Consider the following 57671-nt stretch of genomic DNA (forward strand, 5'->3'; position numbering starts at 1 on the left):
ATGGATTCTTTCAAGGACGTTTTAGAAGCGGCCCAGATGTACTGCAAGGCGCAGATGGCCGAGCCAACGTACAATCTTTATATCGACGGGTTGGAGCCCATCAGCTTTGAGGACTCCAGCCATATCACCCTGTCGGTGCGCAACGATTTTATCTGCAAGATCGTCACCGACCGGTACCTTGGCCTGCTCAAAGAGGCCTTCAAGTCCGTGCTGGGCTTTGATGTGGACATCACCCTTGTGGTGCCCAGCACCCCGCCCCACGAGGTAGTGCTGGCCCAGCAGTACGAGGCAAACCCCGCCTCCCCGCAGGGCAACTACGAGTTCACCTTTGAAAACTTCATCAAGGGGCCGTCCAACCAGTTTGCGTTTGCTGCTGCGCAGGCTGTGGCGGCAAACCCCTCCGGGGCCTATAACCCCCTGTTCATCTACGGCGGCTCCGGCCTTGGCAAGACCCATCTGCTGACCGCCATTCAGACCGAGATCAAGCGCACCCACCCCGATTTCGTCATCATGTATGTCACCTGTGAGCAGTTCACCAACGAGCTGATCGCCGCCATCCGCGCCGGCAGCACCGAGGACTTCCGCATGAAGTACCGTGTAGCAGACCTGCTGCTGGTGGACGATATCCAGTTCATCGCGGGCAAGGAGTCCACACAGGAAGAATTCTTCCACACCTTCAACTCCCTGCACGACGCCCACAAGCAGATCGTCATCGCCTCCGATCGCCCCGCCAAGGAGATCAAGAGCCTGGAAGAGCGTCTGCGCACCCGCTTTGAGTGGGGTCTGACCGCCGATGTGCAGCCGCCGGATTTTGAGACCCGGGTTGCCATCGTGAAGCGCAAAGCAGAGCTGTTGCATCTGGACCTGCCCGAGGACGTGGCAGAGTTCATTGCCAACCACCTGAAAAACAACATCCGTCAGCTGGAGGGCGCAGTGAAAAAGCTGAACGCCTATTATATGCTGGAGGGCATCCAGCCGGTGATCAGCGTGGCGCAGAACGCCATCAAGGATATCCTCAACGAGACCCAGCCGGTACCGGTGACCATCGAAAAGATCATTGGCGAGGTGTCCCGCACCTTCAACGTGTCCCCTGCCGACATTCGGGGCACCAAGCGCAACGCCAACGTGGCTTCCGCCCGGCGCGTTGCCATCTATATCCTGCGGGAGGTCACCGGCATGAGCATGGAGGAGATCGGGCGGGAATTTTCCGGCCGCGACCACTCCACCATCGTCTACTCCCTCAAGACCATGGAACGGGACATGAAGAACGACCAGCATCTGCGGGAGACCGTGAGCGATATCATCAAAAACGTGAAGGCCTAAACCGGGGAAAACCGAGCAAAAGTCATACTCATTTCAGGGTGTGACCCCAAAATATGGGGAGAAAACGGAACAAAAGGGGGAAAATAAGCCTATATCTTGTGGCAAAAAGGCGAAGCTTTCCACACTTTCCACTTAGTTTTCAACATTTAACATCAGTTCTTCACATCGGCTGTGGAAAGAAACACCGTTCCCCACCTTTCAACATTTCCTTCACGAGCCTTCCACAATCCGGTGGAAAGCCAAAGCCCCGCATCCCGGCAAGACATTTCCGGGTTTTCAACATCTTCCCCACCCCCTACTACGGTTACTACAACAAGTTCAATATATTACTGCCTTCCGGCAGCAGCCCAAAGAGCAGGGATCAAGCCGGAAGTGTGAAAAAAAGGAGAGATACTGTTTTGAACATCGTCTGCGATAAAACACTGCTCAGTGCAGCCATCGACGGCGTTTCCAAAGCTGTCACCATGCGCTCGTCCATCCCGGTGCTGGAGGGCATTCTGCTGAAGGCCGAAGGCTTTCAGCTCACCCTGACCGGCTACGATCTGGAAATGGGCATCGTGACCACCATCGAAGCCAACATCAAAGAACCCGGTGAGATCGTGCTGAATGCAAAACTGCTCAGCAGCATGATCAGCCGGATGCCGGCAGGTCAGATCAGCATCGTGGCGGCGGATAACGGCAAGACCACCATCCAGAGCGGCGTAGCACAATTCGAGATCCAGTCTATGCCGGCTACCGATTTCCCGGATCTGCCCAACACCGGCGCGGAGCAGACCCTGACCATCAAGACCGGCGTGCTGCGGGACATGATCGACCGCACCCTGTATGCCGTCAGTCAGGACGAGAAAAAACCCGCCCACACCGGCGAACTGTTCGAGATCGAGCTGGACAAGCTGACCATAGTGGCGCTGGACGGCTATCGTCTTGCCATCGTGGAGCGCCCCATCACTGCCGTGAAGGATATCCGCATCATCGTGCCCAGCAAGACCATGACCGAGGTGTCCCATCTGCTGGCCAACGATGACGAGGAGGATGTGCACATCAGTGCCAACCGCCGCTATGTGGTGTTCACCACCGCCGGTTACACCATCATGAGCCGCCTGATCGAGGGCGAGTTCCTGAATTACCGCAACGTCATCCCCGCCGGAAGCCGCACCCGTGTGACCATCGATACCAAGGACTTTATCTCCACCATCGAGCGTGCCTCTCTGATTATTACAGAGCGTTTAAAAAATCCCCTTCGCATCTCCTTTACAGAGGGTAAAGTTGTGGTGCGCTGCCAGACCAACCTCGGCCGCGTGGTGGACGAGTTCAGCGCCGCCTGCGAGGGCGACGAGGTAGAGATCGGCTTCAATAACCGCTATCTGCTGGATGCGCTGCGCAACGCCCGCACCGAGCAGGTGCGCATGGAGATCAGCGGCCCGTTGAGCCCGGTGAAGGTGCTGCCGGTAGAGGGCAACGACTTTTTGTATCTGGTACTGCCGGTACGGTTTAAAAACGACTAAGGAGCGCGTTTTATGCAGAAGATTCTCATTCATACCGAGTTTATCAAGCTGGATGCCCTGCTCAAATTTGCCGGTCTGTGCGAGACCGGCGGCGAAGCCAAGGAGCTGGTGCAGGGCGGTGCTGTGAAGGTGAACGGCGAGGTGTGCACCATGCGGGGCAAAAAGTGCCGCGCCGGAGACGTTATCGAGCTGGACGGTCAGAGCGTAGAGATCGGGCAGGGTCAGTAAATGCGTCTGCTTTCGCTGGAAGTACAGAACTATCGCAATATTTGTGCGGCACGGCTGGAGCCCGGGCGGGAGCTTACCGTCATCTGCGGCAACAACGGCCAAGGCAAGACGAACCTTTTAGAGGCTATCTGGCTGCTGACCGGCGGCAAAAGCTTCCGGGGCGGCAAGGACGCCGAACTTGTGCGCCGGGGAGAAGCATTCGCGGTGCTGGAAGCCGACACCCAGCGGGATAGGCCGGAGGGCTGCGAGCCCGCTGAGCCTGCCCACATCCGCATGACCGTGGGCACCCCGGAGGCCGCAAAGCCCGGGCGCTATGCGGCGGTGAACGGCGCAGCGCCCAAGCGGGCGGCGGCACTGGCAGGCAGCTTTCCGGCGGTGGTGTTCGACCCCGGCCACCTGAGCCTTGTCAAGGGGGCACCGGAAGGGCGGCGCAAATTTCTGGACGCTGCGCTGTGTCAGCTGTACCCCGGGTATCTGGCCAGCTACCGCCGCTATGTGCGGGTTTTGCAGCAAAAAAATGCGCTGCTGCGCCACTCTGCAACCGGGCAGGAGCGCCCCTATGCGGAAAAGCGCACCCTGCTGGAGGTACTCAACACCGAACTTGCCGCGCAGGGCGAAGCTTTGCAGCAGCGGCGGCGGGAGTATCTGAAACTGCTGGCTCCCCGCGCCTGTGCCAACTACGCGGAGCTTTCCCACGGGGCAGAACGGATGAGCATCCGCTATGCCGCCCAGTTTGCGCCGGGCGGGCTTGCCGACCTGCTGCGTCAGCGGCAGGAGGAGGAACTGCGCGCCGGGCAGAGCCTGTGCGGCATCCACCGCGAGGACTTGGAGCTGCTGCTGGACGACCAGCCTGCCCGGGTGTATGCCAGTCAGGGACAGCAGCGCAGCGTGGTGCTGAGCCTGAAAATGGCCGAAGCCGCGGCGGCGGCGCAGATCACCGGGGAGCACCCGGTACTGCTGCTGGATGATGTGCTGAGCGAGCTGGACGAGGGGCGCAAGCAGTATCTGCTCACCTGCATGAAGGAGAAGCAGACCTTTGTGACCAGCTGCGATGACACGGACTTTTTAAAGACCGACGGCGAGGTGTACCGCATGGACGGCGGAGTGCTGAACCGGGTCTGACAGCATGGAAAAATGTTGTAAATTGTATTGCATAAAAAGCACATTTCCATGGACTTTATGCAAACAAAAGACACGGGAGAAAATACAGTATGTATATTCATCTGGGGCGGGACTATGTTCTGAACGACCGTGACATCATTGGCATCTTTGATCTGGAGACCACCACCATCTCCCCCCGGGGGCGGGAGTTTTTGAACTACGCCCAGAAGAATGGGGCGGTGGTCAGCCTTTCGGACGAGCTGCCCCAGTGCTATGTGCTGGCAGACGGAGGGCTGGTGGATGCGGTGTATCTTTCGGAGTTGTCCAGCGCCGCCATGCGCCGCAGAGCGCAAAAGATGGTGGAGTGAAATTTGCGGAAAAACGGGCGGAAGATCCACAGAAAAAAGAGGGATGGGAAAGCCCCGGAACTGCCCGGAAAGCCGCACCGTGCCAGCCGGAACGCCCGCTGCGGGCAGCGCGTGAAAACATAACAAAACAGCGAGAAAAAAGTACACCATGGTGTACCGGTTCCCGCTTTGCTATAATTTGAAAAAACAAACGCAAAAATGAACAAAAGGGAGAAAGGATATGGCAGAAGAAATCATTACCAGTACAAATGCCGATACCGTAACCGACCACGAGTATAACGCCAGCGAGATCCAGGTGCTGAAGGGTCTGGAGGCGGTGCGCAAGCGCCCGGGTATGTATATCGGCTCCACCGGTGAGCGCGGTCTGCATCATCTGGTGTACGAGATCGTGGACAACGCCATTGACGAGGCTCTGGCGGGTTACTGCGACCACATCGAGGTCAAGATCCTGAAGGATAACATCATTCAGGTCACCGATAACGGACGCGGCATCCCCGTGGACATTCAGGCCGACACCGGTCTGCCCGCCGTCACCGTGGTGTACACCATCCTGCACGCCGGCGGCAAGTTCGGCGGCGAAAATTCCGGCTACAAGGTGGCCGGCGGCCTGCACGGCGTGGGCGCTTCGGTGGTCAACGCCTGCTCCGAGTGGCTTACCGTCAACGTGCGCCGCGATGGCAAGGAGTACGAGCAGACCTTCCGGCGCGGCGACCCGGACGGCGACCTCAAGTGCATCGGCACGGTAGCCGAGGGCGTCACCGGCACCCGGGTCACCTTCAAACCCGACCCGGAAATGTTCAAGGACACCACCGTCTACGACTTCGACACGCTGGAAAAGCGCCTGCGGGAGGAAAGCTTCCTGAACGCCGGTGTCAAGATCACCCTGACCGATGAGCGCCAGCTGTACACCCCCGTGCTGGAGGATGGGCAGGAGGGCGACCCCTGCTACCGCTCCGAGGTCATGTGCTACGAGGGCGGCATCAAGAGCTTTGTCACCTATCTGGGCGAAAAGCGCAAGCTGGAAGTGCTGCACCCCAACGTTATTTACCTCAAGGGACAGACCGACCGCGGCGTGGCAGAGATCGCCTTGCAGTACAATTCCAGCTACAACGAGCTGCTTTTGAGCTTTGCCAACAACGTCAACACCCCGGACGGCGGCACCCATGAAGAGGGCTTCAAAGCCAGCCTGACCCGCGTGTTCAACGACTACGGCCGCAGCCACGGCCTGCTGAAGGACAAGGACGAGAACCTGTCCGGCGCAGACGTGCGCGAGGGTCTGATCTGCGTCATCTCGGTCAAGCTGCAGGAGGCCGAATTTGAAGGCCAGACCAAGGCAAAGCTGGGCAATACCGAAATTCGTACCCTCGTTTCCAACATGGTCTACTCCAAGCTGATGGAGTTCTTTGAGGAGAACCCCGGCGTGGCAAAGGCCATTTTTGAAAAAGCCACACAGGCCGCCCGCGCCCGCGCCGCCGCCAAAAAGGCCCGCGAACTGGTGCGCCGCAAGAGCGCGCTGGAAACCAGCCGGATGCCCGGCAAGCTGGCCGACTGCCGCGAAAAAGACCCCAGCCGCACCGAAATCTTCATCGTCGAGGGCGATTCTGCAGGCGGCTCTGCCAAGATGGGACGCGACTCTGCCATTCAGGCCATCCTGCCGCTGTGGGGCAAGATGCTGAACGTGGAAAAGGCCCGCGCCGATAAAATTTACGGCAACGACAAACTGATGCCGGTGGTGCTGGCACTAGGCTGCGGCATCGGTGACGAGTTCGATATCTCCAAGCTGCGGTACGACAAGGTGTTCATCATGGCCGATGCGGACGTGGACGGCTCCCACATCTGCACCCTGATGCTGACCTTCTTCTTCCGCTATATGCGCCCCCTCATCGAGCAGGGGCATGTGTATGTGGCACAGCCGCCCCTGTTCAAGGTGCAGAAGGGCAACACCATCAAGTACGCCTACAACGACGCGGAAATGGCCATCCTCTCGCAGGAGATGCCCGGCGCAAAGGTGAACCGCTATAAGGGCCTTGGTGAGATGAACCCCGAACAGCTGTGGGAGACCACCATGAACCCGGACAACCGGGTCATCGTGCAGATCACCATCGAGGATGCCGAAAAGGCTGACGAAGCCTTTACCATCCTGATGGGCGATCAGGTGGAGCCCCGCCGCCGCTTTATCGAGACCAACGCCCAGTACGCAAAGCTGGACGTGTAAGACACGGAGGAACAAATGGAAGAAGATTATGTGATGATACCGGGCAGCGGAACCAAAAAGATCATCCGCGACGTCAAAAAGGAGATCGAAACGGCCTTCCTGGATTATTCCATGTCGGTCATCGTGTCCCGCGCCCTGCCCGATGTGCGGGACGGCTTGAAGCCCGTCCACCGCCGCATCCTGTACACCATGCATGAGCGCGGCAACGACCCCAGCCATGCATACCGCAAATCTGCCGATACCGTTGGTGCGGTGCTGGGCTCTTACCACCCCCACGGCGACGCATCGGTCTACGACGCCATGGTACGTCTGGCACAGGACTTCTCGCTGCGCTATCCGCTGGTGGATGGTCAGGGTAACTTTGGTTCTGTGGACGGCGACCCCCCGGCTGCTTACCGTTACACCGAGGCCCGCATGAGCCGCATGGCGGTGGAGATGCTGACCGATATCGAGAAGGACACCATCGACTGGGACCCCAACTTTGACGAGACCAAAAAGGAGCCCAGCGTGCTGCCCTGCCGCTTCCCGAACCTGCTGGTCAACGGAAGTCAGGGCATCGCAGTCGGTATGGCCACCAACATCCCGCCCCACAACCTGAGCGAGGTCATTGACGGCTGCATCGCCTATATCGATGACCCGGAGATCGACCTGCCCGGCCTGATGGAGCACATCAAGGGACCGGACTTCCCCACTGCCGGCATCATCATGGGCCGCAGCGGCATCCGCGCCGCCTACGCCACCGGACGCGGCAAGATCACCCTGCGCGGCCGCGCCACCATTGAGGAGACCAAGAACGGCCGCACCCAGATCATCATTACCGAGATCCCCTATATGGTCAACAAGGCGCGTCTGATCGAGCACATGGCAGACCTTGTCAAGGAAAAGCGCATCGAGGGCATCACCGGCCTGAACGATGAGACCAACCGCAAGGGTATGCGCATCGTGGTGGATATCCGCAAGGACGCCAATGCACAGGTCATCCTGAACCAGCTGTACCAGTACACTCAGCTGCAGGACACCGTGGGCGTTATCATGCTGGCCATCGACCATAAGGTGCCCAAGGTGCTCACCCTGAAGCAGATGCTGCAGAAGTATGTGGAGTTTCAGGACGAGGTGGTGCGCCGCCGCACCCAGTACGACCTGAAAAAGGCCAAGGAACGCGCCCACATTCTGGAAGGTCTGAAGAAGGCTACCGACATCGTGGACGAGCTGATCGCCACCATCCGCGCCTGCAAGGGCGGCATGGCAGAAGCCAAAGCTGCCATCATGGAGCAGTTCGGCTTTGACGACCCGCAGGCAGACGCCATCGTCAAGCTGCAGCTGGGCCGTCTGGCCGGTCTGGAGATCTTGAAGATCGAGGAAGAGCTGGCAAGCCTGCAGGCCAAGATCGAGGACTGGGAAGCTATTCTGGCCGATGACGCCCGGGTGCTTGCCATCGTCAAGGATGAGCTGCTGGACATGAAGAAGCGCTTCGGCGACGAGCGCCGCACCGAGATCCAGTCCGTGACCGGTGAGGTGGATATTGAGGATCTGATCGCCGAGGAGCAGTGCGTCTACACCCTGACCGAGGCCGGTTATATCAAGCGTCAGCTCAAGGCCACCTATCAGGCACAGCGCCGCGGCGGACGCGGCATCTCCGGCATGACCCGCAAGGAAGAGGACATCGTGCAGGAGATGTTCGTAGGCTCCACCCACGACTATGTGCTCTTTGTCACTGACCGTGGCCGTCTGTTCCGCATCAAGGGCTACACCATCGCCGAGGGCAGCCGCACCAGCAAGGGCATGAATATCGTCAACCTGCTGCAGCTGGCGGAGGGCGAAAAGGTCACCAACATGATCTGCCAGAGCAAGGATGCTGAGCAGTCGGGCGGCTATGTGACCATGGTCACAAAGCAGGGCCTGATCAAGCGCACCCCGCTGGAACAGTACGCCAACATCCGCAAGAGCGGCCTGATCGGCATTGCCCTGAATGAGGGCGATGCGCTGGCTTGGACCCGCCTGACCTCCGGCCACGATATGCTCATCGTTGCCACCCGCAACGGTCAGGCCATCCGCTTCAACGAGGAGGATGCCCGCCCGATGGGTCGTAACGGCCACGGCGTGCGCGCCATCCGTCTGGCAGAGGGCGATGAAGTTGTCGGCGTGTGCATCTGCCGCGAGGGCGGCACGGTGCTGACCGTGACCGAGAACGGCAAGGGACGCCGCTCCGATATCGACACCTACCGCATCACCGCCCGCGGCGGCAAGGGCATCCGCAACTACGATGTGAGCCGCGACAAGGTAGCCGCCGTGAAGATCGTGGACGATGTGGATGACGTGCTGCTGAGCAGTCAGGAGGGCATCATTATCCGCCTGCACGCCAACGAGATCCCGCTGCAGAGCCGCTACGGCTCCGGCGTGCGGGTGATGCGTCTGGGCGAGAACGACAAGGTGATGGTGCTGGCACGCACCGACCACGACGACGAAGCACAGACCGAGAAGATCGACGCTTCTGAAGCCGATGCCGAGCCCACCGCCGAGCAGCTGGCCGAGATGGAAGCCGCCGATGCTGCCGCCGCCACCGAAGCCCCGGAGGCAGACCCCGAAGAGAAGGAATAAGGGACGGTTTTCCTCTACGACCCCTCTTGTGAAAATGGGTTTCAGGAAAGTCCGCAGACTTTCCTGAAACCCGAAATTATCAATAATTCTTCCGCTATTGATGTGCAGAGCGCAGCGGAGCACATTTAAAATCGTTTCACCGTCAGGTTTGTCTGGACTTCCCCTTAAAACTGTGCTAGAATAAACGAAATCACAATACCCGTGGGGGAGTAGCAGGCGCTTTGCAGAGCGCAGCAAGTCAACACAATGACCGCTTTCCGGTCTGGCTTGCTTTCATTTGCGAGACTCATGTGTTTTGGTGCGCGTTTGCTGCGCCCGTGCACATGGAGTGGATCTCAAAAAATCACCCGGTTCCGGACGTACAACGCGCCCGGGGCCGGGTTTTGTTTTGGTTTATGGTCAACAAACAGGAGGCAGACTGAATGGAATGGAGTTTTGTATTTTTTCTCAACAGCGTTTTGCTGGGCGTGGGACTTGCGATGGATGCGTTTTCGGTGTCCATGGCAAACGGCCTGCACGACCCTAAAATGAACAAGGGCGCCATGGGCAAAATTGCGGGCACTTTCGGCATTTTTCAGGCCGCAATGCCTATGATCGGCTGGGTGTGCGTGCATACCATCGTGGAGCTGTTTGCGTCCTTTGAGACCCTGATCCCGTGGATCGCGCTGGCACTGCTGGGCTACATCGGCGGCAAGATGCTGGCGGACGGCATCCGGGGCGAGGAAGCCGAGGAGGCGGCGCAGCTCAGCGCCGGGGCGCTGTTCATGCAAGGCATTGCCACCAGCATCGACGCCCTTTCGGTGGGTTTCACCATCTCGGAATACGGCTGGTTGATGGCACTTACCGCCGCCATCATCATTGCGGTGGTCACCTTCATCCTCTGCATGGCAGGCTTGCGCATCGGCAAAAAGTTCGGCACACAGCTTTCCGGCAAGGCCAATATTCTGGGCGGTGTCATCCTCATTGGCATCGGGCTGGAAATTTTCATCACCGGAGTGTTCTGAATATCAAAAGCCCGGAGCGTCTGCGGACACTCCGGGCTTTTGCCTGTGATGGATACCCCTTTATAATTACTTCCGTGAAAAAGCGAAATGGGAAAATCCGCAGATTTTCCCATTTCGCAAATAAAAAATAATTTTTCCGCTGAAGATGCCCAAAGCAGCGCGGAGGGCATTTTAAATCGTCTTTGTTCCCCGTGGAACAATTTGACTTATTTCACGTTTTCCGGCTCGAAAAAGTCGGCGTATTCCTTGGTCAGCTTGCTGCCAAGGCGGCGGATGCCGCCGTACAGGTGGCGCTCCACCAGCGGCTCAAAGGCGGCAAGGTCGCACCGCTCGATGGCGTTCAGCAGGTTGCGGTGGTCGGCAATCACCTCGTCCAGCCCGCCGGTGGTCATGGTGTCCAGCATACGGAACCGGCTGTAATCGGCGTGGGCATTCTGTAAGGTGCTCCACAGGTACATCTTGTCCATGGCGGCAAACCATGTTTCGTGCAGGCGGCAGTCCATCTCGTACAGCTTGTTGAAGTCCGGGTTCTCGGCGCGGGCCAGCGCTTCGTAGGCGTCCACCCGCGCACGGATCTGCGCCCGCTGCGCCGGGGTGGCGTTGGGGGCAAAGTCCCGCAGAATGCGTCCCTCCACGGCGGTGCGCTCGTAGATCAGCTCGTCCACGATGCGCCGGTTCAGCCGGGTGACGGTGGTGCCCTTGTAGGGCACGATGCGCACCAGCCCGTTTTCCTGCAATTTTTGCAGCACCACCCGGATCAGGGAGCGCGGCGCACCGAACCGGGCGCACAGCGGGTTCTCGCTCAGCGAAGAGCCGGGACGGATGGTCAGGTCGATGATCTCCCGTTCCAGCACGGCGTAAATTTCGGCATCAGTCTTGTATTGCTGTTCCATATCACTCACCTAATTCCAAAAACTCCTTCCACGGTGCGGCGGCGGGCAGGGGCAGAGAAAAGGCCATGGGCTTACCGGTGTCCGGGTGCACAAAGCGCAGGCCGCAGCTTTGCAGGGCAATGCTGCCCTTCTGACGGCTGCCGTATTTGCCATCGCCGTACAGCGGGTGCCTGCGGGAAGCAAACTGCACCCGGATCTGATGGGTGCGCCCGGTGTGCAGGATGATCTCGGCAAGGCTGCTCTCCCCTGCCGTGGCAAGGATGCGGTATTCCAGCACCGCTTCCCGCACCCCCTTGCGGGGACGGCTGACCGGGAACACCCTGCCCTTGCGGCTGTCCTTGAACAGGTAATCCCGCAGCACCCCGGCGGCAGGAAGCTGCGCGTCCGGCACACCGGCGAGGACCGCGCGGTACTGCTTGACGAACTGCGGTGCGGTGGATTTGCCCTCGGCGCGGCCATCCTGCACGGCGTAGGCGTCCTGACTTTGGGTCACCTGACGGCTCAGTGCGGCGGCAGCTGCCGGGGTGCGGGCATAGACCATCAACCCGGACACACCGGTGTCCAACCGGTGCACCACCCCCACAAAGGCATCAGGTGCGTTCCAGTGCGCCCGCAGCGCGGCGGGCACGCCCTCCTCGCTGGAAAGCCCGGCGGGCTTGTCCAGCACCACAAGGGCGGCGTCCTCGTATAAGATCACAGCTTGCCCTCGGCCAGCAGAGCCTTCAGCTTCAGGATGCCCGCAATGGTCTTGCCGTCCTTGATCTCGCCGCTCATGACCATCTGATACGCCTTTTCCAGCGGCACCCGGTCGGGGGTCAGGAACTCGTCCGCATCAAGGTGCATCTTGGTCTCGTGCAGACCGGTGGCTACCCAAGTATAGATGACCTCGGTATCGTAGCCCACGGTGGGGTAGAATTCGCCCAGCGAGATGTAGTTGTCAGCGGTCAGGCCGCACTCCTCTTCCAGTTCCCGCTTGGCGGCTGCAAAGGGGTCCTCGCCCTTTTCCAGCTTACCGGCGGGCAGCTCCCACAGCTGCTGCTGCATGGCATAGCGGAACTGCCGCACCATGCAGATGGTGCCGTCTGCAAAATAAGGCAGGATGCAGGCACCGCCGTGGTGATGCACCACCTCGCGGGTAGCGGTCTTGCCGTTTTCCAGCAGCGCGGTGTCCTTGGTCAGGGTAATGACCCGCCCCTCGAACAGGGTCTCGCTGGAGAGAGTTTTTTCAAAGTGTACGGTATCGTTCATTTGTTTTACGCCCCTTTTCCGGCGCTGCGCCGGTTTTATGCTCTCAGTTTACGGCAAAGTGCGGTTTGTTGTCAATAAAGATATGATAAATACAAGAGGAGAGGGAACCCCTCTTGCGAAAAAAATCACAATTTCTGGAAGAGCCCGCCCCCAAAAACCGAAAATCTGCATCACTGCTTGCTTTAACGCACTAAAGAAAGTACAAAACCGCTAAAAAATTTCTTAATTTTTGGTGCGTTTGTCGGGCGGTTTGCGTTTACTTTATTGCCGGAATCTGCTATTATAGTATACAAGCAATAGTGCCTTTTATGGGGTTCTCCGGTCCCAGCGGGCATATTGCCCCGCGCAAAAGGTACCAAATTCTGAATAATGGAGGAAGAAAAATGCCTAGAGCAAAGCAAACTATGGATGGCAATACCGCTGCCGCCCATGTAGCGTATGCCTACACGGACGTGGCTGCCATCTACCCCATTACCCCGTCTTCTCCGATGGCTGACTCTGTGGACCAGTGGTCTGCAGCCGGCCAGAAGAACATCTTCGGCAACCAGGTCAAGGTCGTTGAGATGGAGTCCGAGGCCGGCGCCGCTGGTGCTGTCCACGGCTCTCTGGGTGCAGGTGCTGTTACCACCACCTTCACCGCTTCTCAGGGCCTGCTGCTGATGATCCCCAACATGTACAAGATCGCTGCTGAGCAGCTGCCCTGCGTGTTCGATGTTTCTGCACGTACCGTTGCTACCCAGTCCCTGAACATCTTTGGTGATCACAGCGACGTTATGGCTTGCCGCCAGACCGGCTTTGCAATGCTGGTCGAGAGCAGCGTGCAGGAAGTTATGGATCTGTCCCCTGTCGCACATCTGTGCGCCATCGAGGGCAAGGTTCCCTTCCTGAACTTCTTCGATGGCTTCCGTACCTCTCACGAGTACCAGAAGATCGAGAAGTGGGACTATGCTGATCTGAAGGAAATGTGCAACATGGAGGCTGTTGAGGAGTTCCGCAAGAAGGCTCTGAACCCCGAAAGCCCCAAGATGCGCGGTTCCCACGAGAACGGCGACGTGTTCTTCCAGCACCGCGAGGCCTGCAACAGCGTTTACAACGCTCTGCCGGCTGTTGTTGAGAAGTACATGGCTAAGATCAACGCAAAGCTGGGCACCAACTACGATCTGTTCAACTACTACGGCGCAGCCGATGCTGACCGCGTGATCGTGGCTATGGGTTCCATCTGCGACGTTGCTGACGAGGTCATCGACTACCTGAACGCCAAGGGCGAGAAGGTCGGTATCATCAAGGTCCGCCTGTACCGTCCCTGGGTGTCCTCCGCTCTGCTGAAGGTCCTGCCCAAGACCGCCAAGAAGGTGGCTGTGCTGGACCGCACCAAGGAGCCCGGCTCTCTGGGCGAGCCCCTGTATCTGGATGTTGCCGCTACCCTGCGTGAGGCTGGCCTGAACGATATCGTTCTGACCGGCGGCCGCTACGGTCTGGGCAGCAAGGACACTCCCCCGTCCTCCATCTTCGCTCTGTACAAGGAGCTGGAGAAGGATCAGCCGAAGGAGCGTTTCACTCTGGGTATCACCGATGACGTCACCTTCCTGTCCCTGCCCGAGGTCAAGCCCGCTCCCATCACCGCAGCTGCTGGCACCAAGGAGTGCAAGTTCTGGGGTCTGGGCGGCGACGGCACCGTCGGCGCAAACAAGAACTCCGTCAAGATCATTGGCGACCATACCGACAAGTATGTTCAGGCATACTTCCAGTATGACTCCAAGAAGACCGGCGGCGTGACCATCAGCCACCTGCGTTTCGGCGACAAGCCCATCCGCAGCCCCTACTACATCAACCAGGCTGACTTCGTGGCCTGCCACAACCCCGCTTACATCCACATGGGCATGAAGATGGTCCAGGATGTCAAGCCCGGCGGCGTGTTCATGATCAACTGCCAGTGGTCCGATGAGGAGCTGGGCCAGCACCTGAACGCCGAGGCAAAGAAGTATATCGCTGACAACAACATCCAGCTGTATACCATCAATGCTATCGATAAGGCTATCGAGATCGGCATGGGCAAGCGCACCAACACCATCCTGCAGTCTGCATTCTTCAAGCTGGCTGACGTCATGCCTATCGATGACGCCATCAACTTCATGAAGCAGGCCGCTCAGAAGAGCTACGGCAAGAAGGGCCAGGACGTCGTTGAGATGAACTGGAAGGCCATTGACGCAGGCGTTGACGCTATCCACAAGGTAGACGTGCCCGCATCCTGGTCCAACCCCGAGGCTGATCCCGCACCCAAGGCTCTGGCTGGCCGTCCGGAACTGGTCAAGCAGATCCGCGACGTCATGGAGCCCATTGCCCGTATGGACGGCGACAGCCTGCCTGTCTCCTCCTTCGTGGCAAATGCAAACGGCGAGTGGGAGCAGGGCGCTTCTGCATACGAGAAGCGCGGCACCGCTGTCAACGTCCCCGAGTGGGATGCTGCAAAGTGCGTTGGCTGCAACCAGTGTGCATTCGTGTGCTCTCATGCAACCATCCGTCCCTTCCTGCTGACTGCTGACGAGCTGGCAGCTGCTCCTGCCCAGACCAAGAGCCGCGATAACAAGCTGACCCCCGAGTACAAGTTTGTTATGGCTGTTTCTCCGCTGGACTGCATGGGCTGCGGCGAGTGCGTCACCGTCTGCCCCACCAAGGCTATCACCATGGTTCCTCAGGACAGCCAGGCCGATCAGCAGGCAGTCTTTGACTACTGCGTGGCCAACATCTCCAAGAAGGCTACCAAGATGGCCGATGACACCGTTATGGGCTCTCAGTTCAACCAGCCCCTGCTGGAGTTCTCTGGCTCCTGCGCAGGCTGTGCCGAGACCTCTTACGCTCGCCTGATCACTCAGCTGTTCGGCGAGAAGATGTACATCTCCAACGCTACCGGCTGCTCCTCTATCTGGGGCGGCACCGCTTCCATCTCTCCGTACACCGTCAACAAGGACAGCGGCCATGGTCCTGCATGGTGCAACTCCCTGTTCGAGGATAACGCAGAGCATGGTCTGGGCCTGTACATCGGCCAGAAGACCATCCGCGAGAACCTGATCAAGGAGATCGCAGAGGTTGCTGGTTCCGACAAGGCTTCTGCTGAGCTGAAGGCTGCTTACGAGCAGTTCATCGCAACCAAGAACAACACCAAGGCCAACGACGAGCCCGCAAAGGCCCTGATCGCTGAGCTGGAGAAGGCTGCTGCTGCCGGCTGCGAGAAGTCTGCAGAGATCCTGAAGAGCAAGCAGTACATCGCCAAGAAGTCCGTCTGGATCTTCGGCGGCGACGGCTGGGCATACGACATCGGCTTCGGCGGTCTGGATCACGTTCTGGCTTCCGGCGAGGATGTCAACGTGATGGTCTTCGATACTGAGATGTACTCCAACACCGGTGGACAGGCTTCCAAGGCCTCCAACATCGGCGAGGTCTGCCAGTTCGCTGCTGCAGGTAAGGAGATCAGCAAGAAGAGCCTATCCGAGATCGCAATGACCTACGGTTACATCTATGTTGCTCAGATCGCTCTGGGCGCTAACATGAACCAGGCTGTCAAGGCTATTGCCGAGGCTGAGGCTTACCCCGGCCCCTCTCTGATCATCGGCTACGCTCCCTGCGAGCTGCACGGTGTCAAGGGCGGCATGACCAACTGCCAGAACGAGATGAAGAAGGCAGTCGAGGCTGGCTACTGGAACCTGTTCACCTTCAACCCCGCCAACAAGGCTCAGGGCAAGAACCCCTTCACCCTGACCTCCAAGGCTGTGGACAACGAGAAGTATCAGGCTCTGCTGGCAAACGAGACCCGTTACAGCCGTCTGACCCGCGCCTTCCCCGAGCGTGCTAAGGAGCTGTTCGCTCGCAACCAGGAGGTTGCAAACGACCGCTACGAGCACCTGACCCGTCTGGTCGAGCTGTACAAGTAAGCTGTTTTTAAGCAGCGGCAGAGACACCAAATGAACCAGCGGCCCCTGCTCTTTCCCGTGTGAAGAGCGGCAGCCCCGCATCGGCGGTTACTGCGCAATGCAGCGGTGCGGAACTGTGGAATTTGCCTTTGCCGTGCACAGAACAGGCTGAACGTTTTGCCCTGTACCTGACAGAACGGTCGAAAAACCTGATTTCATTCCCCTCCTTTTGCGCAGGGGCTTGAGATACCAAAGCGCCCGCGAGGGCCCTTGAGAGCACACCCCGCGTGTGTCAGGAGCATAAGGTCTGTGTGCAGATACCTTGCTCCGCCTGCGGCAGAAGACCTGCCTTGCAGGGATCTTGCCCCAGTGAAAAAACTGCATCAGTTTTTAGCGCCCCGCTCACCGCAAGGTGACCGGGGCGTATTTTTGTGTAAATGAAACTATAAGCCCGGAGCGTCCGCAGACGCTCCGGGCTTATATATTGACGAAATAAAAGTTATTTGTTCGTCACAAATTCAATTTTGACGTTCATCCCCATACCAGCGGCAAGGCGCTGCAAGGTGCGCAGAGAAGGGTTTGCATTTCCCCGTTCCAGTTTGCTGATATCGGCCTGTGCAATGCCGGTGCGCTCTGAAAGCTGTTTCTGGGTCAGACCGCTTTCCTTCCGGGCATCGATCATAGCTTGCGCAATGGTAAGCTCCGGCTGAAGAGCATCCCATTCGGCCTTAAAAGAAGGCCGCTGTAATTGTTCATTCAAATAATTCCGAAAATCACTCATGAGGAACTCTCCTTTCGATAAAAATAGTCCGCACGATATTTTTGCGCCAGTGCAATTTCCTCCGGCGGTGTTTTTTGTGTCTTTTTGACAAAGCCATTTGTCAGGATGATCTGATGCCCGACTACGAAGAAATATAAAATGCGCGTTATGTTGCTGCTTTGCTTGGCACGCAATTCAAAAATGCCATCTCCCAATGATTTGGAATAAGGCTCCCGCAGTTGTGTGCCATTGGTTTCCAATAGGGAGATCGTGCCTAAAAGCTTTGCCAGCATTTTGTTGTCCAGTGTATCCAGAAAATCACGAACCGGGCAGCTGCCGTCTGCTTTATAATAAAAATTTACTTCAAAAGCAGACATTTTCAGCATCCTTTCCGTTTGGTGGTATCCTACTATTATAATATAGGATAAAACAAATATTGTCAAGAAGATTTTTTATCACAAAATCTTCCAGAATTTTCCGCTTCCTTTTTACAGTTTCTTCATAGCTTCTTAACGAAATGAATTGTGAAAGCTGTTATACTTTTGCCATGGGAAGCGGGGCCGCAACCACTTCCCAAGTAACATGATTCCTCCTCACACCAAGGCAATATCCAAGCAAAACACCCTTCTCTGTGCGCCGCAACACGGAGAAGGGTGTTTTGTTTCTGTAAGACACCGTAAAAATCTTTGCAAAACTTCGCTTTAGGGTTGACCCCATTTTTTTGCGGCGCTATAATAAAAAAGGATATAGCCAGTGCAGTGCCCGGCGCGGGTGCTGCGGCTGTGGAATTTACGAAAACTGGGAGGTGAACGCAGGACAATGGACCCTGATCATAGTCGAAGTAGATCCACCGATGCGGTAGATCGGACAACAAAAAGTACTGCGTTCGCCTTTTTGCATCCGGCGGCTTAAAAAGCCCCCGGCATAGGAAAGGCGCGGCTTTGCGTGCGCGGAAACGGCTGCTTTTGCGGCATTCCGGCACCGGGCGGCGCGTTTTTTGTTTCCCGACCTGCTGCATCCTCCGGCGCGGAGAAAGCCCTCCGTGCCGTATAGTACCCAGAGGAGGTAGCCCATGGATATGGAAGAAAAGAAGCTGGAAACCAACACGGAACAGAACCTGCCGGTGCAGGAACTGCCCGCCGATATCCCCGCCGAGGTGCGTCAGAAACTGGCGGAGGATCTGAACGAGGAAGCCACCGAGGACCTGAAGCAGGATATGCGGGAGGCAGAGCGGGAGGAAGCCAACGACGAAGAGGTCAAGGCAAACCCCGAGATGCTGACTAAGAGCCGTCTGCTGAAGCTGCTGATCAAAAAGCAGTACGTCAAGCTGCGCGAGGTGACCGAGGAAGAGCAGCCCGCCGACCTTGCCGAGCTGCTGGAGGAGCTGGACGAGAACAACCGTCTGGTGGTGTTCCGTCTGCTGAAAAAGGAAGTTGCCACCGAAGCCTTTGCCTATATGTCCGACGAAGCCCGGGACGATCTGGTGAACGCCTTCTCGGACGTGGAACTGGTGAGCGCCATCGAGGAGATGAGTCTGGACGATGCCGCCGACCTGCTGGAAGATATGCCCGCGGGCGTGGTCAAGCGGGTGCTGGAAAAATCCTCCCGGGAGACCCGCGAGAGCCTGAACAAGCTACTGAACTACCCGGAAAGCTCTGCCGGCAGCCTGATGACCCCGGAATATGTGCGTCTGCGCATGGATATGACGGTGGAACAGGCCTTTGCCGCCATCCGCAAGCAGGGCGAGAACGCCGAGACCGTCTACACCTGCTATGTGGTGGAGAGCAACCGGCTGCAGGGCGTTGTCTCTGCCCGCAATCTGCTGCTGGCCGACCCCAAGACCCCCATCACGGAGATCATGGAGGACAATCTGGTCACCGTGAAGGTCACCGACGATCAGGAGTTCGTGGCCCGTGAGATGCAGCGCTACGACTTTACCGCCATGCCCGTTCTGGACAACGAGGGGATGTTCGTGGGTATCATCACCATCGACGATGCCATTGACGTTCTGACCGACGAGAGCACCGAGGATATGCAGAAGATGGCCGCCATTCTCCCGGATGACGACGCCACCACCTACTTTGGCACCAGCGTGTGGACCCACGCCAAGCAGCGCATCCCCTGGCTGCTGATTTTGATGCTGTCCGCTACCTTTACCGGTATGGTCACCACCCACTACGAGGAAGCCTTTGTCAGCCTGCCGCTGCTGGTCTCCTTCATGCCCATGCTGATGGATACCGCCGGCAACTGCGGCAACCAGATCAGCACCCTGATGGTGCGCGGTCTGGCACTGGGCGAGGTAGAGCCCGCCGACTTTATGCGGGTGCTGGCCAAGGAGCTGCGGGTGTCTGCCATCGTGGGCGCAGTGCTGGGCATCGTGAACGGCCTGCGCATCTACCTGATGTACACTTTCCTCTTCCCCGGTCAGTACGCCAACGTGATGGGCTACGCCATCGTGGTCAGCGTGTCGCTGTTCTTCAGCGTCATTCTGGCAAAGCTGGTGGGCGGTATGCTGCCGCTTGCCGCCAAAAAGCTGGGTGCCGACCCCGCCATTATGGCTACCCCCTTCATCACCACCATCGTGGACGCCTGCAGCCTGATCCTCTATTTCCAGATCGCACAGCTGGTGTTCCGCAATATGATGTAAAGAAAAAAGCAATGCCGGACGGTCTGCGGACCGCCCGGCATTTTTTGCATCCAACCCTTTGGCGCATTTGCCCAAAAGGACGGCAATATTTTATATGCTCTGTCAATTGACACACCACGGGTGTGATGATGTAAAATAATAAAAGAGGTCGTTTGAGTTCCAGTACGTTGGATAGAACCTGTATTTTTGTTACCGGAGGTGTATCATGAAAAAGACAAGACGCTTTGTAGCACTTTTACTGGCCGCGGTGCTGGCCTTGGCATTGTTCACCGCCTGCGGCGCAGCAGAACAACCTCAGTCTGCCATTGGCAAGGTATACGAAGATTGGTTTGTAGAGCAAATCAACAGCAAGCGGCCGGGCAAACCGGTACAAAAAGTTGACGTCAAACACTCGGATATGATGGTTGCTCTGGAGAAAATCAGCGAGGACGGGAAGTTCAAAGCCAGAGACGGCGGGGATCATGAGGCGAACGGGCGCGGATTTGGGGAGAGCTGGTATTGGATGATCCTCTCAGACCCGATAGCATTGAATGTTTCGGGCGAAAGTACCGTTGAGGCAGTTAAGCTGACCCTGGAAAATCTGACGCAGTACGGACCTGTTTACTTTATTGATGAACAGCAGTTGTACCGGATCGATGAGTATGATATTGTTACCCGTGTTATGGATGACAAGACCTACGTTGCGGTGTATCTCCACTTAGAGGAAGCGAAAATCTGACCCCTGCGCCGCTGCATACCCTAGTGTGCGCTGCTGCTAAGGCATAAAATATGGTTTTATAAGCCCTCTCAGGCACTTTGTCTGCCCGAGAGGGCTTATTTTTGCATCCAACCCTCTCAGTCTGCTCCCGATGGTCGCCGCAGGCGACTGAGAGGGTTCAGCCGGGATAAAAACAGTGTGGAAAATCACCGTTTGTGTCCGTTTTCCACACCGGGTTTTTCTCCCCGGCGGTTTGTGGAAAACTGCCCGGGGCAAGATTCCAGATTGGAGAAAAGCAAATCCGTAAGCCGGAGTAAACTGTAAAAACAAAAGAAAAACCTTCGACTTTCTTTTTTATAAAAGGCAGATTGCCCACATTTTTGCCCACAAATTTCCAGAATGCGGCGGCATCCATTACGGCTTGTATAGGGTTTTCCTCCATTGGATGTGGAAAACTATGTGGAAAAGGTGGAAAACATCGTTGGAAACTGCGCCTCTTTTTCACAAAAACGGTGGAAAACCCGGTGGAAAAAGTGAAAAGTTCATTCCAGACCGGATAATCCATACAATTTTCGGTTGTCGTTTTGGGACTTGAAACCCGCATGAATGCTGTGCTTTTCCCGCCTTTTCCACACCCCGGCGGCTTTGGTGTGAAAAAACTGCGCGTGCAGCCTGTCTGCCGGGAAAGAAAGTGCAGTTTCAACGCCTTCCGCGTGGATTTTCTTGAATGCGGGGGCCTGTCATGGTAAAATAGGGGTAACATGAAACTGGCGGGGCATCCCGCAACGGAGGCGAAACACATGAACAACTGGCTGAACAGGCTGGAGCGCAAGTATGGCCGCTACGGCATCCCGAACCTGACCAATATTCTGGTGGCGGGGCAGATCTTAGTGCTGGCCATCGAGCTGTTTGTTGACCGCACCATCCCCTACTGGCTGGGGCTCAGCCGCAGCCTGCTGCTGCAGGGGCAGATCTGGCGGGTGATCAGCTTTGTATTCATCCCCTTTTCCGGCGGCAGCATCCTCAGCGTGGTGCTGGGCATCTACTTCACATGGTTCGTCGGCACGGCGCTGGAACGGGAGTGGGGCGATTTCCGCTACACGGTGTATCTGCTGTCCGGCGTGCTGGGCACAGTGCTGGGCTGTCTGCTCACCGGCGTGACCGCCAGCACCTACTGCCTGTCCCTCTCACTGCTGCTGGCCTTTGCCATGCTGTACCCGGAGGTGCAGCTGCTGCTCTTCTTCGTCATCCCCATCCGAGTGAAGTACTTCGGCATTTTTGCGGCTGTGCTGTGGGTATTCAGCTTTCTGGGCGCTTCCCTGCCCGGCAAGCTGGACTACCTGTTGTCCATGCTCAACGTCTGGCTCTTCTTTGCCCCCATGGCCTACCGCTCCCTCCGCGCATGGGTGCGCCGGGAGCAGTGGAAGAGAAAAAATAGGAGATAAATCCTCCCGTGAAGCGTCCTCGCCCTCTCAGTCAAGCCCTGTCGGGCTTGCCAGCTCTCCCAAAGGGAGAGCCCTTGGCATAGCGGCAAAGTTTCCGGTTTCGCCAGAGCCTCTCCCTTTGGGAGAGGTGGCACGGCGTAAGCCGTGACGGAGAGGGCGAGCCAGCTGCCCACTGCGCGGCTGTTTCCGCAGGAAACAAGCGCTGCATCTGCCGCTTCCCTCTACGCCCCCTCCCGTGAAAATAGCGTTTGGAGCGCTCCGCAGAGCGCGACAAACGCGAAATTATAAATAATCTTTCCTTGAATCATGCCCAGAGCAACGCGGAGGGCATTTTAAATCGTCTTACTGTCTCACAAAAGGAGTATCCCCATCATGATGCTGGACCGCATGGAAGGCAACGCAGAACTGAAAACCAGCGTGCAGCAGATGCTGGCCACCCGGCGGCTGACCCATAGCGTTTTGCTGGTGGGCGAAGCCGGTCTTGGCACCGGCTTTGCCGCCCGCTGCATCGCCGCCGACTACCTCTACCCGGCAGGCGGTGCCGCCGCCGAAGCCCTTTTGCGCGGCGAGTGCTGCCGCGCCGTGGCAAAGGCCGGTAAGCGCGACAGCGGCATGGTGGAGACCGGCATCGTGCGGGAAGCCATTTCGGTGTCCGGCATGGGCAGCGGCGGGAAGTATCTGGTGGGCCAGGTCACCGCCATGCGCAGCGAAATTTTCAACACCAGCCTTTCCGCCGAGGGACGCGCCGTGCTTTTGTACCATGTGGAGCGGATGAACGAGGAATCCGCCAACGCCCTGCTCAAGGTCATGGAAGAGCCGCCGGAGGGGGTGCTGTTCCTGCTCACGGCGGATTCTCTGGCCAGTGTGCTGCCCACCATCCGCAGCCGCTGCGTCAGCTTTGCGGTGGCACCGGTGTCCCCCGCCGACTGCACCCGCTACTGCGCGGCGCAGGGGGTGGATAAAAAAACAGCCGCACTGTACAGTGAGCTGTTCGATGGTCATATCGGCACGGTGCTGGCGGTCGCCCGGGACGAAGCCCGCGCCGCACAGGTGGAAAAGGCGCTGGAACTTGCCCGCGCTGCCGCCGCCCGGGACAGCTACACCGCCGCCGTGCTGCTTGCCGCCTACGAAAAGGATAAAGCCGCTGCAGCCGCCCTGCTGACCGATTTTCGCGCCGTGGCAGCAGCTGGTCTGCGCAGCAGTCCTCGCGCCCCGGTGCAGGGCACACAGGCGCGGCAGGCGGTGCGTCTGGCAGATGCCGCCTTGCAGCGGCTGGGCGCACAGGTGAACCCCAAAGTGGTGCTGACGGTGTTTGCGGCAAAGCTGCGCACCGTTTAAATAACGAAACAACAAGAACCCCCTCCGGCGCTTGCGGTACACCGGAGGGGGTTCTTGTTTGGGGTATTGCTTTGGTGTGAGGAGGAATCATGTGCGGGGAAGTGGTTGCGGCCCCACTGTCCCTGCAAGATACAGTATACCCGATTTTACGAAAAAAGTCATTACATTTTTGTGAAAAATCAAAAAAGTTCCTGAAACTTTGTACCGCACTGCGAAAAAAATACAAAATGAAACGTTTGAGAAGAAAAACTTAACTCCCTCAGTCAAAACCTGACGGTTTTGCCAGCTCCCTCGGGGAGGGAGCCTTTGGCATGGCGGTACAGTTTCCGGCTAAACCGCAAAGCTTGCGGGCACGCTCGCTCCCCCTCGGGGGAGCTGTCGCGCAGCGACTGAGGGGCTATAAATGGAGAAGCGAAAAAAGCGTTAAAGCGATAGCGCCGACTGGCGCAGCGCTAGCTTTTTTGTGCTTCGACTTCTTCTTTAGGATCGTCAAGGGCGTGCAGCCCTTGACCCGTTGCGGGGTGGGTGGAGTCCAGAGGTAGGGAGGGGGGAGTCGGAACACCCCTCCCTGCCTCTGGCCCAGCGGAGCGTTCCAGCCCGCTGCTGGCAAGCAGTAACTTCCCCCGCGCAGCGCCGCACTCTCACCCGTTTTTCAGCTGCTCCGCGTGCAGTTTTCCGTGCTCCACATAATGGGCGGCGTTGTGCAGGTTGGCTTCGATCTGTGCCGCGCTCACCTGCTTGATGACCCGGGCAGGAACGCCCACCGCCACGGAATTATCCGGGATGACCATGCCTTCCGGCACCAGCGCCCCTGCCCCGATGATGCAGTTTTTGCCCACCACGCAGTGGTTCAGCAATGTGGCGTGCATCCCGATCAGACTGCCGTCCCCTACGGTGCAGCCGTGCACCAGTGCGCAGTGCCCTACCGTGACGTTTTCGCCAAGGGTCACGCAGCCGCCGATGTCGCAGTGCAGCACCGCGTTATCCTGTACATTGCTGTTTTTGCCGATGGTCAACGTGCCGTCATCCCCGCGCAGCACCGCACCGTACCAGACGGTGGAACCGGGCTTTAAAACCACATCTCCCTGCACGGTAGCGCTGGGGGCTACAAAAGCTGCGCCCTCATCGCGGGGCGTTTTTCCACAAAAGGATAAGAACATTGTTAAAAACCACCTTTCTCTTTTGGTTCTTTTATGGTATTCTTATAAGTAAGGAACAAAAATGTGCGCGCCGGTTTTGCCGGAGCGGGATTCAAGGGGGTACCTTCATGCTTCACAACACGTTCTGCCGCCGGCTGGCGGCGCTGGTGCTCACATTGGCAGTGGCTCTTTCGGCAGCGCTGCCGGGGTTTGCGGCATACCCCATGCCCGTCCAGACCGCTACCGAGACCGAGTCGGTGTATCTGTTCAACGCGGACACCGGCAAGACCATCCTGAGTCAGAACGCCGACCAGCAGAAATATGTGGCAAGCCTGACCAAGCTGATGACCGCCCTGCTGCTGGTGGAAAGCGGCAAGGACCTGAACGGTGAAGTGACCGTGCCCACCGACCTGACGCAGGAGTTCAAGGATATCCAGAACGCCAACGGCACCACCATAGGGCTGCGCATCGGCGAGACCGTGCGCCGCATCGACCTGCTGAACGCCATGCTCATCGTCAGCGCCAACGACGCCGCCAGCGTTATTGCGTGGGACGTGGGTGGCAGCGTGGTGGGCTTTGTGCAGCAGATGAACGCCAAGGCGGCAGAACTGGGCTGCACCGGCACGAACTTTACCTGTGCCCACGGCCTGTTTGACTACGGCAACGTGTCCACCGCGCAGGATCTGGCAAAGATCGCCGCCGCCTGCGCGGAGAACCAGACCTTTGCACAGGTGGCGGGCACTGCCAGCTACGTGCTGCCTGCCACCAATCTGCGCAAGGCAGAGCACACCATCAGCAGCTCCAACAGCCTGATGAACAGCGAAAGCTCCAACTACCGGGAGTATGTCCAGTGGGTCAAGGGCGGCTTTACCACGCTGGCGGGCCGCTGCATCGTGGCCTTTGCCCAGCAGGACGGCCACAGCTACGGGCTGGTGATCCTTGGCTGCGACACGCTGGAGCACCTGTTTACCGCGTGTGACGACCTGTTCGACTGGGCCTTTGCCAGCTTTGCCGACCGTCCGCTGGTGGATACCAAGACCGTGCTGATCACCGTAGACCTGAACAAGTGCCGCACCGAGCCGTCTGTGGAGCTGTACGCCGCCGCGCCGGTCAGCGGCTACGGCCACAGCGATGATAAGGTAAGCTATTCCTTCGACCTGCCCGAGAGCGTCTCTGCTACCGTCAAGGAAGGTCAGAAGCTGGGCACCGCTACCGTCTATCTGGACGGCTACGAGGTGGGACAGGTAGACCTTGTGACCCACCGGGAGTATGTGTCGGATTTCCGCACCGATATCAAAGCCACCCTGCTGCTGCTCTGCGCCCTGATTCTGATTTTGTGCGCACTGGGCTTTGCCACTCTGCGCTGCGGCGGCGGGCTGACCCTCAACCAGCGCCGCCGCCAGATGAAACGGAGAAGATAAAAAATAACTCCCTCAGTCAAAACCTGACGGTTTTGCCAGCTCCCTCGGAGAGGGAGCCTCTGGCGCACCCGCAAACTTTGCACTTTAGCCGGAAACTTTACCGCCATGCCAAAGGCCCCATCCCAGAGGGGGCTGTCTGCGTAGCAGACTGGGGGAGTTCAGGCAAGAACCCCTTCCGTCATCGCCTGCGGCGCGCATTCCAAATCGTCAAAGATAAAAGGAGCAGATGCACGGTTGTGCATCTGCCCCTTTTTATAATTTATACTGCTCCATAAATGCCGTGCACCGACACTTCCCCGGTGAAAACGTGCTGTTCCCCGGCGTCGGTGCGTACCACTAAACGCCCTTCGGCGTCCACGTCCACGGCTTCGCCTGCGCCCTGACTGCCGTCCGGCAGGTCAAAGGTGACCCGGCGGCCCAGATTGACACAGGCGGCTTTGTATTCCTCCCGGAAGGGCGCAAAGCCGTCCCGGGCAAAGGTGTACAGATTGCGGTCAAAGCCGAAATCTGTCAGCCCCTCGGCCAGCCATGCGGGGTCTGTGGAAAGATCCACCGCAGCGCCCTGCAGTGCCAGCGAGGTGCCGTGGGGCAGGTCGGCGGCGTCAAAATAGCTCTGGGGCTGGGCAAGGTTGATGCCGATGCCGCACAAAATGCCGCGCCCCTGCTGCTGGTAGCCGTAGCTTACGCTTTCGCACAGGATGCCCACGATCTTTTTTCCGTTCAGCAAAAGGTCGTTGGGCCACTTGATCTGGCAGTCCACGCCGTAGCGCAGCTGCAGCTGGCGGCGCACCGCAAGGCTTGCCAGCAGCGGCAGGGTAGCGGGCTGCGCCAGCGGCTCCTTGATGGCGACCGTGTAGTACAGCGCCTTGCCCTCGGCGTTTACCCAGCTGCGGCCAAGCCGCCCGCGTCCGGCGGTCTGGTTTTCGGTATATACCGCCGCCACCGGGCCGAACTCCTCAAAATGTTCTTTTACATAGGCGTTGGTGCTGCCGCATTCCGGCAGATAGCGCACCTCGTTGATGCTCATTGCTTGGGTACCTCTTTGTGCTCATAGGCGGTCACTGCGCCGTTTTCCAGCGTCAGCAGACCGTAGGTGTCCGGGCCGGTGTAGCAGCGCCCGCAGGAGCCGGGGTTGAACAAAAATACATTGCCCCGCTGCTCCGCGTGGGGAATATGGGAATGGCCGAACAGCGCCACCTCTGCCCCGCGGGCTGCGGCAGCATCTGCAAGCGTGTCCAGATCGTATTTTACACCGTACATGTGACCGTGCGTATAGAAAACCACCGTCTGATCGAAGCCCGCCAAGCCGTCCAGCGGCTCCAGCGCACCGTAATCGCAGTTGCCGGCCACGGAGTACACCCGCAGATGAGGGAAAAAGGCCAGCGCCTGTTCCAGATCCCGCAGGCCGTCCCCCAAAAAGATCACAGCATCCACGTTGTTCTGCTCTTTGTTCAAAATGCGCTTAATGGCGTCACGCGCGCCGTGGCTGTCGCTCAGGACCAGTAGTTTTGTCACGGAAAAATATCCTCCTCTATACTCATTCGGTAGCCTGCTGCAACAACAGCAGCTGCTTGTAAACTTCGCTCTTGGAATAGGCTGTGCCCTGTGCAGCAGTCTTGGCGGCGGCAGAAGCGCTGAAGCCCTCAATGGTCAGCGCAAAAGCGCGCTGCGCCGCCTGTTCCAGGGTCAGCTCCTCTTCCTCGGCGGCACCGGCGGGTGCACCCGCCATCACCAGTACATACTCGCCCCGGGGCTCGGCGGCGCGGTAGTGCTCCACGGCTTCGCCCAGAGTGGTTTTCCAGATCTCCTCGTGGAGCTTGGTCAGCTCCCGGCACAGGGTAATGCTGCGGTCTGCGCCAAAGGCGGCGGTCAGATCGTCCAGCGTGGTGCGCAGCTTGTGGGGCGCTTCGTAAAAGATGACGGTGCGCTTTTCCTGCAAAAGCTCGGCCAGACGCTCCTTTTTCTGCTTGCGGTTCACCGGCAGAAAGCCCTCGAACACCCAGCGGGAGGTGTCCTGCCCGGAGACCGCCAGCGCAGTGACGCAGGCAGAAGCGGCCGGGATGGGCACCACCTTGATGCCCCGCGCCAGTGCGTCCCGCACGATGACCTCGCCCGGGTCGGACACGCAGGGCATGCCGGCGTCACTGCACAAGGCGCAGCTCTCCCCTGCCTCAATGCGCTGCAAAATGGCTTCGCCCTTCTGCAAGGCGTGCTCGTAGTAGCTGACCATGGGCTTTTTCAGCCCCAGATAATTCAGCAGCTTCATGGTCACGCGGGTGTCCTCGGCGGCAATAAAGTCGGCCGCGCCAAAGGTGGCAGCCACCCGGGGCGGCATATCCTCCAGATTGCCGATGGGGGTCGCCACAATGTAGAGAGTTCCTGCCATAATTACCTCCTGAATTTATCGTCCGTACAGCGCCGCTCCGGCGCGGATAAGCACGTCCGGCTCTACCCGCAGGCCGGTCTTACGGTTCTTCTGGGCTTCCACAAGGAACAGCCACGGAGCGTTTTCCGGGGCGTTCTTTACAAAGGCCAGCCGCTTGGGTTCCAGCCGGTGCGCGCGCAGCACAGCCAGCACCTCGGCCAGCCGCTCCGGGCGGTGGCACAGCGCCAGCCGCCCGCCGTCCTTTAAAAGCCGGAAGCCGCAGGCACAGACATCCTCAAGCGCGCAGGTGTTTTCGTGCCGGGCAAGGGCGTGGGCGGCATTCTGGCTCTGCGGCCCCTCGGTAAAATAAGGGGGATTGCACGCGCACACGTCAAATTGCCCCTCGTCCTGCCGCCATGTGCGCAGGTCGGCACAGACGGGGGTGATGTGGGTGAGCTGCTGCTCTTCCACCGCTGCCGCCAGCAGGGCGCTGCCCTCGGGCTGCAGCTCCAGCGCGGTGCAGGGGCCGCGGTGCCCCCGGTCGTGCCATTCCAGCGCCACGATGCCGCAGCCGGAGCACAGGTCTGCGGCTTTCTGGCTGCGCTTCGGCTCACAAAAGCGTGCCAGCAGCAGTGCGTCCGAGCCGAACCGGTGTTCCGGGGTGCAGTAGACCATAGTTCTATTATACAAAACTTCCGTAGAATGTTCCATAGACAGTGTGTCGTTTCCCTTCCAAAAAATGCAGGGTATTTTCCTGCGGAATTTGTGCATGAAACAAAAAGGGGGGGCGGCTGCGCAGCATTTTGTGCAGTGCCTCTTTTGCGGTGGACGATCAGGAATGGCCGCCGCGTGTGCTTTGGCCATGCTCAGCGGAAAAATGTTTTTCATTCAGCAGTTCGGCGCGTCTGCGGACGCGCCGAACTGCGTTTTTCATGAATTTACTTTATGATACCACAAAAAAGGACTGCTGCACAGGTGTGCAGCAGTCCTTTTTGATGCGTTTTCAGCAAAAACTACTGATTATTCAGCAGCGATTGCACCAGTGGGGCAAGCACCCTCGCAAGCACCGCAATCGATGCAGGAATCAGCGTTCACAACTGCAGCGCCGTTCTCGATGGTGATAGCGCCAACCGGGCAAGCGCCCTCGCAAGCGCCGCAGCCAACACATGCGTCAGAAACCTTGTGTGCCATAATAAACTCTCCTTTTTTATCCCGTGCCGATGTAATTATGAAGAAACGTACCTTGGCACGGCCACGCACGCCCCCCGGAATTTGTATCCTTGTCTGCATTCTAACAAAGCAGGCCGGAAAAGGCAAGACTAACCGTGCTGCCACAACAACAAAATAAAATATTTTGTGGGGTTGCACAAAAGCACGGCCTAACTTATAGCCAAAATTGCCGGAGATTTTTAGCGAAAATCACGAAGCCTGGTTAGTTTTGTAATACTAACCACTCGGACGCTCATTCTTTCTCATTCGTGCGGCGGCGGGGGCAGGCGGGGCGCTTTTCGTCGTCGGAGCTTGCCACCACCGGGGCGGGGTTGCGCACGCCGGAGTAATCATCGTCCGGGTCGGGACGGCGGGGCGGGCGCTTGCCGCCGCTCACATACTCGCACACGCCCACCTTGTAGTACCGGGGTGCGAGGCTTTCGGTGCCGCAGCGCACCCGCAGGTAGCCGGATACCGGGTTCACCTCCAGCACAGTGCCCAGACCGTCCGGGGTGCGCACCGTGCTGCCCACCATGGGCATGATGCTGTTCAGGTACTCGTAGGCGCTCTCCTCGTAGGCAAGGCAGCACATCAGACGGCCGCAGGCACCGCTGATCTTGGTGGGGTTCAGCGAAAGGCCCTGCTCCTTGGCCATCTTGATGGAAACGGGCTGGAAATCCTTCAAAAAGCGGCTGCAGCAGAAGGGCTGACCGCAGATGCCCAGACCGCCGATCATCTTGCTCTCGTCGCGCACGCCGATCTGGCGCAGCTCGATGCGGGTGTGGAAGATGCCGGCCAGATCCTTGACCAGCTCCCGGAAGTCCACCCGCCCGTCAGCGGTGAAGTAGAACATGATCTTAGAGCGGTCCAGCGTGTACTCGGCCTCCACCAGCTTCATCTCCAGCCCGTGGCGGGCGATGCACTCCTGACAGGTGCGGTAGGCGCGCTTTTCGTCCTCGCGGTTCTGGCGCATCCGGCGGATATCCACGCTGTCGGCCATGCGGGTGATGGGTTTCAGCGCCTTGGGTACGGCGGCATCCGCCAGCTCCAGCACGCCCTGCACCACCTCGCCGCACTCCACGCCGCGGGCGGTCTCCACGATCACATACTCCCCGGCATGGATGACAGCATCACCGGGATCAAAATAATAGCTTTTGCCGTTTTCCTTGAAACGGACCGAAATGACTTTTTTCATAGTGTTCCTCGTTTTTGTATCGGATAAGCCCCTTTCAAGGGGCGCTTTTTCAGTCTGCTGTTAGTATACCATAATCAAAAGCACATTTCTATGCAAAAAGAAAAGTCTTTATATCCCCTGAATTTTCCCTCCCCTGCAATGATTCCCCCTGCTCAACCGTATGCAGTATGGGAAAAGGTGTCGAAATTTTGTCCGGCGGCAGAGGGGAGGAAAGCGGACAGAATGCCGGTTTTGGGGCGGCAAAGTTGTGCGTTTCGCAGATTTTGACAGAACTTTCGCAAAAGATTCGCCGCACCTCTATTGAAAGCGCGCGCCTTGCGTGTATAATAGGAATGTTAGGAACCCATTGCCCCCAAAGAGGGAGGAACTGTTGCGCCGGGCGGTGCTGCAGAGAAACGGTAGGAGAAGATGGAAAAATTCAGTGTCAAAAAACCATTTACGGTGCTGGTTGCAGTCATCATGGTGCTGATGCTCGGCTTTGTGTCGATCACCAAGATGAAAACAAACCTGCTGCCGAATGTCAGCACACCGTATCTGATGGTGGTCACCGTGTATCCCGGTGCCAGCCCGGAGCGTGTGGAGACCGAGGTCTCGGACGTGCTGCAAAACGCGCTTACGGTGCCGGGTGTTTCAAAGATCACCGCCACCTCGGCTGAAAACTACAGCCTGCTGCTGATGCAGTTCGTGGATGACACGGATATGGACAGCGCACTGGTGCAGGTGTCCAACAAGCTGGATCAGGCCAAGAGCGACCTGCCGGAGACGGTGCTGACTCCCTCTGTGATACAGTACAGCATGAACATGAACGCCTTTATGACCGTGGCTGTCAGCCGCGAGGGCAGTTCGGTGTACGACCTTTCTGATTTTATCAAGAACACCATGACTCCCTACGTCCAGCGCAAGGGCGGCGTGTCCAGCGTATCCTCCAGCGGCCTTGTGGAGCAGCTGGTGCAGGTGCAGCTGAATCAGGAAAAGGTGGACGCCATCAACGAAAAGCTGATGGAGCTTATCGACACTCAGCTGGAAGTGGCGCACACACAGTTGGAGGAGGCCGAGGCCAAGATCAAGGCCGGCCGCGCAGAATACGATAAGCAGTTCAAAAACTTCGGCAATACCGTGTCCAACACGGTCATGGGCTCCCTGAGCTCTGAGGTCGGAAGCGCCGTAGAAGTGGTGCGCAAGCAGGCCGAGGCACTGCTGCAAAGCGTCAACAACCTGATCGCCGTGGTCAAGGAGCCCGAGGTGCAGCAGGCCCTCATTGAGGTGCAGGCCGGTTTGCAGCGGGTGCTGGACAAGTTCAACAGCACCGGTATGCGGGATATCGACTCCCTGATCGAGATCGTGTCCGAGCTGCGGGATATCACCGATAAGCTCTCCTCTGCGTTGCAGACCCTGCAGAACCGCATCAACACCGAGACCGGTACGCAGGGCGAGGGCGCTGCGGATCTGGCAGACGAGCTGCAATTGCAGGACAGCCTGAACGTCATCTATAAGACGCTGGAAGATACCATCAAGGCCATGGACAACGTGCCCGGCATGATGAGCGAGTTCTCCAAAGCGCTGGGCAACTTTACCCAGCAGCAGATGGTCGCCTATATGCAGTTTACCGAAGCCCGCGAGCAGCTGAATGAGTACGAAAAGCAGCTCAGCGAGGCCAAGACCCAGTACGAGGCCGCCAAGGAAAAGGCGCTTGCCAGCGCCGATGTAACCAAGCAGCTGGATATCAAGACCCTTGCCACCCTCATCTACGCCCAGAACTTCTCCATGCCTGCCGGTTACGTCAAGGACGAAAGCGGCGAGTCGTGGCTGCTGAAGGTGGGCGAGGAATACGACAGCGTGGACGATATCCGCGGTGCACTGCTGCTCCATGTGGAGGGCTACGGCGACGTGCGCCTTTCCGATGTGGCAGACGTGGAGATCATCGACAACGCCGCTGACAGCTACACCCGCCTGAACGGCGAGCAGGCTTCGGTGCTGAAAATTTACAAGGACGACAGTTCCAGCGCAGGTGACGTATCTGCCAACTGTCTGGACGCTTTCAAGGAGCTGGAAGCCCAGTACGAGGGTCTGCACGTTGTGGTGCTGTCCAATCAGGGCAACTACATCAGCATCCTCATCAAGAGCATCCTCACCAGTATGCTGGTGGGTGCCGCACTGGCCATCGTCGTGCTGGCCATCTTCCTGAAGGACGTCAAGCCCACGCTGGTGGTCGGCGTCAGTATCCCCCTGTCGGTGCTGTTTGCCGTGGTGCTGATGTACTTCACGGGTCTTGACCTGAACGTCATGACGCTGGCAGGCCTGTCGCTGGGCATCGGTATGCTGGTGGATAACTCTGTCGTTGTCATCGAGAACATCTACCGTCTGCGCGGCCGCGGCGTGCCCGCCGCCCGCGCTGCGGTGCAGGGTGCACGTCAGGTGGGTATGTCGGTCGTGGCCTCTACCCTTACCTCGGTGTGTGTGTTCCTGCCGGCAGTGTTCTCTGCCAGCCTCATCCGCAACCTGATGGGTCCCATGTCCCTGTGCATCGGCTACTGCCTGATGGCTTCTCTCATCGTGGCACTGACTGTGGTGCCTGCTGCCTCGGCTACCGTGCTGAAGAATGCCCAGCCCAAAAAGCTGGCATGGTTCGATAAGATCCAGAACGCCTACGGCCGCAGTCTGGAAAAGGCTTTGCAGAAGCGCTTTGTGCCGCTGGCAGCCGCCGTGCTGCTGCTGGTGTTCTGCTGCTGGCGGGTGGTCTCCATGGGCATCGTGCTGCTGCCCACCAGCACCAGCAACGAGGCCATGATCACCCTTTCCACCACCGATACCCTCTCGAAGGACGAGTCCTACGATGTGGCCGGTAAGGTGGTGCAGGCTGTGATGGCCGTGGACGGCGTGGAGGAGGTAGGCATTACCCCCGACAACACTGTGGCGGGCATGGATGTCTCCAACCTTGGCCTGCCCTCCACCATCACCGACCTGCTGAACGCCGCCAACGGCTACGGCAAGTATAAGATCAACGTCAAGCTCAACGAGGAGCTTTCTTCTTCCAAGATCGATGCCGCCTGCAAGGCCATGGAGGACGCTGTGGCCGGCGTTGCGGACTGCACCGCCACCGTCCAGCAGTACGGCATGACCGATGACCTGACCAGTCAGCTGTCCACCGGTCTGACCATCAAGATCTACGGCACTGACGCCGAGACCCTGACCGCCCTGTCCGAGAAGGTGGTAGACATCGTGAACAGCACCGAGGGCTTCCAGAACGCCACCAACGGTCTGGGCGCGGGCGATTCCACCATCATCCTGCAGGTGGACCGCGACAAGGTGCGCGCCAACGGCCTGACCGTTGCGCAGGTGTACCAGCAGATCGCGGCAAAGCTGACCACCACCACCACGGCACAGACCCCTGTTACCGTGGACGGCACCACCATGGATGTGCAGATCAGCAACAATCTGGACCCGCTGACCAAGGAAAACATGATGGACATGACCTTTGAGACCACCGTCATGTCCGCCGACGGCACCACCGCTACCGGCACCTGCAAGCTGTCGGATATCGCCAGCTGGACCACCGGCACCGCACCGGACTCCATCACCAGCGAGAACCGGAACCAGTTCGTCACCGTCACTGCCGAGACTGCCCCGGGCTACAACACCACGGTGCAGGCCCGTGCCGTGAAAAAGGCGCTGGATGCTTTTGCCCTCACCGATGAGATGCCGGAGGGCTGCTCCTTCTCCATGGGCGGCGAGAGCGACAGCGTCAACTATATGACCGACGAGATGATCCAGTGGATGGCCCTGGCCCTGCCCTTTGTCTACCTTGTTATGGTGGCACAGTTCCAGAGCCTGCTGTCCCCCTTCATCGTGCTGTTCACCGTGCCGCTGGCCTTTACCGGCGGTCTGCTGGGTCTGCTGCTCACCGGCCAGCAGCTGACCATGATCTCCATGATGGGCTTCATCGTGCTGATGGGTACGGTCGTCAACAACGGCATCGTGTTCGTGGACTACGCCAACCAGCTGCGCATGGGCGGCATGGAGCGCCGCGCCGCACTGGTGGCCACCGGCAAGACCCGTATGCGTCCCATCCTGATGACCACCCTGACCACCGTGCTGGCCATGCTGCAAATGGTGTTCAGCAACGATATGGCAAGCCAGCTGATGAGCGGCATGGCCATCGTCATCATCTGCGGCCTGAGCTACGCCACCCTGATGACCCTGTATATCGTGCCTATCCTGTACGATATCCTGTTCAAGAAACCGCCGCTCAACGTGGATATCGGCAGCGACGAGGACTTGGACGACATCCCGGACGATGCCGCCGAGTTCATTGCCGCCCAGTCCTCTGCGGCACAGCCTCAGCCGGAAGCATAAGGCTTACAGCCCGTATCACCAAAGCGCCCCGCATTTCCACCGGAAGTGCGGGGCGCTTTTTGCTATTGTAGGCACTTTCGATGATTCCAACAAAAAATCGCCGCAAAAATTGGATGGTAATTCTAAAAGGAATCCAACACAAAACTGTAAAACTGTGATATAATCATAAATACAGACAAGATGCAAAAGGGGGCAGTCTGCCCCTTTTGCATTTCCGAAAAAAGCTTTAGGAGGCGAGGCCCAATGGCACAGATCCGTTCCAAGCCCTTCGGTGTGACCAAAGAGGGCGCTAATGTTACCGAGTACATCCTCTCGAACCCCGGCGGTATGTCCGTCAGTGTGCTGGATTACGGCTGCGTGATCAAAAATATCATCGTCCCGGCCAAGAATGGCCCGGTGGATGTGGTGCTGGGTCACGACACCATGGCAGATTACGAGAACGACTTCACCTCGTCCGGCAGCACCTGCTGCGGTGCCTTTGTGGGACGCTACGCCAACCGTATCGAGAACGCCGTCTTTACCTTGGGCGGCAAGACCTACCAGCTGGAAAAAAACAACGGCGAAAACCACCTGCACGGCTGTTTTTCCCGGAAAATCTATGAGGTGAAGTACTTCGGCGACACCCTGCTGATGGAGGCTGTAAGCCCCGACGGCGAGGACGGCTTTCCCGGCACCCTGAAGATCGCGGTACGCTATACCCTCACCGACGACAATACCTTCCGCATGGACTACCGTGTGTCCTCGGACGCTGACACGATCGTAAACCTGACCAACCACAGCTACTTCAATCTGGACGGCGGCGGCGATGTGCTGAACCAGAAGCTGCGCATCTACGCCTCCCGCTATCTGGAGGGCAACAACGCCACCTGCCCCACCGGCAACATCCTGCCCGTGGTGAACACCCCCATGGATTTTACTGCCGGTAAGACCATCGGCAAGGAGATCGACACCGGCTTCCCCCAGACCACCATGGTGGGCGGCGGCTACGACCACTGCTATGTCATCGACCGCGCACGCGGCTCCAGCCAAAGCATCTGCGCATGGGCTACCAGTGATAAGACCGGCATCAGCATGAAGCTGTACACCACCCAGCCGGGCATCCAGCTGTACACCGGCAACTTTTTGCAGGACTGCCCCGCCCCGGGCAAGGGCGGCGAGCCCATGCGGAAGTACGGCGGCTTTGCCTTGGAGACCCAGCACTATCCGTGCAGCCCCTCCCACCCGGAGTTCCCCTCCACGGTGCTGCGGGCAGGCAAGGTGTTCCGCGCTACCACCACCCTGCGGTTCTTCACCGGCAAGCAGTGCGGAAAGCTTTAAAAATGATACACCATGCAAAAACGTCTGCTTCGGCAGACGTTTTTTGCGTGGTGGGAGGCTGCGCCTTGCGCCCTCTCAGTCAAAGCCTGTCGGCTTTGCCAGATTCCCCCTTTTGTCACCGCAGGTGACAAAAGGGGGAATCTGGCGCGGGAGCGCCTGAGAGGGCGTGCTTCCCCGGGGAAGGTGGCATCGCGCAGCGATGACGAAAGGGGTGTCCTCCGTCTCCATTTCTATGTTTTGCACAAACAGCGCATTCTCTCCATGTGAAAAGTGCGAAAAATCTCTGTCAATCAAAAGTGTAATGCGCGAAGATGCAACAAAAATACATCTGAATAAAGAAAGCGCCCCTTGCAGTCGGCGGCAAAAAGCGGTATGCTTTAAGCAGACCGGGCAGCGCCCGGCGCAAAGAGATAAAAGTGATAATACGATATGAGAGAGGTACTCGGCTATGGCAATTTTGGTTTCCGGCGGTGCCGGCTACATCGGCAGCCACACCTGCATCGAACTGTTGAACGCTGGCTACGATATCGTGGTGGCAGATAACTATTATAACGCTTCTCCTGTGGTTCTGGATCGGGTCAAGCAGATCACCGGCAAGGATTTCCGCTTCTACAAGGCAGACATGACCCGCCGCGAGGACGTGGAGAAGATCTTCTCCGAGTGCCCGGACATCACCGCCGTCATCCAGTTTGCAGCCTACAAGGCTGTGGGCGAGAGCGTGTCCAAGCCCATCGAGTACTACTACAATAACCTCAACTGCACGCTGGTCATTCTGGACGTGATGCGCCATCATGATTGCCATAACTTCGTGTTCAGCTCCTCCGCTACCGTCTACGGCGACCCCGCCAGTGTGCCCATCACCGAGGACTTCCCTGTGGGTGCTACCACCAACCCCTACGGCACCACCAAGGCCTTCACCGAGCGCATTCTGCAGGACGTCTGCAAGGCTGACCCCAGCCTGAATGTGGCGCTGCTGCGCTACTTCAACCCCATCGGCGCCCACAAGAGCGGCCTGATCGGCGAGGACCCCAACGGCATCCCCAACAACCTGATGCCCTACATCGCCAAGGTGGCTGTGGGCAAGCTGGAAAAGGTGCACGTCTTTGGCAACGACTACCCCACCCCGGACGGCACCGGTGTGCGTGACTACATCCACGTTGTGGATTTGGCCCGGGGTCATGTGTGCGCCATCCGCAAGCTGGAGACCGGCTGCGGCCTCTTCATCTGCAATCTGGGCACCGGCAAGGGTTACAGCGTGCTGGATGTCATCCACGCCTTCTCCAAGGCCTGCGGCAAGGAGATCCCCTACGTCATTGATCCCCGCCGCCCCGGCGATATCGCCGAGTGCTACGCCGACCCCACCAAGGCCAAGAACGAGCTGGGCTGGGTGGCTGAGTACGGCATCGAGGAGATGTGCGCCGACAGCTGGAACTGGCAGAAGAACAACCCCGATGGCTACCACACCGTGAAGTAACAATGATTTGAATCGGAGCACCGCATATTCTCGCCTGAGAGTGTGCGGTGCTTTTTTTGTGTCTATATTCTCTATTGACATCCGCTGTCAGTTAGCCTATACTACATTTGTTAACACGGACTAACACACAAGAACAGTACATATAAAAGAAGGCAACGGATATGACGTTAAAAGAGTTACAGATCGGCAAAAGCGCCATAGTGGAGGCCGTGGGCGGTGCAGGCGCACTGCGGCAGCACTTTCTGGATATGGGTCTGATTCCCGGGGCGGAGGTCACGCTGGTAAAGCTGGCGCCCATGGGCGACCCCATGGAGCTGCGCATCCACGGCTATGAGCTGACCCTGCGTCTGGACGACGCGGCACAGATCATCGTGACCCCCACCGAAAAGACCCCGGCGGTGCACGCCCCGGTGGACGGAAAAATGGTGGAGCACCCGGGTCTTGGTGAGGGCGGCAAGTACCACACCAAGGAGGGGGAGCATCCCCTGCCGGAGGATAAGACCCTGACCTTTGCGCTGGCGGGCAACCAGAACTGCGGTAAGACCACCCTGTTCAACCAGCTCACCGGTTCCAACCAGCACGTCGGTAACTTTCCGGGCGTGACGGTGGACCGCAAGAGCGGTGCCATCAAGGGGCACCCGGAGACTGAGGTCACCGACCTGCCGGGCATCTATTCCATGTCCCCCTATTCCAGCGAGGAGATCGTTACCCGACAGTTCATCATCGGCGAAAAGCCCACCGGCATCATCAACATCGTGGACGCCACCAACATCGAGCGCAACCTCTACCTGACCATGCAGCTGATGGAGCTGGATATCCCCATGGTGCTGGCGCTGAACATGATGGACGAAATGCGCGGCAACGGCGGCACGGTGCGCATCAACAAGATGGAGGCGATGCTGGGCATCCCGGTCATCCCCATCTCTGCCGCCAAGAACGAGGGCGTGGACGAACTGGTAGACCACGCCGTCCATGTGGCAAAGTATCAGGAGCGCCCCGGGCGCATGGATTTCTGCAGCGAGGATGACCACGGCGGCGCGGTGCACCGCTGCATCCACGGCATTTTGCACCTCATCGAGGATCACGCCAAGGCGGCGGGCATCCCGGTGCGTTTTGCCGCCACCAAGCTGGTGGAGGGCGACCCCCGCATTGAGGAAGCGCTGAAGCTGGACCCCAACGAAAAAGAAATGATCGAACATATCATCGTGCAGATGGAGCAGGAGCGCGGGCTGGACCGCGCCGCCGCCATTGCGGATATGCGATTCTCCTTTATTCAGGAGCTGGTGGCGCAGACGGTGGTCAAGCCCCACGAAAGCAAGGAGCAGCTGCGCTCCAACCGCATCGACAAGTTCCTCACCGGCAAGTACACCGCCATCCCGGCGTTTATCGCCATCATGGGTCTGGTGTTCTTCCTTACCTTCAACGTCATCGGCCTGTTCTTCCAGAACCTCATGGAAATGGGCATCGACGCCCTGACCGGCGTTGTGGACACCGCCCTGACCAACTGGAACGTCAACGCGGCGGTGCACTCGCTGGTCATCGACGGTATCTTTACCGGCGTGGGCAGCGTGCTGAGCTTTCTGCCCATCATCGTGGTGCTGTTCTTCTTCCTCTCCATGCTGGAGGATACCGGCTACATGGCGCGTGTGGCCTTTGTGATGGATAAGCTGCTGCGCCGCATCGGCCTTTCCGGCCGCAGCATCGTGCCCATGCTCATCGGCTTTGGCTGCACCGTGCCCGGCGTGATGGCAAGCCGCACCCTGCCCTCGGAGCGCGACCGCAAAATGACCATTCTGCTCACCCCGTTCATGAGCTGCTCCGCAAAGCTGCCCATTTACAGCCTGTTTGCGGCGGCGTTCTTCCCCAAGTACGCAGGGCTTGTGATGGTGCTGCTGTACTTCACCGGCATTCTGGTGGGCGTACTGGCGGCGCTGCTGCTCAAGAGCACCGTGTTCAAGGGCGAGGCCGTGCCCTTTGTCATGGAGCTGCCCAACTACCGCCTGCCCGGCCTGAAGAACGTGGCGCAGCTGCTGTGGGAAAAGGCCCGGGACTTCTTGCAGAAGGCCTTTACGGTCATCTTTGCCGCTACCATCGTCATCTGGTTCCTGCAGAACTTTGACCTGCAGCTGCGGCTGACCGCTGACCCGCAGGCCAGCATTCTGGCGCGCATCGCGGGCGATATCGCCCCGCTGTTTGCCCCGCTGGGCTTTGCAGACTGGCGCATCTCCACCGCCCTCATCTCCGGCTTTATGGCCAAGGAGAGCGTGGTGTCCTCGCTGCTCATCCTCTTCGGCTCTACCGCTGCCCTGACCGCAGCCCTCACCCCAGCGCAGGCTGCACCGCTGCTGGTGTTCTGCCTGCTGTACACCCCCTGCATCGCGGCAGTGGCCTCGGTCAAGCGGGAGCTTGGCGGCAAGTGGGCAACCATCATGGTGGTGAACCAGTGCGCCGTGGCATGGCTGTGCGCCCTGCTGGTGCGTCTGGTCGCCGTGGCACTGTTCTGAACGCAATCATCATATTGAAAAAGAGAACCGGCGCGTCCGCAGGACGTGCTGGTTCTCTTTTTCTCTTGACATCTCCCTGCATCTGCACTATAATACTTCAAAAATGAACTGTCCATAAAAAGACAAAAAGGAGCGCCGCATGAACCCTACCATAGAGATCAGCTTCAAGACCGCGCAGGCGTACAGCGCCATGTGCAAGCCGCTGTGTCAGGAACTCAAGCTGCCCCAGACCGCCTTTGACATCCTGATGTTTCTGGCAAACAACCCGGACTGCACCACTGCCCGGGATATCGTGGAGATCCGCAAGATCAAAGCGAACCTTGTGTCGGTAAACGTGGATCGTCTGGTGCAGGAGGGGTATCTGGAGCGCCGCGCCGTGGCGGGCGACCGCCGCAAGACCCAGCTGCTGTGCACCGAAAAGGCGCAGCCGGTCATCGCACGGGGGCGCGAGGTGCAGGAGCGCTTTTTTGCCCGCCTGCTGGACAACACGGACGCTCCCACCCGGGAGGCGTTCTTCCGCACCATGGAGGTCATCGGGAAAAATCTGGACGAGATCTTAAAGGAGAATGGATAAAATGCACTTGCTGTTTACGGTGCTTGTCACCTTTTTTGCCGGCATGGGTGCCGGCCTTGGCACCGGCTTTGCCGGTATGAGCGCGGCGGCGGTCATCAGCCCCATGCTGATCACCTTTCTGCACATGGACCCCTACATGGCGGTGGGCATTGCCCTTTCCTCGGATGTGCTGGCCAGTGCGGTGTCTGCCTATACCTACCATAAAAACAAGAATCTGGACATCAAAAACGGCCTGATCATGATGGCAAGCGTGCTTGCCTTTACGGTGGTGGGCAGCTGGGTGGCCAGCAAGATGCCCTCCGCCACCATGGGCGGCTTCTCGGTGTTCATGACCTTCTTGTTGGGTGTCAAGTTCATCCTGCGCCCGGTCATGACCACCAAGGAAGCCATGCAGGGGGTCAGCGCGCAAAAGCGTGCGGTGCAGTCGGTGGTGTGCGGCGTGCTTATCGGCTTCATCTGCGGCTTTATCGGCGCGGGCGGCGGCATGATGATGCTGCTCATCCTCACCAGCGTGCTGGGCTACGAGTTGAAAACTGCCGTGGGCACCAGCGTGTTCATCATGACCTTTACCGCCCTGACCGGTGCGGTGTCCCACTTTATGATCGGCGGCACGCCTGATTGGCTGGTATGGGGCTTGTGCGTGGTGTTCACCCTGCTGTGGGCGCGCATTGCCGCCGTGTTTGCCAACAAGGCCACTCCCAAGACCCTGAACCGCGCCACCGGCGTCGTGCTGGTGGTGCTGGGCGTGGTCATCATGGGCTTCAACCTTCTGACCTGAAAAACGATTTAAATGCGCGCCGCGCTGCTCTGCGCATAATCAGCGGAAGTATTATTCTTAAATAGATCAATGCCGGGCGGTCTGCGGACCGCCCGGCATTGCATTTTCACGGGAAAGGTCGTAAAGGAGAACTGCATTCCTTTCTGTGAAAAATGAACCGGGAAAATCCGCAGATTTTCCCGGTTCTCAAATTTAAAATTGTTTTTCCTCTATTGATGCGCAGAGCAGCGCGGCGCGCATTCCAAACCGTCAGCGCTTACTTGCTCTCTACCTTTTCCTCGATGGTGGAGTGGTCGATGACCCAATCGGCAGCCTTGCGGATGCCCTCGTTGCGGCGCAGGGCAGCAACGTCGGTGCCTGCCTTGATCTCCTCCACCGTCTTTTTAGTCTTTTCGGCGCGCTCAGCCAGCTGCTTGTCGATCTCCTCATCGGTGGGCAGCAGGTTCTCCTGCTGTGCGATCTGCAGCAGTGCCATGCGGGCGCGGGTGTTCTTCTCTGCGGCGGCACGCACCTTGGCAGTAAAGCTCTCGCGGGTCTCGTGGATCTGGCTCAGATAGGTGGTCAGGCTCATGCGCTGCATCTGCAGCTGCTGCTGGATGACCTGCATCTGCTGCTGGTAGGCGTTTTCCACCAGAATGCTGGGGATCTCGCCCTCAGCGGCATCAGCCAGCTGACCAAGGATCATGTCCTTGGCATGGTTCAGCGCACCGCCGTGGCGGCCGTCGAACAGCTGCTGCTTCACGAAGGCGCGGTACTCCTCCATGGTCTCCTTGCCCATCTTCTTGGCAAAATCGCTGTTCAGGGCGGGCAGCTGACGCACGCACACGTCATGCAGCTTGATCTTGAACACGACAGGCTTGCCGGCCAGCTCCTTGTTGGGGTAGTTCTGGGGGAAGGTGACGTTGATCTCGAACTCGTCCCCTGCCTTGTGGCCCAGAATGCCGTCCTCGAAACCGGGGATCATGCGGCCGCTGCCCAGCTGCACCGACTGGTCCTTTGCCGTGCCGCCCTTAAAGGCCACACCGTCCAGAAGACCCTCAAAGTCCATGTGCACCACATTGCCCTTTACAGCGGGGCCCTTGTGGGGCACCAGCTCTGCGGCGTAGTTGCGGCGGCGCTCCAGCACCGTGTCGATCTCCTTGTCGGTCACCTCCGGGGTGACGCACTGGGTGGTAAAGCCGGTGGTCTTGGTCAGCTTCAGCTCGGGCTGCAGCGCCACGGTGGCGGTAGCCACAAAACCCTCGTCCTTTTTCACGCTTACCAGATCGTAGCTGGGATCATCCACCGGCGCAAAGCCGTGTTCCTTCAAAGCAGCCTCGTACAAAGCAGGCACATCCTGATCCATCAGGTCGTTGATGGCATCGTACCAGAAGGTGTGCTCGCCGCGGTCAGCCTCGATCTGTGCGCGGTCGGCCTCGCCCTTCTGGAAGCCCTTGATGGTATAAGTGGCGCGGGTGCGCTCATAGACCGCATTGGAGGCGGCCTCCAGTTCCTCAGCCGTAGCGCTGAAGGTCATTTTGCAGACACTCTTTTCAGGAGTTTCCACGCTTACCAGTTTCATAGGATCTACCCTCCGTGTTGTTCCCTTGGCGGCGGGGCGGCGCTGCCAAGGCAGCAGCCGGAACGCCATTTTGGGGACATTTTCAAACATTAATAAAGTTATTATAGCACAAGTGCAGCAAAAGCGGTATAATAAACTTGATAAAAATGTGCCGTTTTGGCAATTTTAGTCCATTCAAGCAGGAAAAAAGCGCGTTTTGCGGCAGCAGCTGCCGCGCAAAAGTGGGAAAACCCTCAGGAAAGGAAGGCTGTCCCCTATGCGATTATTTGATGTTCTGGGCCCGGTGATGATCGGACCCTCTTCCAGCCACACCGCCGGTGCGGCAAAGATCGGCTATACTGCACAAAAGCTTCTGGGCGAGGTACCGGCGCAGGCAGACATTGGCCTGTACGGCAGCTTTGCCACCACCGGCAAGGGGCACGGCACCGACCGCGCATTGGTGGCGGGGCTGCTGGGTCTGCGCCCGGACGACCCCCGCCTGCCGGACAGCTTTGCACTGGCCGCGCAGCGGGGGATGCAGTTCAGCATCCACCCGGTAGAGCTGCGCTCTGCCCACCCCAACACCGCCGTGCTCACCCTGACCAGCCGCACCGGGCGGCAGCTTTCGCTCAAGGCGGCGTCGGTGGGCGGCGGACGCATCCGCGTCACGGAGATCGACGGCGTCCCGGCGGATTTCGGCGGGGACAGCAACACCCTCATCATCCACAACGAGGACACCCCCGGCTGCATTGCCGAGGTGACCATGGCGCTGGCACTGCGGCGCATCAATATCGCGTCCATGCAGGTGTTCCGCGCCGCTGCGGGCGGCTATGCGGTGATGGTGCTGGAGTGCGACTCCCACATCCCTCACGCGCTGGAGCGGCAGCTGGCGGTGATGCCGGGTCTGCTGAAGGTGACCTGCCTGAACGTGGACGAGCCGGAAGAAACGGAGGAATGAGCCATGGCATTTTTGTCCTGTGAAGAGATGCTGGCTGCCGCCCGCAGCCAGAAGATCACGCTGGCAGAAGCGGTGCTGCGCAGCGATCTGGAGGAGAGCCGCCTGACCGAGGCGCACAGCCGCGCCGCCATGCGGCATTTGTGGCAGGTGATGCAGGCCACCAGTCAGGAATACGACCCCGCGCAGCGCAGCCGCAGCGGCCTTTCCGGCGGCGATGCCGCCAAGGTGGAGCAGGCGTGGCAGCAGGGACGCCTGCTGGGCGATGATTATCTGGCCGCAGTAACAGCGGAAGCCCTGAAGACCGCCGAGTGCAACGCCTGCATGAAGCGCATCGTGGCCGCGCCCACGGCGGGCAGCTGCGGGGTGCTGCCGGCGGTGCTGCTGCCGCTGGCGCGCGCCGGGCAGGCAGACGAGGAGGCCGTCTGCGACGCACTGTATGTGGCGGCGGGCTTCGGGCAGGTCATCGCCGCCCGCGCCACGCTGGCGGGCGCAGAGGGCGGCTGTCAGGCCGAGGTAGGCGCAGCCAGCGCCATGGCCGCCGCCGCCCTGTGTAACCTGAAGGGCGGCACCCCGGAGCAGTGCGCCGCTGCCGCCGCCATGGCACTGGGCAACCTGCTGGGTCTGGTCTGCGACCCCGTGGCGGGTCTGGTAGAGGTGCCCTGCATCAAGCGCAACGTGGTGGGCGCGGTGAACGCGGTCTCCTGCGCCAACATGGCACTGGCCGGGGTGGACTACGCCATCCCCTGCGACGAGGTCATCGACGCCATGGGCCGCGTGGGCAGTCTGCTCTCCCCCGACCTGCGCGAGACCGGTCAGGGCGGCCTTGCCGCCACCCCCACCGGTGTAAAAATCGCCCGTCAGCTGGCGCAGGAGGGCTGAGCGCCACGCCCACTCTCCCCCGCCCGGCGGGCAAAAAGCGGCCGTAGAAGCCGCTTTTTGCGCCGATGCGGCAGAAGAATTACAGAAAAGCCGCAGTAAAATCAAAGAAAAGACGTTCTTTTTTGGAAAATATAAAAATATTTTAAAAAAGCTGTTGACAAACCTCGCCCTTCGTGATAAAATACATCATGTTCCGAACGGAACGTATGCGTTGGTAGCTCAGCTGGATAGAGTGACTGACTACGAATCAGTAGGCCGGGGGTTCGAGTCCCTTCCATCGCACCAAATAATGAAAATCCGAACCTTTTCTCAATAGGAGAAGGGTTCGGATTTTTTGTTTCTTCGGAAAGCAAAATGCCGCGTTTGCGCAGCAACAAAAGCCCCAGTGGGGCTTTTGAGCGACCGAACGGTCTTGCGTTAGCAAGATGGAGGGGCCTCCGCCCCGACAAGTGACCATAAAAGAAAAATACCGCCCACGCAGCGCAGCGATGGATTTTGTCGGGTGAAGTAAGCGGCAAAATGAATCGGGTGTGTTGCGGGACGGTAAGTTCTTTCGTGGACTTTTCCTCACGGAAGTGGTGGGTCTCACGGTGATAACCGACCACTTTCTGTGCCTGTGTTCAAAATGAACACGACCACATTTTGTGGGTGGTTTCAAACCAATCCACAAAGACGGTGGGATTTACAGGAAAAATACTACTGTATGTGAAATTCGTCAAGAGGGTTTTGGAAAACCCCTATTCTCACACTCATCCACCCTATCATGTGGGAAACCACGGGCATGATCTTGTGATCATGAGTTCTCCCAAAATGCTGACCCCAAATGAATACGATGTGTTTTTCAGCTTTCTGGAAAACACGGTGATGAAAAACGCATACTGACAGTAAAACCGCTCCGAACGTTCTGCCCGGAGCGGTTTTGCGTCAGCAGTATTTATGCAGAATGGTCATAGACGGAGGGAGAAGTCATGCGTCCTTGCACAGCTTGGTCAATTCTTCGATGGCGGCATCCTCGTCCGGGCCATCGGCGGCGATGGTCACGGTCTCGCCGCACTTCACGGCCAGACCCATTACGGCAAAGATCTTCTTCATGTCGGCGACTTTGCCGTTCTTAGTCATAGTGACTTTGCTCTCAAAGCCTTTGGCAGCTTTGCTCAGGATACCGGCGGGACGGGCGTGCAGACCTTCTTTGTCCTGAATGGTGATATCGATGCTCTTCATAAAAATCTCTCCTTTTTGGAATCGTTATTGTAAGTGCTCCAGCACATAGTTCATATCGGAAGTGGTCTTGAGCTGTTCCAGCGCATCCTCGTCTTCAAGGATCTCGCAGACATTGCCCAGCAGGTCAAGATGGTCGTTGCCGACACCGGCAATGCCGAACACGAGGTAGGCTTTTTCATCGCCGAAGTCCACGCCCTGCGGATATTGCAGCAGGACAACGCCGGACTTTTTAACGGTGCCCTTCTTCTGGCTGGTGCCGTGGGGAATGGCTACGCCCATGCCCATGTAGGTGCTCACCAGCTTTTCGCGCTCCACCATGGCATCGGCGTAACTGTCATCCACATAGCCCCGCTTTGCCAGCAGCGCACCGGCGGCACGGATGGCCTCCTCCTTGGTGACGGAGGGCAGACCCAGCTGGATGTCCTCCGCCTGGATCTTCATCACGGAACCGTTGGCTTTGGAAGCCTCGGTCACGGCAGCCGCCAGAGGGGCTACGGCTGCATTGCGCAGGTCGGATACGATCTCCTCGTTGGCGGCAGCTTCGGCCTTGGCATCCAGTGCCGGGGAAGTGGAGGTCAGTGCGTTGTACAATGCGTCCAGATGCGGATCTGCAAGGAAGTTATCCAATGTAACAAGCTGTGCCTGCGGGGCGCACTTGGCGGCGCGGTCAGCCAGAACGCGCTGGCAGACCACTACGTCCGCGTCGGCGGGGATGGTATCCACGCTGGAGTTGGTCACGGTCAAGTCGGGGCGCTCCGCCTTAATGCGGTTGTGGAACTTGGTAGCACCCATGGCGCTGGAACCCATACCGGCATCGCAGGCAAAGACGATCTTGCGGATCTGGCCGACATTTACGGCAGTAGGCTCGGGGATCTCGCCCTTAGCCTGTGCCTTCATCTCCTTCATTTCGTTCTGGGCGTCGGTCAGGCTCTTGGTGTGACCGGAGGTCGCTTTCAGAATGACCGAGGACAGAACAAAGGAAACAGCACCGGCGATGACAACGCCCAGCAGAACGGTGAGAATGGAATCCCGGGGAGCCATTGCCATGTAGGCGATGATGGAACCGGGAGAAGCAGGACCGGACAGACCTGCACCGGTCATAGAGTAGAACAGGATGGCACAGAAGTTGCCCACGATGGGGGCGATGATGATCACGGGATTCATCAGGATGTAGGGGAAGTAGATCTCGTGGATGCCGCCCAGCAGGTGGATGATGACAGCACCGGGAGCGGACTGGCGGGTGGTGTCGTCCTTGCAGAAGAAGCAGTAGGCCAGCAGGACACCAAGACCGGGACCGGGGTTGGCTTCCAGCATATACATGATGGAACGACCGGTCTCAGCAGCCTGACTTGCACCGATGGGGCTGAAGATGCCGTGGTTGATGGCGTTGTTCAGGAACAATACCTTGGCAGGCTCAATAAAGATGGACACCAGCGGCAGCAGGCTGTGTGCCACAAGGAAGTCCACACCGGCGGTCAGCACAGTGAGGATGGCGGTCATGAACGGGCCGATGACGTAGTAGCCGAGGATGGCCAGCAGCATACCCAGAATGCCGATGGAGAAGTTGTTGATCAGCATCTCGAAACCGGCGGGGATATGGCCTTCCACCTTCTTATCGAACTGCTTGATGACCCAGCCGGCCAGAGGGCCCATGACCATGGCGCCCATCAGCATGGTGTAGTCCGAGCCGCAGATGCAGCCCACCACGGCGATGGCGGCGATGACACGGCCGCGGTCGCCTGCAATCATCTTGCCGCCCTGCCCTGCAATGAGGATGGGCAGCAGGTAGGTCAGCATCGGGGAGACCATGCTGGCCAGCTTTTCGTTGGGGAACCAGCCCGCTTCAATGAACAGAGCAGTGAGGAAGCCCCACGCGATGAATGCGCCGATATTCGGCATGACCATGCCGCTGAGGAACTTGCCAAAGCGGGAAACAGCGTTTTTCATTTGTAGCTCTCCTTTTTCACTTGAAAGGCAGGCGGTGCAGCTCCTGTGGCATGGGAGCTGCGGCCTGCGGACGGTTGTTCGGAGGAGCTTTCGTTTCGTTCTGGCACTATTCTAGCCGATACTGCGCCGGATTTCAATGGTGACAAGCGGTGGGGTTGTCACCGGAGGATGGTGACACCAGTGGGCTGATACGGCAACATTTCCAATGGATGCGCGGGTGATTTGTGCATATTTGCTGATGCGCCGGGATACAAGACGGGAACAAGGAAGCTTTTGTCACCGGGCAATGGTGACAAAAAACACACAACTTCTTTTCTGCGTTGGGGGCTGGCAGACGGGGTGGCACTATGCTACAATAGAAGCAATGGGTAACTTTTGGGAAAAGGAGAGAAGCAACATGGGTGCGGTGTATCGTGAGGAACTGTCGGCAAATGCACGGAAGCTGATCGAGCAGCTGCTCAGCCTTCCGCAGGGCTGGGTGACGGCGGCGGCGCTGGCTGAAAGCATCGGGGTCAGCCGCCGCACCGTGCTGCGGGAGCTGCCCGCTGTGGAGCAGTGGATGCAGGCTGCCGGGGCGCATTTTGTGCGGAATCCCGGCAAGGGTCTGCTGCTGGATGAAGCGCCGGAGCGGCGAGACGCACTGCGCACCCAGCTGAACAGCGGCGACAGGAAAGAACTTTCCCGCGCAGAGCGGCGGCAGCAGCTTTTGACAAGGCTGCTCAGCGAGCAGGAGCCCTGCAAAACAGCGGTACTGGCACGGGCGCTTGGCGTTTCGGAAAGCACGCTGTCTGCAGACTTGGATGAACTTGAGACCAAGCTACACCCCTACCGGGTGGAGATGTTCCGCCGCCCCGGCGTGGGGGTCTGGCTGCAGGGGGATGCTTCTTCCTACCGGAGGGTGGTGTCTGCCCTGTTGCGCAGCAGTATGCCGGAAAAGGAACTGGCAGAGGTGCTCTGCGGACGGATGCCGGAAAACGAGATCTTCTCGACCCTGCTGGATACAAAAACGGCCGAAAAGGTCTGGGCGGCTTTGCAGCAGTTTGAACAGGAAGAACAGCTCCATCTGCCGGATGCAGGCTTTCTGGCGCTGGCGATCCATTGCACCCTGACCATTCAGCAGCTGCGGCAGGGCGGCGACAAGGGCAGCGCCCCCAGAGGGCTGCGCCCGGCGGGCAATCATGCTGCCCGGCTGGTGGCGGCGCTGAACCGCGCCTTCGGGCTGACCCTGCCGCCTGAGGAAGCGCAGTATCTGGAACTTTATCTCGCTGCTTATCTGGGCGCAGAGGATCCTTGGGGCAGTGCGCAGGAGATGGAACTGCGGAATCTGGAAGCCGCCCTTATCCGGGAAATGGAAAAGGCGCTGCACACAGACCTTTCCGGTTACACCTCCCTGCGGGATGACCTGTACTGCCACCTGCGCCCCATGCTGCTGCGGGTGGAGCAGAACATTCGTACCGAAAACCCCCAGCTGGACACCATCCGCACCGCCTACCCCGGCCTGTGGAAAGCCACCCGCGCCGCCTGTGATGCGGTGCAGCAGCAATTCGTTCTGCCCGCCATCTCGGACGACGAAGCGGCCTACCTTGCCATGCACTTTGGCGCAGTGCTGGAACAGAATGCCATGTTCCGGCTGCGGCTGCGGGTGGTAGTGGCCTGTCCGCTGGGCATGGGTTCCAGCCGCTTTCTGGCTTCCCGGCTGGGAAACGAGTTTCCCTCTTTGCAGGTAGAGGGGTGCTGCTCGGTGCGGGAGCTGAACACTGCCGACCTGCGTCGGAGAAAAATCGACTTCATTATCTCCACCGTGCCGCTGGAACTGGATTACCCGGCGGTGTGCATCAGCCCTTCCCTGCTGGAGCCAGACCGTGCCGTGCTGAAGGACGCTATCACGCGGTACAGCCAGAACCGCGCAGAACCGGAACCGGCGGTGCAGCCCGTGCAGGATACAGCCTGTGCAGGCTCCAAGTTGCAGTATTATGCGCGCCTGACCCGGTCCATGACCGGGCTGCTGGAACATCTGACCATCCAGTCCGTCAAGGTTCCCGGCAGCCGCGCTGCCCTCATCCATGCAGCGGCGCAGCTGTTCTGCCCGCAGGAAGCGGACGCCCGGCTGGTGGAGCAGCAGCTTCGCCGCCGTGAAACGCTGGGCGATACCTACATCAAATCCCTGTATGCCCTGCTGCTCCATTGCAGGACAAGTGCGGTAAAGGACTGCCGCTTGGGCTATCTGCAGGCACAGCCGCCGGTCTATGAGCCGGGGCGCATCGTGCTGGGGGCACTGGTGCTGCTGGCCCCGGATGACGGGAACGGCGTCCCGGTGGAGGTCATGCAGAATGTCAGCGGGCAGCTGATCGAAACGCCCCGGCTGATGGAGGCACTGCGCACAAGCGTGTGCATCCGGATGTAGCCGAGCACCCCGCCATCATGGGTCACGAGTTCGCCGGTGATATCGTCAAGGTGGGCAAGGCGCATCAGGACAAGTTCAAGCCCGGCATGAAGTTCACCCTGCAGCCCGCCCTGAACTACAAGGGCACCATGTGGAGCCCCGGCTACTCCTACGAGTTCTTCGGCGGCGACGCCACCTACTGCATCATCCCTGCCGAGGTCATGGAACTGGGCTGCCTGCTGGAGTACAAGGGCCGTGCTTACTACGAGGCTTCTCTGGCCGAGCCTATGAGCTGCTCCATCGGTGCTTTCAACGCCGCCTACCACACCAAGATGGGTGTGTACCATCACGATATGGGCATCAAGAAGGGTGGCAAGCTGGCGATTCTGGCCGGTGCAGGCCCCATGGGCCTGGGTGCTCTGACCTACGCACTGCACCGTGATGTGCGCCCCGGCATGGTGGTGGTCACCGATATCAACGAGGATCGTCTGGCCCGTGCGGAGTCCCTCTTCCCCCCGAAGGAGGTCAAGGAGAAGGACGGCATCGACCTGTACTTCGTCAATACCGCCAACATGGCAGACCCCGCTGCCGAGCTGCGGAAGCTGACCGGCGGTACCGGCTTTGATGATGTGTTCTGCTACGCCCCCATCGCGCCGGTGGTGGAGCTGTCCAGTGCTGTACTGGGTCGTGACGGCTGCCTGAACTTCTTTGCAGGCCCCACCGACAAGCAGTTCAGCGCCAAGATGAACTTCTACGATGTGCACTACAATTCTACCCATGTCATGGGCACCACCGGCGGTAATACCGCCGACATGATCGAGTCGCTGGAACTGACCGCCGCTAAGCGCATCGATCCGGCTGTGATGGTCACCCACATCGGCGGTCTGAACGCCGCTGCTGAGACCACCCTCAACCTGCCCAAGATCCCCGGCGGCAAAAAGCTGATCTACACCCACCTGACCATGCCCCTCATCGCCCTGACCGATCTGCGTGCCAAGGGCGAACAGGACAACGACCCCCGCTATACCGCACTGGCTGACATCGTGGATGCCCACAACGGCCTGTGGTGCCCGGAAGCAGAGGAATATCTGCTGGCAAACTTCAACCCGGAGGACTAAGCAGAACGTGCCATGGGACAGGACAAACGCAGACAGGAGGAATCCCCCATGGAACAACGCCGCAATCAAATCGTGGAGCTGGTGAACCGCAAAGGCAGCATTAGCTTTGCCCAGCTCAAGGAAGCTTTCCCTTCCGTTTCGGAAATGACCCTGCGCACCGACCTGAAAGCACTGGATGAAGCCCGCCGTGTGGTGCGGGTGCATGGCGGTGTCAAGTCGGTGGAGCAGGTGGTAGGCACAGACGACCTGCTGAGCCGCCGTGCCGCCCGCAATGCCGAAGCAAAGCAGATCATTGCCGAAAAAGCCGCTGCTCTGCTGCGCCCCAACACCACCCTGTTTCTGGATTCCGGCAGCACCGCCACAGCAGTGGCCCGGTGCATCCCGGATCAGCCCATGCTCATCTACACCAGCGGCCTGAGCTGCGCCATGGAGCTGGCAAAGCTGGAAAAGCCCAATGTATCCCTGCCGGGCGGCAGACTGAACCGGTTCAGCCTGAGCGTCTGCGGTGCACAGAGCATCCAGACGATGGAGGGCATCAACTTTGATCTGCTGCTGCTGGGCGTGACCAGTTACAGCCCGGAAACCGGTTTTACCTGCGGCGTGGAGGATGAAGCACGGCTCAAGCAGACCGTGCTCCGCCGCTGTGACTGTGAGCAGAAAGCCGTGCTGCTGGATTCCTCCAAGATCGGACTGAAAAGTACATTCCACATCTGCGAGCTGTCCGATATTGATATTGTGATCTCGGACGGAAAGCTGCCCGTAGAATTTTTACAGGCCTGCCGGAACGCAGGCGTAACGGTACTATAAAAGGAGCGTTATTATGAAGATCATCCGCGCAAAAGATTATCAGGATATGTCCCGCAAAGCGGCCAACATCATCTCCGCACAGGTCATCATGAAGCCGGACTGTGTACTGGGTCTTGCCACCGGCGGCACCCCGGTGGGCACTTATGCCCAACTGGTGGACTGGTACAACAAAGGCGATTTGGATTTCTCCGAGGTCACTACTGTCAATCTGGACGAGTACCGCGGCCTGCCCAAGGAGCATCCCCAGAGCTACTGGTATTTCATGAATGAGAACCTGTTCAGCAAGGTGAATATCGACCCGGCCAAGACCAACCTGCCGGACGGCACCAATCTGGACACCGCCGCTGAGTGTGCCCGTTACAACGGTATCATCCACAAGCTGGGCGGCATCGACCTGCAGCTGCTGGGCATCGGCCCCAATGGTCATATCGGCTTCAATGAGCCGGGCGAAGCCTTTGAGCTGGAGACCCACTGCATCGACCTTGCTCCCACCACCATCGAAGCCAACAAGCGCTTCTTTGACGGCAACGAGGCCCTTGTCCCCAAACAGGCATACACCATGGGCATCAAGACCATCATGCAGGCACGCAAGGTGCTGGTGGTAGCCAACGGTAAAGCCAAGGCACAGGCCGTCAAGGACGCCGTGACCGGCCCTGTGACCCCTGCCTGCCCCGGCAGCATCCTGCAGCTGCATCCGGACTGCATCCTTGTGGCAGACGAGGAAGCACTGAGCCTGCTGTAAACTCCCAAAGCCAACTTCTTCATTTACCATAACTTTGCTTAAGATCCAACCAAAGCACAGAAAGGGCCGGACTCGTTGCACGGGTCCGGCTCTTTCTGTCAGAAATAAGATTTATCTTGCAATCTTACGCAAAGAGCAACTCCAAAAGAGCCGTCATGGAGATGGTGGGTTCGCCTGCTGCGGGATTTACGCTGAAAATACGCTGAAAAGAGGTCACCCCGATCGGTGGCCTCTTTTTTGCTGCCGCGAACTGTCTGGCTGCGGCAGCGGATAACAGCAATGTCCATTGCGCTTTGTTTTGCCCGGATGCGCACCCGCAGAAAGCTCTCCCTCGTCAAACTGCCCAAAATACGGCCTTAAAAGTTTACTTGACACAATTTTCAAATCAATATATAATTGGGTCAGAGACCAATTATAGAAAAGGATGATTTCCAATGGCGCGCAGATACGACAGCAAAGAAGCAAAACGGCGGATCCTGACCGCCTGTGTCCGGCTTTTTCTGGAAAAAGGCTACACGAACACCAAGGTGGCAGAAATTTTAAAGGAAGCAGATGTTTCCGCCGGGTCGTTCCAGAATATTTTCCGCACCAAGGACGGTGTGCTGACCGAGCTGATCGGCATGATGTTCAGCAGGCAGTTCGGCGCGGTAAGGCCGCTGGCGGCAAACGCCCCCTCGCCGGTGTACCTCTACGCGGTGGAGACGGCTTTGCAGCTGGCGGTGACCGAGCTGAGCGAGAATCTGCGGGATATCTATGTGGAAGCGTACACCTTCCCCGCCACGGCGGAGATCATCCACCGCAGCACCACGGCCGAGCTGCAGGCGGCGTTCAGCGCGTACCTGCCCGGGTGCGCCGAGTGCGATTTCTACGAGATGGAGCTGGGCACGGCTGGCATGATGCGCGGCTACATGGCACGGCGGTGCGACCCCTACTTTACACTGGAGCGCAAAATACGGCGCTATCTGAGTATGAGTCTGAGTGCGCTGCAGGTCCCCGCGCAGGAGCGCGAGCAGGTCATCGCTTTTGTGGCGGAGATCGATATGCTTGCCCAGGCGCGGAAGGTGGTAGATGCCGTGCTTGCATCGCTGTCCGTGCAGTTTGATCTGAAAGGATAACAAGGTTTGATGACAAGGAGGGAGTAACATGAAAAAATGGCTGATCCGGTGTTTGACGGTGCTGGCAATGGTGTGCCTGATACCGGGGATCGTGTTAAAAGCGGCGGCAGAAACAACCACGGTGCGCTGCAAAAACTGTGGGAGTACGGAGACACGTGAGATCCTCGGATACAGAAAATATGATTCGAACAGTCATAGGGTTTATGTAACTGAATGCCAGAACTGCCACAACGATGGCAATGTTTCGTATTTAAAGGTACATACCGGCGGTACCGAAACGCCCACCTGCACCAAAGGCAAAACCTGCGAAAAATGCGGCGCGGAATACGGCGAAAAAGACCCAAATAATCACGATTTGGTGCATCACGATGCAAAAGCCCCCAGCTGTACGGAAATCGGCTGGAACGCTTACGAAGCCTGCTCCCGTTGTAACTATACCACCACCTATCAGGAGCTGCCCGCACTGAACCATGATTTGGAGCAGCACGCAGCAAAAGCCCCTACCTGTACGGAACCCGGCTGGGATGCTTACGAAACCTGCTCCCGCTGCGACTATACCACCCGCAAAGAGCTGCCCGCGCTGAATCATGCTCTGGAGCAGCACGCAGCAAAAGCCCCTACCTGTACGGAAATCGGCTGGGATGCTTACGAAGCCTGCTCCCGCTTCGGCTGCAACTATACCACCCGCAAAGAGCTGCCCGCGCTGAATCATGATTTGAAGCAATACGCAGCAAAAGCCCCTACCTGTACGGAAATCGGCTGGAATGCTTACGAAACCTGTTCCCGCTGCGACCATACCACCTATACAGAACTGCCCGCGCTGAACCATGATTATCAGGCTGTTACCGTAGCCCCCACCTGTGAAGCAGACGGCTATACTGTTTTTACCTGCAGCCGCTGCAAAGACAGCTACACCGCAGACCCGACCGATCAGCTGGGGCACCAGTTCGGTGCATGGTCCCCGAACGGAACCGGCTCTCAGAGCGCCAGTTGTCTGCGGCAGGGCTGCGCGCACACTGGCAGCACGGATTGCCGGAAGTTTACTTTCCGCACTGCGGAAGGCGAAACGCTGACCTTCTGCCCCGTGTGCGGGCAGGCAGAAAACGCCGCGCAGCTGGAAATGATCGAAGCGGCAACGGCGTGGGCTAACAGCGGCAGTCTTTCTGCGGAGGATGTGACCGCACGGACGAACGGGGAATACCTGAGTGTGGCCTTTGAAACCGCAGGCAGCCTGACGCAGCCCACCGGTCGGGTAAGGCTCGCGCTGCCCGCCGGATTGCTGGAAGGCAAAACGCTTGTGCGCATTGCCCCGGACGGCACACAGACGGAGATGCCTTTTGAAACAGAGCGCGGAACGATCATCCTTACGCTGGATTTTGCAAACAGCGAGCTGCCCGTAATGCTCTTCCGGCTGGTACCCCAGCCCACCGCCCTCTGAACGCTTTTGCAGCGCGCAAACGATAAACCATAAAATGCCCGCCCACCGTGGTTTTCCACAGGTGGGCGGGCATTCTTTTGTGCCTTTTTGGGCATAAAAATACCCCCGGAGGATGCAGCGTTTTTTACGCTGTCTACTCTGGGGGCAGGATAGCAAGCGCTGCGCGGCAGCTCCCGGAAGCGGACACTGTCTTGCTGAAAAAGCACTTCCTAGCGCTGCTCCTCCGGCGGGCAGCAGCTCTCCCGGGGGATGAGCTTGTGCGGCACGATGATCTTTGTGGCCAGAAGGTTCGGGTTCTCGATGTGGTTGATGGTCTGGCTGGCAGCCTCCATGCCCAGCTGGTAGGGGTTGACGTCCACGGTGGTCAGCTGTGGGCTGCCCTGCCCTTTGTTGCGGAGTGCCCCTTGGCAAACCGGACGGGATTGCGCTATAATAGAGCCGTAACAGTTCCACAAAGGTGTGGTAAGGGAGGTGCGGTCATGATCCGGGTGGCGATCGTAGAGGACGACGCGGAGGTACAGGGGGTATTGCAGGAGTATGTCCGGCGGTATACCCGGCAGTACGGGACAGAGTTTGAAGTGACGGTCTTTGCGGACGGCGTGGATATTCTGGAGGATTACCGCGCGGTCTACGACATTATTTTTCTGGATGTGGAGATGAAGCATCTGGACGGCATGACCACGGCCGAGCGCATCCGGCAGATGGATGCAGACGTCATCCTGATCTTCATCACCAATATGGCGCAGTACGCCATCCGGGGCTACTCGGTGGGAGCGCTGGACTATGTGCTGAAGCCGGTGCCCTACTTTGCCTTTTCGCAGCAGCTGCTCAAGGCGGTTGCCCGGCTGGAAAAGCGGGCAAAGCACTACCTGACCGTGCCGGTGGAGGGCGGGCTGCGCCGGCTGGACACCGCAAGCATCTATTATCTGGAAAGCGAGGGGCACCGGGTGCATTTTTATACCGATGAGGGCGATTTTTCCGCCCCCGGCACCCTCAAGGCCTTTGAGGAAAAGCTGGCAGACTGCCCCTTTGCCCGCTGCAACAGCGGCTATCTTGTCAATCTGGCACAGGTGCGGGAGCTGCGGCAGAGCACCGTGCAGGTGGGCCCCTGCGAGCTGCAGGTCAGCCGCCCCAAGCGTAAGGCTTTTCTTGCCGCACTGACCGATTACATCGGAGGTGAAGGCTCATGACCGCGCTGCCGGATATCCCCCGGCTGTACACCGCCCTTGCCGAGTGTCTTGCGGTGCTGCTGTTCACCCCGGCGCTTGCGCCCCGCTTTTCCAGAGCGGTCACCGGGGGTGTCACCCTGCTGTGGGCGGCGGTGCTGTCGGCCTTTCTGGGGCTGACGGGCGATGTGCCCGGCGGGCTCTGGATCCCCTGCATGGCAGCGGCCATCGGGTTTTCCTACCTATATCTATGGGGCATGTGGAACATCACTCTGCTGGAAGCCGGGTATCACTGCGCACGGGCGTTTATTCTGGCAGAGCTTGCCGCCAGCGTGGAGTGGCAGCTGCACTGCGCCCTCTGGCCCGCCCGCGGCCCATGGGAGCCGCTTTCTTTGCTGTTGCTGGCACTGGTGTATGGGACGCTGTTCGGCATCATGTGCTATCTGCAGCACCGCCGTCCCCAGCCCGCCGGGCACTTACAGATCGGCGGCAGCGCCGCCCTGACGGCGGTCATGCTGGCGCTGACTGCCTTTGCGGTAAGCAATCTGGGCTTTCTGCCCGGCAGCGAGATCAACATGAGCATTTTTTCCATCCGCACTCTGGTGGATTTTTCCGGCGTGCTGATCTTATCTGTGCAGCACGAGCAGCTGCAGGAGAACGCTTTGCACAGCGAGCTTGCCGCCATGGACGAGGTACTGCACCGCCAGTACGAGCAGTACAAGCGCAGCAAGGAGGGCATCAACCTCATCA

47 protein-coding genes and 1 tRNA gene (1 of these 48 running past the window's edge) are annotated in these 57671 nt (G+C 58.8%); 31 read left to right on the top strand and 17 right to left on the bottom strand.

All coding sequences use genetic code 11. The annotated features are described in order from the left end of the window. The 8 genes from dnaA (at position 1) to MTP43_RS00040 (ending at position 10342) form a co-directional block, all read left to right on the top strand. Entirely contained in the window at positions 1-1323 is a 1323-nt protein-coding gene (gene dnaA / locus MTP43_RS00005; RefSeq protein ID WP_005924255.1) for a chromosomal replication initiator protein DnaA, read from the top strand. 398 nt (positions 1324-1721) lie between these two features. Continuing rightward, positions 1722-2828, top strand: a complete 1107-nt coding sequence (gene dnaN / locus MTP43_RS00010; RefSeq protein ID WP_005924249.1) for a DNA polymerase III subunit beta — start codon at positions 1722-1724, stop codon at positions 2826-2828. A 12-nt stretch (positions 2829-2840) separates the two neighbouring features. Further along, positions 2841-3056 carry an RNA-binding S4 domain-containing protein gene (locus MTP43_RS00015; RefSeq protein ID WP_005924246.1) on the top strand — a complete coding sequence of 72 codons (216 nt, stop codon included), beginning with the start codon at positions 2841-2843 and terminating at the stop codon, positions 3054-3056. After that, the gene (gene recF, locus MTP43_RS00020; protein WP_249234945.1) at positions 3057-4178 is read left to right on the top strand and encodes a DNA replication/repair protein RecF; all 1122 of its coding nucleotides are present in this window, start codon (positions 3057-3059) and stop codon (positions 4176-4178) included. An 89-nt stretch (positions 4179-4267) separates the two neighbouring features. Continuing rightward, on the top strand, positions 4268-4525 hold the full coding sequence (remB, locus tag MTP43_RS00025) for an extracellular matrix regulator RemB (protein ID WP_097785149.1): 258 nt from the start codon (positions 4268-4270) through the stop codon (positions 4523-4525). A 220-nt stretch (positions 4526-4745) separates the two neighbouring features. Beyond that, entirely contained in the window at positions 4746-6740 is a 1995-nt protein-coding gene (gyrB, locus tag MTP43_RS00030; protein ID WP_005924236.1) for a DNA topoisomerase (ATP-hydrolyzing) subunit B, read from the top strand. A 15-nt stretch (positions 6741-6755) separates the two neighbouring features. Further along, positions 6756-9338, top strand: coding sequence for a DNA gyrase subunit A (gene gyrA / locus MTP43_RS00035; RefSeq protein WP_249234946.1), 2583 nt, complete (start codon positions 6756-6758; stop codon positions 9336-9338). Positions 9339-9760: 422 nt separating this feature from the next. Continuing rightward, positions 9761-10342 carry a manganese efflux pump MntP gene (locus tag MTP43_RS00040; RefSeq protein WP_249234947.1) on the top strand — a complete coding sequence of 194 codons (582 nt, stop codon included), beginning with the start codon at positions 9761-9763 and terminating at the stop codon, positions 10340-10342. A gap of 206 nt (positions 10343-10548) precedes the next feature. Here the strand turns inward: MTP43_RS00040 and MTP43_RS00045 are convergent, their stop codons facing one another. From MTP43_RS00045 to MTP43_RS00055, 3 genes are read right to left on the bottom strand one after another with little or no spacing between them, the layout of a single operon-like run. Continuing rightward, on the bottom strand, positions 10549-11235 hold the full coding sequence (locus tag MTP43_RS00045) for a GntR family transcriptional regulator (protein WP_117527212.1): 687 nt from the start codon (positions 11233-11235) through the stop codon (positions 10549-10551). A gap of 1 nt (position 11236) precedes the next feature. Further along, entirely contained in the window at positions 11237-11932 is a 696-nt protein-coding gene (locus MTP43_RS00050) for an RluA family pseudouridine synthase (RefSeq protein ID WP_249234948.1), read from the bottom strand. Then, entirely contained in the window at positions 11929-12483 is a 555-nt protein-coding gene (locus MTP43_RS00055; protein ID WP_113991702.1) for an NUDIX domain-containing protein, read from the bottom strand. Before MTP43_RS00055 ends, MTP43_RS00050 begins: the two co-directional genes overlap by 4 nt. A 383-nt stretch (positions 12484-12866) precedes the next feature. On the opposite strand from MTP43_RS00055, the gene nifJ reads away from it, so the two are divergent. After that, on the top strand, positions 12867-16412 hold the full coding sequence (gene nifJ / locus MTP43_RS00060) for a pyruvate:ferredoxin (flavodoxin) oxidoreductase (protein ID WP_249234949.1): 3546 nt from the start codon (positions 12867-12869) through the stop codon (positions 16410-16412). Positions 16413-16890: 478 nt separating this feature from the next. Here the strand turns inward: nifJ and MTP43_RS00065 are convergent, their stop codons facing one another. Together MTP43_RS00065 and MTP43_RS00070 are read right to left on the bottom strand one after the other, a co-directional pair. Beyond that, complete coding sequence (locus MTP43_RS00065; protein ID WP_005924206.1) at positions 16891-17172, bottom strand: helix-turn-helix domain-containing protein; 282 nt, start codon at positions 17170-17172, stop codon at positions 16891-16893. Further along, on the bottom strand, positions 17169-17528 hold the full coding sequence (locus MTP43_RS00070; protein WP_173016279.1) for a type II toxin-antitoxin system RelE/ParE family toxin: 360 nt from the start codon (positions 17526-17528) through the stop codon (positions 17169-17171). The genes MTP43_RS00065 and MTP43_RS00070 overlap by 4 nt, the downstream gene beginning before the upstream one ends. A 695-nt stretch (positions 17529-18223) precedes the next feature. Between MTP43_RS00070 and mgtE the strand changes: the two genes are divergently transcribed. Together mgtE and MTP43_RS00080 are read left to right on the top strand one after the other, a co-directional pair. After that, positions 18224-19798, top strand: a complete 1575-nt coding sequence (mgtE, locus tag MTP43_RS00075) for a magnesium transporter (RefSeq protein ID WP_113620572.1) — start codon at positions 18224-18226, stop codon at positions 19796-19798. Positions 19799-20003: 205 nt separating this feature from the next. Continuing rightward, a complete protein-coding gene (locus tag MTP43_RS00080; protein ID WP_005924194.1) occupies positions 20004-20516 on the top strand; it encodes a hypothetical protein in 513 nt (170 codons plus the stop codon). A gap of 157 nt (positions 20517-20673) precedes the next feature. On the opposite strand, the gene MTP43_RS00085 is transcribed toward MTP43_RS00080, so the two are convergent. Then, the gene (locus MTP43_RS00085) at positions 20674-21198 is read right to left on the bottom strand and encodes a hypothetical protein (protein ID WP_249234950.1); all 525 of its coding nucleotides are present in this window, start codon (positions 21196-21198) and stop codon (positions 20674-20676) included. Between the two features lie 97 nt (positions 21199-21295). On the opposite strand from MTP43_RS00085, the gene MTP43_RS00090 reads away from it, so the two are divergent. Together MTP43_RS00090 and MTP43_RS00095 are read left to right on the top strand one after the other, a co-directional pair. Then, a complete protein-coding gene (locus MTP43_RS00090; protein ID WP_249234951.1) occupies positions 21296-21940 on the top strand; it encodes a rhomboid family intramembrane serine protease in 645 nt (214 codons plus the stop codon). 372 nt (positions 21941-22312) lie between these two features. Further along, positions 22313-23278, top strand: a complete 966-nt coding sequence (locus tag MTP43_RS00095; RefSeq protein WP_249234952.1) for a hypothetical protein — start codon at positions 22313-22315, stop codon at positions 23276-23278. Between the two features lie 641 nt (positions 23279-23919). On the opposite strand, the gene MTP43_RS00100 is transcribed toward MTP43_RS00095, so the two are convergent. Then, positions 23920-24438 (bottom strand): gamma carbonic anhydrase family protein, encoded by a 519-nt coding sequence (locus tag MTP43_RS00100; protein WP_249234953.1) that lies wholly within the window; start codon positions 24436-24438, stop codon positions 23920-23922. A gap of 107 nt (positions 24439-24545) precedes the next feature. Between MTP43_RS00100 and MTP43_RS00105 the strand changes: the two genes are divergently transcribed. Continuing rightward, the gene (locus tag MTP43_RS00105) at positions 24546-25838 is read left to right on the top strand and encodes a D-alanyl-D-alanine carboxypeptidase family protein (protein WP_249234954.1); all 1293 of its coding nucleotides are present in this window, start codon (positions 24546-24548) and stop codon (positions 25836-25838) included. A gap of 259 nt (positions 25839-26097) precedes the next feature. Here MTP43_RS00105 and MTP43_RS00110 read toward each other — a convergent pair whose 3' ends face one another. The 6 genes from MTP43_RS00110 to MTP43_RS00135 form a co-directional block, all read right to left on the bottom strand. Further along, positions 26098-26865, bottom strand: coding sequence for a biotin--[acetyl-CoA-carboxylase] ligase (locus MTP43_RS00110; RefSeq protein WP_249234955.1), 768 nt, complete (start codon positions 26863-26865; stop codon positions 26098-26100). Continuing rightward, positions 26862-27353 carry a metallophosphoesterase family protein gene (locus MTP43_RS00115; RefSeq protein ID WP_006735233.1) on the bottom strand — a complete coding sequence of 164 codons (492 nt, stop codon included), beginning with the start codon at positions 27351-27353 and terminating at the stop codon, positions 26862-26864. The genes MTP43_RS00110 and MTP43_RS00115 overlap by 4 nt, the downstream gene beginning before the upstream one ends. Before the next feature lie 22 nt (positions 27354-27375). Further along, the gene (rsmI, locus tag MTP43_RS00120; protein WP_113620575.1) at positions 27376-28224 is read right to left on the bottom strand and encodes a 16S rRNA (cytidine(1402)-2'-O)-methyltransferase; all 849 of its coding nucleotides are present in this window, start codon (positions 28222-28224) and stop codon (positions 27376-27378) included. A gap of 15 nt (positions 28225-28239) precedes the next feature. Further along, positions 28240-28914: a tRNA1(Val) (adenine(37)-N6)-methyltransferase gene (locus MTP43_RS00125; protein ID WP_238057109.1), complete on the bottom strand. Its 675-nt coding sequence runs from the start codon at positions 28912-28914 to the stop codon at positions 28240-28242. 309 nt (positions 28915-29223) lie between these two features. Beyond that, on the bottom strand, positions 29224-29394 hold the full coding sequence (locus MTP43_RS00130; protein ID WP_006735241.1) for a DUF362 domain-containing protein: 171 nt from the start codon (positions 29392-29394) through the stop codon (positions 29224-29226). A gap of 271 nt (positions 29395-29665) precedes the next feature. Further along, complete coding sequence (locus tag MTP43_RS00135; protein WP_015537106.1) at positions 29666-30607, bottom strand: PSP1 domain-containing protein; 942 nt, start codon at positions 30605-30607, stop codon at positions 29666-29668. A gap of 408 nt (positions 30608-31015) precedes the next feature. On the opposite strand from MTP43_RS00135, the gene MTP43_RS00140 reads away from it, so the two are divergent. The 6 genes from MTP43_RS00140 (at position 31016) to MTP43_RS00165 (ending at position 41607) form a co-directional block, all read left to right on the top strand. Beyond that, complete coding sequence (locus MTP43_RS00140) at positions 31016-34960, top strand: efflux RND transporter permease subunit (RefSeq protein WP_249234956.1); 3945 nt, start codon at positions 31016-31018, stop codon at positions 34958-34960. A 243-nt stretch (positions 34961-35203) separates the two neighbouring features. Further along, complete coding sequence (locus tag MTP43_RS00145; RefSeq protein WP_006735249.1) at positions 35204-36277, top strand: aldose epimerase family protein; 1074 nt, start codon at positions 35204-35206, stop codon at positions 36275-36277. A gap of 448 nt (positions 36278-36725) precedes the next feature. Beyond that, entirely contained in the window at positions 36726-37751 is a 1026-nt protein-coding gene (gene galE, locus MTP43_RS00150; RefSeq protein WP_006735254.1) for a UDP-glucose 4-epimerase GalE, read from the top strand. A 161-nt stretch (positions 37752-37912) separates the two neighbouring features. Further along, positions 37913-40255 carry a ferrous iron transport protein B gene (feoB, locus tag MTP43_RS00155; RefSeq protein WP_249234957.1) on the top strand — a complete coding sequence of 781 codons (2343 nt, stop codon included), beginning with the start codon at positions 37913-37915 and terminating at the stop codon, positions 40253-40255. Between the two features lie 139 nt (positions 40256-40394). Beyond that, a complete protein-coding gene (locus MTP43_RS00160) occupies positions 40395-40829 on the top strand; it encodes a MarR family winged helix-turn-helix transcriptional regulator (RefSeq protein WP_006735258.1) in 435 nt (144 codons plus the stop codon). A gap of 1 nt (position 40830) precedes the next feature. Next, positions 40831-41607, top strand: coding sequence for a sulfite exporter TauE/SafE family protein (locus tag MTP43_RS00165; RefSeq protein WP_015537111.1), 777 nt, complete (start codon positions 40831-40833; stop codon positions 41605-41607). Positions 41608-41863: 256 nt separating this feature from the next. Here the strand turns inward: MTP43_RS00165 and tig are convergent, their stop codons facing one another. Then, positions 41864-43168, bottom strand: a complete 1305-nt coding sequence (gene tig, locus MTP43_RS00170; protein ID WP_117530226.1) for a trigger factor — start codon at positions 43166-43168, stop codon at positions 41864-41866. Positions 43169-43424: 256 nt separating this feature from the next. Between tig and sdaAB the strand changes: the two genes are divergently transcribed. From sdaAB to MTP43_RS00185, 3 genes are all read left to right on the top strand, one after another. Then, positions 43425-44105 (top strand): L-serine ammonia-lyase, iron-sulfur-dependent subunit beta, encoded by a 681-nt coding sequence (gene sdaAB, locus MTP43_RS00175; RefSeq protein ID WP_006735266.1) that lies wholly within the window; start codon positions 43425-43427, stop codon positions 44103-44105. Positions 44106-44108: 3 nt separating this feature from the next. Further along, the gene (sdaAA, locus tag MTP43_RS00180) at positions 44109-44984 is read left to right on the top strand and encodes an L-serine ammonia-lyase, iron-sulfur-dependent, subunit alpha (protein ID WP_055186617.1); all 876 of its coding nucleotides are present in this window, start codon (positions 44109-44111) and stop codon (positions 44982-44984) included. A gap of 208 nt (positions 44985-45192) precedes the next feature. Next, positions 45193-45269 (top strand) — tRNA-Arg (locus MTP43_RS00185). 681 nt (positions 45270-45950) lie between these two features. Here the strand turns inward: MTP43_RS00185 and MTP43_RS00190 are convergent. Together MTP43_RS00190 and MTP43_RS00195 are read right to left on the bottom strand one after the other, a co-directional pair. Next, complete coding sequence (locus MTP43_RS00190) at positions 45951-46205, bottom strand: HPr family phosphocarrier protein (RefSeq protein WP_006735298.1); 255 nt, start codon at positions 46203-46205, stop codon at positions 45951-45953. Positions 46206-46229: 24 nt separating this feature from the next. Next, the gene (locus tag MTP43_RS00195; RefSeq protein WP_006735300.1) at positions 46230-48152 is read right to left on the bottom strand and encodes a PTS mannitol transporter subunit IICBA; all 1923 of its coding nucleotides are present in this window, start codon (positions 48150-48152) and stop codon (positions 46230-46232) included. Positions 48153-48549: 397 nt separating this feature from the next. Between MTP43_RS00195 and MTP43_RS00200 the strand changes: the two genes are divergently transcribed. The 6 genes from MTP43_RS00200 (at position 48550) to MTP43_RS00225 (ending at position 55755) form a co-directional block, all read left to right on the top strand. Then, entirely contained in the window at positions 48550-50556 is a 2007-nt protein-coding gene (locus MTP43_RS00200; RefSeq protein WP_173016317.1) for a BglG family transcription antiterminator, read from the top strand. After that, on the top strand, positions 50541-51653 hold the full coding sequence (locus MTP43_RS00205; protein WP_006735302.1) for a zinc-binding dehydrogenase: 1113 nt from the start codon (positions 50541-50543) through the stop codon (positions 51651-51653). Before MTP43_RS00200 ends, MTP43_RS00205 begins: the two co-directional genes overlap by 16 nt. A 48-nt stretch (positions 51654-51701) precedes the next feature. Continuing rightward, complete coding sequence (locus MTP43_RS00210) at positions 51702-52460, top strand: DeoR/GlpR family DNA-binding transcription regulator (protein ID WP_015537129.1); 759 nt, start codon at positions 51702-51704, stop codon at positions 52458-52460. Between the two features lie 13 nt (positions 52461-52473). Then, entirely contained in the window at positions 52474-53202 is a 729-nt protein-coding gene (gene nagB / locus MTP43_RS00215; protein WP_006735306.1) for a glucosamine-6-phosphate deaminase, read from the top strand. Between the two features lie 434 nt (positions 53203-53636). After that, the gene (locus MTP43_RS00220; RefSeq protein WP_015537131.1) at positions 53637-54317 is read left to right on the top strand and encodes a TetR/AcrR family transcriptional regulator; all 681 of its coding nucleotides are present in this window, start codon (positions 53637-53639) and stop codon (positions 54315-54317) included. A 28-nt stretch (positions 54318-54345) separates the two neighbouring features. Next, the gene (locus MTP43_RS00225; protein ID WP_249234958.1) at positions 54346-55755 is read left to right on the top strand and encodes a hypothetical protein; all 1410 of its coding nucleotides are present in this window, start codon (positions 54346-54348) and stop codon (positions 55753-55755) included. Between the two features lie 209 nt (positions 55756-55964). On the opposite strand, the gene MTP43_RS00230 is transcribed toward MTP43_RS00225, so the two are convergent. Further along, positions 55965-56114 carry a hypothetical protein gene (locus MTP43_RS00230; RefSeq protein ID WP_337926933.1) on the bottom strand — a complete coding sequence of 50 codons (150 nt, stop codon included), beginning with the start codon at positions 56112-56114 and terminating at the stop codon, positions 55965-55967. Between the two features lie 120 nt (positions 56115-56234). On the opposite strand from MTP43_RS00230, the gene MTP43_RS00235 reads away from it, so the two are divergent. After that, on the top strand, positions 56235-56945 hold the full coding sequence (locus MTP43_RS00235; protein ID WP_113620621.1) for a LytR/AlgR family response regulator transcription factor: 711 nt from the start codon (positions 56235-56237) through the stop codon (positions 56943-56945). Beyond that, a protein-coding gene (locus MTP43_RS00240) for a GHKL domain-containing protein (RefSeq protein WP_113620622.1) crosses the window boundary here: on the top strand, positions 56942-57671 show its 5' portion. 545 nt of this gene lie beyond the right edge of the window; the window shows 730 of its 1275 coding nt (coding positions 1-730); it begins with the start codon at positions 56942-56944; its stop codon lies beyond the right edge, outside the window. The genes MTP43_RS00235 and MTP43_RS00240 overlap by 4 nt, the downstream gene beginning before the upstream one ends.

The sequence above is a fragment of the Faecalibacterium sp. IP-1-18 genome (assembly GCF_023347355.1).
In the GTDB taxonomy this organism is placed as follows: Bacteria; Bacillota; Clostridia; order Oscillospirales; family Ruminococcaceae; genus Faecalibacterium; species Faecalibacterium prausnitzii.

Bases quoted from the DNA above. Each gene is read 5' to 3' on its own strand.
- dnaA (WP_005924255.1), top strand. From the start codon at position 1: ATGGATTCTTTCAAGGACGTTTTAGAAGCGGCCCAGATGTACTGCAAG.
- MTP43_RS00015 (WP_005924246.1), top strand. From the start codon at position 2,841: ATGCAGAAGATTCTCATTCATACCGAGTTTATCAAGCTGGATGCCCTG.
- recF (WP_249234945.1), top strand. From the start codon at position 3,057: ATGCGTCTGCTTTCGCTGGAAGTACAGAACTATCGCAATATTTGTGCG.
- remB (WP_097785149.1), top strand. From the start codon at position 4,268: ATGTATATTCATCTGGGGCGGGACTATGTTCTGAACGACCGTGACATC.
- gyrB (WP_005924236.1), top strand. From the start codon at position 4,746: ATGGCAGAAGAAATCATTACCAGTACAAATGCCGATACCGTAACCGAC.
- gyrA (WP_249234946.1), top strand. From the start codon at position 6,756: ATGGAAGAAGATTATGTGATGATACCGGGCAGCGGAACCAAAAAGATC.
- MTP43_RS00040 (WP_249234947.1), top strand. From the start codon at position 9,761: ATGGAATGGAGTTTTGTATTTTTTCTCAACAGCGTTTTGCTGGGCGTG.
- MTP43_RS00045 (WP_117527212.1), bottom strand. From the start codon at position 11,235: ATGGAACAGCAATACAAGACTGATGCCGAAATTTACGCCGTGCTGGAA.
- MTP43_RS00055 (WP_113991702.1), bottom strand. From the start codon at position 12,483: ATGAACGATACCGTACACTTTGAAAAAACTCTCTCCAGCGAGACCCTG.
- nifJ (WP_249234949.1), top strand. From the start codon at position 12,867: ATGCCTAGAGCAAAGCAAACTATGGATGGCAATACCGCTGCCGCCCAT.
- MTP43_RS00065 (WP_005924206.1), bottom strand. From the start codon at position 17,172: ATGAGTGATTTTCGGAATTATTTGAATGAACAATTACAGCGGCCTTCT.
- MTP43_RS00070 (WP_173016279.1), bottom strand. From the start codon at position 17,528: ATGTCTGCTTTTGAAGTAAATTTTTATTATAAAGCAGACGGCAGCTGC.
- mgtE (WP_113620572.1), top strand. From the start codon at position 18,224: ATGGATATGGAAGAAAAGAAGCTGGAAACCAACACGGAACAGAACCTG.
- MTP43_RS00080 (WP_005924194.1), top strand. From the start codon at position 20,004: ATGAAAAAGACAAGACGCTTTGTAGCACTTTTACTGGCCGCGGTGCTG.
- MTP43_RS00090 (WP_249234951.1), top strand. From the start codon at position 21,296: ATGAACAACTGGCTGAACAGGCTGGAGCGCAAGTATGGCCGCTACGGC.
- MTP43_RS00095 (WP_249234952.1), top strand. From the start codon at position 22,313: ATGATGCTGGACCGCATGGAAGGCAACGCAGAACTGAAAACCAGCGTG.
- MTP43_RS00100 (WP_249234953.1), bottom strand. From the start codon at position 24,438: ATGTTCTTATCCTTTTGTGGAAAAACGCCCCGCGATGAGGGCGCAGCT.
- MTP43_RS00105 (WP_249234954.1), top strand. From the start codon at position 24,546: ATGCTTCACAACACGTTCTGCCGCCGGCTGGCGGCGCTGGTGCTCACA.
- MTP43_RS00110 (WP_249234955.1), bottom strand. From the start codon at position 26,865: ATGAGCATCAACGAGGTGCGCTATCTGCCGGAATGCGGCAGCACCAAC.
- rsmI (WP_113620575.1), bottom strand. From the start codon at position 28,224: ATGGCAGGAACTCTCTACATTGTGGCGACCCCCATCGGCAATCTGGAG.
- MTP43_RS00125 (WP_238057109.1), bottom strand. From the start codon at position 28,914: ATGGAACATTCTACGGAAGTTTTGTATAATAGAACTATGGTCTACTGC.
- MTP43_RS00130 (WP_006735241.1), bottom strand. From the start codon at position 29,394: ATGGCACACAAGGTTTCTGACGCATGTGTTGGCTGCGGCGCTTGCGAG.
- MTP43_RS00135 (WP_015537106.1), bottom strand. From the start codon at position 30,607: ATGAAAAAAGTCATTTCGGTCCGTTTCAAGGAAAACGGCAAAAGCTAT.
- MTP43_RS00140 (WP_249234956.1), top strand. From the start codon at position 31,016: ATGGAAAAATTCAGTGTCAAAAAACCATTTACGGTGCTGGTTGCAGTC.
- MTP43_RS00145 (WP_006735249.1), top strand. From the start codon at position 35,204: ATGGCACAGATCCGTTCCAAGCCCTTCGGTGTGACCAAAGAGGGCGCT.
- galE (WP_006735254.1), top strand. From the start codon at position 36,726: ATGGCAATTTTGGTTTCCGGCGGTGCCGGCTACATCGGCAGCCACACC.
- feoB (WP_249234957.1), top strand. From the start codon at position 37,913: ATGACGTTAAAAGAGTTACAGATCGGCAAAAGCGCCATAGTGGAGGCC.
- MTP43_RS00160 (WP_006735258.1), top strand. From the start codon at position 40,395: ATGAACCCTACCATAGAGATCAGCTTCAAGACCGCGCAGGCGTACAGC.
- MTP43_RS00165 (WP_015537111.1), top strand. From the start codon at position 40,831: ATGCACTTGCTGTTTACGGTGCTTGTCACCTTTTTTGCCGGCATGGGT.
- tig (WP_117530226.1), bottom strand. From the start codon at position 43,168: ATGAAACTGGTAAGCGTGGAAACTCCTGAAAAGAGTGTCTGCAAAATG.
- sdaAB (WP_006735266.1), top strand. From the start codon at position 43,425: ATGCGATTATTTGATGTTCTGGGCCCGGTGATGATCGGACCCTCTTCC.
- sdaAA (WP_055186617.1), top strand. From the start codon at position 44,109: ATGGCATTTTTGTCCTGTGAAGAGATGCTGGCTGCCGCCCGCAGCCAG.
- MTP43_RS00190 (WP_006735298.1), bottom strand. From the start codon at position 46,205: ATGAAGAGCATCGATATCACCATTCAGGACAAAGAAGGTCTGCACGCC.
- MTP43_RS00195 (WP_006735300.1), bottom strand. From the start codon at position 48,152: ATGAAAAACGCTGTTTCCCGCTTTGGCAAGTTCCTCAGCGGCATGGTC.
- MTP43_RS00200 (WP_173016317.1), top strand. From the start codon at position 48,550: ATGGGTGCGGTGTATCGTGAGGAACTGTCGGCAAATGCACGGAAGCTG.
- MTP43_RS00210 (WP_015537129.1), top strand. From the start codon at position 51,702: ATGGAACAACGCCGCAATCAAATCGTGGAGCTGGTGAACCGCAAAGGC.
- nagB (WP_006735306.1), top strand. From the start codon at position 52,474: ATGAAGATCATCCGCGCAAAAGATTATCAGGATATGTCCCGCAAAGCG.
- MTP43_RS00220 (WP_015537131.1), top strand. From the start codon at position 53,637: ATGGCGCGCAGATACGACAGCAAAGAAGCAAAACGGCGGATCCTGACC.
- MTP43_RS00225 (WP_249234958.1), top strand. From the start codon at position 54,346: ATGAAAAAATGGCTGATCCGGTGTTTGACGGTGCTGGCAATGGTGTGC.
- MTP43_RS00235 (WP_113620621.1), top strand. From the start codon at position 56,235: ATGATCCGGGTGGCGATCGTAGAGGACGACGCGGAGGTACAGGGGGTA.